Origin of the sequence: Paraburkholderia sp. BL23I1N1, from assembly GCF_003610295.1 — a bacterium.
In the GTDB taxonomy this organism is placed as follows: domain Bacteria; phylum Pseudomonadota; class Gammaproteobacteria; order Burkholderiales; family Burkholderiaceae; genus Paraburkholderia.
Map to the genome: position 1 here is coordinate 114,383 of NZ_RAPV01000003.1, position 57,671 is coordinate 172,053.

A 57,671-nucleotide genomic window follows, 5' to 3' on the forward strand; every position below is an offset into this window, starting at 1 on the left:
ACCGCTGATCCAGATCGCCGCGCATGCCGATCAGCTGGTGCGGCTGGTGCGCTCGACGCCTCAGCCGTCGAACGCCGAGCAGGGCTATCGCGTATTGATCGACGAGTTGCCCGAACCCGATGCCGCGCCCACTAGCGGCGTGACGATCCGCCTGCGCTACTCGGTGCCGGTGTTCGTCGAGCCGCCCGTCGACATCGGCCAGCCGAAACTGTCCTGGCGTCTGTCACGCGGCGCGCAAAGCTGGATGCTGCAAGTCGACAACGCAGGCAAAAAGCGCGCGCAGATCGCCGCCGTGCAATTGATCGACAACGCAGGCAACGTCTACGTGATCAACAAAGGACTGCTTGGCTACGCGCTGGCTGGCCGCGAGCGGCACTGGCCGGTCACGCTGCCGGACAACGCCGCCCGGAACGGTCCGCTCAAGGTGCGCGCCGCGGTCAACTCGCTGCCGGCTGAGGCGACGGTGAATGTCGAGTGAGCACACGCGGGGGTCAGGGCCGACCTGCGTGCTGACGACAGGCACGCAAGGCCGCCCCTGATCGAGCCTGGAACACCGGGAACGGACACGATGCACCGCCAAGCAATCGATGAGAATGACACGACGGCGAAAACGTCATGGATGGAGACTGCATGCCTTCGCGCTCGTGGCAAGTGCGTTCTTGCTGAGCGTGAATCAGTCAGACGCGCAGACAATCGCTCAGGCGGGTGCGCAGGCGCTGCCGATGTCCGGCTCCCAACCCGTTGCGGCGAAGCCCGCACCGGGCGCCGCGGCGGCCCGTGATCTGTATCTGGAAGTCATGCTCAACGGCCAGCGCACCTCGTTGATCGCGCATTTCCGCGACGTCGGCGGCCGGCTCAGCGCCACCGCGAAGGACCTGAGCGACATCGGCATCGCCACCGACAAGCTCGGCGCCGCCGATACCGCCTCGATCGAACTCGACCAGATCCCGGGCCTGCACTACCAATACGACGCCTCGGGCCAGACCATCGACCTTCAGGTACCCGACGCGATCCGCAAGCCGTACACGTTCGATACGCGCGAGTTGACGCAAACGCCGAATGCCACCGCGTCGCGCGGCTTTCTGGTCAACTACGACGCGTTCGCGCAAACGGACACCAATGCGCAGTTCGCACTGTGGAGCGAGGAGCGCTACTTCGACCCGGCCGGCGTGCTGAGCAATACCGGTATCGCGTACCTGTACCGCGATCTGCATCGTTACGTACGCTACGACACCTCGTGGAGTACCTCGAACCCGGCCACGCTCAGCACCACCCAGTTCGGCGACACGATTTCATCGTCACTCGACTGGAGCCGTTCGATCCGCATCGGCGGCTTCCAGTGGCGCAGCAACTTTGCGCTGCGCCCCGACCTCGTGACGTTCCCGGTGCAGGCACTCTCGGGCACGGCCGTCGTGCCGTCGGCGGTGGATCTGTACATCAACAACGTGCGGCAATTCAGCGGCAACGTGCCGAGCGGACCGTTCATCGTCAATAACGTGCCGGGCATCACCGGCGCGGGCGAAGCCACCGTGATCACGCACGACGCGCTCGGCCGCACCATTTCGACTTCGCTGCCGCTGTACGTCGACACCCGGATGCTGGCGGCAGGCCTGTCGAGCTATTCGTTCGAAGCGGGATTGCTGCGCCGTGCATATGGCATCGATTCGTTTTCCTACGATCCACGGCCCGCGGTCAGCGCGACCGCGCGACGCGGCATGAGCGACGCGCTGACACTCGAAGGCCATGCGGAAGCCACCGGCGGCCTCGTCAACGCGGGAGCCGGTGCGCTGGTGCGCATGGGCATGGCCGGCGTGATCAACGGCTCGTTGTCCGCGAGCGCCGGCAAGCTGACCGGCACCCAGGTCGGTCTCGGTTATCAGCTGATCGAACCGCACTTCTCGATCGATGCGCAGACGCTGCGCGCCTACGGCAACTACGGCGACCTCGCCGCGCGCGACGGCACACCGGTGCCCACCGCCACCGACCGCGTAACGCTGGCGCTGCCCTTCTTCAGCCGCCAGACCGTATCGCTTAGTTATATCGGCTACCGTTTTCCGGGCATTCCCGCGTCGCGGATCGGTTCACTGTCGTACACGCTGAACTTCGGCAATCTGGCCTCGCTCACGCTCAGCACGTACAAGGACTTTTTGCAGCACAACACCAACGGGATATTCCTGACCGTGAGCTTAGGCCTCGGCAACAACACCGCGATCAACGCGAGTGTCGGCCGTCAGAACGGCCAGTCCACCTACAACCTCAATGCGCAGCGGCCACCCGACTATGCCGGCGGCTGGGGCTGGGGGGTGCAGGCGGGCGGCTCGGGCGCAGTGCCGTACCGCCAGGCGCAGGCGCAATATCTCGGCAACCACGGCGAGGTGACCGCGCTGGCGCAAGACATCGACCGGCATGCGAACGCCTCGCTCGACGTGACCGGCGCGATCGTGCTGATGGACCACAGCATCCAGCCGGCGCGGCGTATCGACGACGGCTTCGCGCTGGTGTCCACCGACGGCGTCGCGAGCGTGCCGGTGCTGCACGAAAACCGCGTGATCGGCACGACCGACCGCAACGGCCATTTGCTGATACCGGACCTGAACGCGTACCAGCACAACGAGGTCGCCATCGACAGCATGAATCTGCCCGCCGACGCGCGCATCGCCACGACCTCCATGGATCTCGTGCCGGAATCGCGCACGGGTGTGCTGGCGAATTTTCAGGTCACGCGCTACAGCGCTGCTTCGCTGATTCTGCGTGGCGCGGACGGCAAGCTGCTGCCACCGGGCACGCGCGTGCATCACGTCGAAAGCGGCCGCGATACGATTGTCGGCTACGACGGGCTGACCTTCATCGACAATCTTCAGCGCGACAATCATCTCGAGATCGACACCGGCGCCATGCGTTGCAGCGTCGAATTCACCTACGAGCGCCCCGCCGCCGACGGCTCGTTGCCGACGCTTGGACCGCTCACCTGCGGCAGCAGCGCTGCGGCCCCGGCGCCAGGAGCGGCGCGATGAAGCGACCCCTTCTGCTTCTGCTGCTATGCGCGCTGCTCGCTGCGCTGCCGCAACGCGCGAGCGCACAAAGCTGCTCGGCGAGCGCGTCGGCGTTGAGTTTCGGCACGATCAGCCCGATCAGTCTGAGCGCGGTGAACGCGACCGGCACACTCACGATTTCGTGCACGTGGCCAGCCATCACGCTGACCCCTAGCGTGCAGGTATGTCTGAACCTGAACGGCACCACGCCGCGCTATCTCGGCAGCGGCAGCAATCAATTGCAGTACGGCTTGTATCAGGATGCCGCGCATTCGCTCGCGTGGGGCTCCACCGCATTGGGCACGAACCCGATTTCAGTGGTACTCAACAAGCCGGTGACCGGCACCACGGCAACGGCATCGGTCAATTTCTACGGTCAGATCGCCGGCAACCAGCCAACGGTGCCGACCACCGGAAACGCCAGCACAGGCTATTCGCAGACCTTGAGCCAGACGTCGCTGACATACGGATTCTTTCTGCTCATCTCGCCGGGTTGCGCCGCGCTCACGACCAGCGCGGGAAGCTTCGGTTTCAGTGCCACCGCGACGGTAGTGAACAATTGCCAGATCAACGCGACGAACATGGCATTCACCGCGACCGGGCTGCTGGGCTCCGCGTTGAAGGCGACCAGCACGATTACCGCGCGCTGCACCAATGGCGACGCATACCGTATCGCGCTGAACGGCGGCTTGAGCGGCAACGTCGCGGCACGCCAGATGCAGCGCTCGGGTGGCTCGGGTGCGGTGAATTACCAGCTTTACACGGACGCCGCGCGCACGAGCGCATGGGGGGATGGCACTGCGGGCACGACAATGGCAACCGGCACGGGCAGCGGCAACGTCGACTCGTTCACCGTCTACGGCGTGGTGCCAGCACAGAGCACACCCATGCCCGGCAGCTACAGCGACACGATTACCGCGACGATCAGCTTCTGAGTGCTGTTTCCCCCAAGGCCCGCGTGACGACGCGCAATGGCAAGGGTCAGAAGTTGATCATCCAGATGGCTGGCTGGGCGTCGCGCGTTGCGACGAATTGCATCGACGGCGGGTTTTGCGCGGTGTCGGCCGGCATGGCGGGTTCGAATCCGACCTGGACGATCTGGAACGGCGCGCCGTGGAGACAAGACACCGCCGGCTGGTTAGCCGCGGTAATCGCCGCGTCCCCGGCCTGGATGACGCAGGATTCCTGCACGGTCAGGCTGATTGGGATCCAGGCGAGCTCCGTCGGCGCTGCTTCTATCGCTGGCGACGCCAGAAGGATTGTCACGAACGTGGTGGAGATGAGACGGGGCATGATCATGGTCCGGAATCGACTCGCAGCGCGAGCGTGGATGCCATGTTTTTCGGCATTTCGGACCAGGAACTTTAGCTTTTTCAGGAGTAGAAAAACACTGGTTGCCGCGCATGGGGAAGTTATCAACAGAATCTGTTTGCAAATCTGTGCATAACTCACCTGTGAAATCCGCAAGCGCTTGATACTCCAGCTGTTTTTACCGTGACATCGAAGTTGGGCACGCCGGGCGCCACCGGCATCAAGGACATCAACCACGTCAATCACGCACCGCGCCCGCGGCACCCTCTCGCCCGGTTTCCTGCGAGGCCGGCGCGCCACGCTCTTCCTCGCGCCATTGCTGCCGCGAACGCACCATTCTGCGCACGGCGAGGCGCGCCATCTTCACCCAGCCCGACGGGCGCGGGTCGGCGAGCATGCTGAGCGCGCGCGCATAGTCGAGCGTGAGCCCCGGCGTCCACGCCATGGTCGCGGCGCGTTTGCGCAGCTGCGCGGCCACCCACAATTCCGGCGTCGTAATCACCCGCAAAAATGGCCGCCAACCGCCGAGATTCCCCCATACGCGCGCCGACGCGCCTTCGATCGCCGCTTCCAGTGCGCGCGATACGGTGCTCGAACAATTGCGGTGCGTCAGGTTGTAGGTCGTGTCCTGACGATAGGTGTCCCAGAAGCGGCGCAGCCGCGCCGGATCGTAATTGCGTATGCGCACCTGAACCGTCGACGGACACCATGCTGTCGACTCAGTCGGGTAATCGGGTTGGAATACACCGGGCACGTCGTTCTCGCGCGTCGCGCGCAGAAGCCGCGCGAAATCGTCGGGCGAACGATCGATCTCGACGCCCGGATACAGGCTGATATAGACGCCCTCAGGCGATTCGAGCGCGGCATGCCCGGTCGATATCACACCGTTGCGATCCACCGCCGCGATATAGCGATCCACGATCAGTTGCCGCCGCGCCTCACCCTTGGATGAACCGACCGGCGTCCACACATGAACGGTCAACGCGTCTTCGTCGGCGGCGGGCGGGCCGTCCCATTCAACTGCGCCAGGCCGAGCGGAAGCAACCGCACTCGCAGCGGAGTCGGCCGCGTAGGTGCTGGCCGCGTCGACGCTTGCGTCATCTGAAGCAACTGCCGGATTCGACGCGAGACGCCGTACGCGCGTACCCAGCAAAATCATGTTCCAGCCGCCGAACATCAGCCCGAGGCCGAGACAGTACGGCACGGTGCCCACATAGTGCGTCGGATAAGGTTGATAGAAGAAAATCGCCAGCGCGATTTCAACGCCGCCGCCGATCATCGCGAGGCGCCAGGTGCGATAACGGACGACCTTCGCGGAGACGATCTGCAGCAGGCCGTCGGCCAGAAAGAGCGTGCCGAAAATCATCGAGAGAATGATGTTGCCATGATGATGGCCGGCGAGAATCAACGCCGCCGCAACGCAGAACGCGAGGCCCTTCACATAGCGCAGCGTGCGTTGCCCGCCCATGCCGGTCCAGGCGACGGCCAGCGTGGCGAGACCTTCGAGCAGCAGCAATAGTGCAAACGGCGTGATCGGGAAATAGAGCGCGCTATCGAGTGCGTCGATGAACACCACCACGCCGAGCACCAGACTCACCCAGCCGATCGACTGCAACGAACGCCAGCGCCTGCGCAGATAATCGACACCCAGCAGGATCATAACCAGTCGAACCATTGCGAGCCCTCCGTGATCGATGCGCCTTCCTGATCGCAATCTTAACCACATTCGCGGCGCAGGCGTAGCAGGGTCCGATGTAACGGAGGTCCGCGCGTAGCGACGCTTTCACACAGCGCCGCTTCGCGAATGCATGACGCATCGAACACCGAAAGATTGCAGCGAGATGCTCAGACATACTTATGACGCTCATGCCGATGCGCCTTCGACGGACGCGCGCCGCGCTTGTTCACGCTCGCGGCTTCGCGCGGTTCATCGTGCGGTGTAACACGCGGGGTGGCATACGGGCCGTTCTGCAGCACGGCGGGGCTTTGCGGGCTTGCCGCGCTTTGCGGCGCGGCCGATTAAGTTTGTACGGCGGGCAACGGTCCCGTTGCGGCGTCGATGACCTTCTGCAATTCGTCCTGCGCATAATCAGGCAACGGCGCGGGCGGATACTTCGCGTCGGCGGCCATGACCGTGGAAGCGGTGGAGGCGTCGCAAACAAGGCCGAGGGCGATCATCAAGTGGGCGATTTTCATGTCAGGTCCGGGTCAGGATGACGCGGCCGGCATGATTGAAAAACGGGCGCGCGTCGATGGATCGGAAGGTTCCTGACGGCTTGCACCGTCAGCACAAGCAGTGTGACGGCCGGGACATGAAGGGTAAATTTTATCAAGCCGGATTCAGATATACCCAATCCGGCTTAACGAAGACCGGCGACGCGAAGCATTCTCGACGCGCCGGCCTGCGACGAATCAACGCCGCTCTGGCAAACGTAACTCAGCGAAACGTCACTCAGGCCGCCGCGGCTTGCGGCATCGCCTCGCCCTGCTCGCCGCCCAACGCGTCGAGCAGATCGTTCAGCATGCGGTCGAGTTCGGCGGTCATCAGCGTGACGTCGGAGTCGAACCGTTCGTCGTCGTTCTGCGCGGTGGGATCGCTCGCTTCCTTGAGGACGTCGAGCGCTGCGATACGCTTGATGGTCAGCGAGGGCGTCAGCACGAACGACACGCGATCGTTCCACGTCATCGCGAGTCGCATGCATTGTTTGCCCGCTTCGATATGGCGGCGCATATCTTCGGCCTCCAAAGTATGTCCGACGTAGCGCACTGTCGCGTTGCCTTCCGACGGCGAGCGCAACTCGGTGTCCTGGTCGAGCGTGAAACCCGCGGGACCTTCACCGGAAAGCAGCCAATCTGTCATTGCCGCAACCGGCGATTGCGTGACGCGCACGGTGCCGAGCGGCAGTTGATCGATCGACTTCACCAGCAGGCCGAGCACTTCGTCGGCGACCGCTTGCGAGCCTGCGTCGATCACGAGCCAGCCGTTTCGGGTATCGATCCACACGCGCGTGTCGCGGCGAATGCTGAAGGCGCGCGGCAGCAGTTCGTCAGTCACCTGCTCCTTGAGTTCGCGCATCTGTTTGCGGCCGGGTTTGAAGCCCTGCTGCTCTTCGAGTTCGAGCGCGCGTGCCTTGGTCACTTGCGTAACGACCGAAGCAGGCAGCAGTTTCTTTTCGGCGCGAAACACCAGCAGCATCTGGCCATTGAGCGAATACACCAGCGAGTCGTTGTCGCGCGGCGACGCCCAGCCATGACTCTGCATCTCGACGCTGTTGCCGGGCGCGAACGCGTGCGGCGCGAGCCATTTCTCCATTTGTTCAGGGGTGACGGACCACGGAGCGGGAAGACGGTGCAACTGAAGGTTTTTGAACCACATGGGCAGGAGTCTAGTACGGGGCAAAGCGCGTCATTCTATATGACGCGGCCAGGATGGCGAGGCCGGGCGCGCACCCCCGCGCTGCGCGCCGAAGCGGGGCTATCACAAGGCGGCGGCGGTCCGCTACATGCAGCGCAGGGGTTTCGCGCGGCGGTGCCCGTAGTGGTTTGCCACATCAGTCTTAAGGCGCGCTTTACATTTAAATAAACTAGACTTTGTGACAGGCGAGCGACATAGACGGAGGCGGCCATGGCCGATGAAACCGCACCCTGGCAGATAGTGGAATACGAGGGTTTTGAAATTCACGTGGCGCCCTTCCTGAAAAGCCCGCCCGACGACACGAACCCGTCAGCCGTGCCGGATAACCGCTACACGTATGTCGGCTATGTGTGCCATCCTGGCGCCGATCCGGCTATTCCCGGGCACACGGTACCGTTCCATCCGGACGGCGAAGAGAGCTTTACGGGTAAGGATGAAGCGCTCTACGAAGGGGTGCATGTGGGGCGCAGCATTGTCGATGGCACGCACCCGGATTTGACGGTGCTGCCGCTGGTGACGGGCGGCGTGTAACGCCTGCACACGTCGGCGCGCGAGATCACGGCTATATTTGCGCCGCGACCCGGTTGCGAAAAACTTTGCGCGTGCGCCAGAATTGCCCTGGTGGGCGGATCAATGGCCGTCAGCCTCGTCGTCCGCCTGCTTGCCGAACGGCCTCACGAACGTCAGCTTCGCGGGAAGATCCGGCTCCCAGCCTTCCAGGTCCTCGAATGGATAACGGCCGAGCGCATACAGCACGCGCTTCACGCGGCTTTTGAACGGCGCACGCGGAACATTGGGCAGAGAGCCGGGCGCGGCAGAAGCCGTCCGCTGAATATACTCGCGATCGAAATCACGCTGAGAAATACCCCACTTCATCAGGAACTCGCGGCCGCCACGGTTGCGGCGGATTCGGCCGGTCGATTTGCAGCCGAAGTGATAGATGCGGCTCTCGCCGACCGAGCGGAACACACGGCAGCCGACGAGCCACAGCTTCATCAGCAAGTCGTTGTCGCTGCTCATGCCCGGGCCAAACTCAATGCTGTAGCCACCCACCGCATGCCACAACTGGCGGCTGATCAGCATCGGCTGCAAAGCGACGCCGTCGAGATCGGCCGATTTCATGCCGGCGCTGTATGCGAGCAGACCTGCTTCGTCGAAATTCTCAGGGCCAGTGCCGAAGTTGGCAACGATCACGTTCGCACTACCGGTCGGCTCGATCAGTGCCGAAGACAGATACGCGCACGAATGGCCGAGCCCACGCAAGCTCGTGTCGAAAGCGAGGTCCCAGCCCGGCGTGCAGAACATATCGTCGTTCAGGAACAGGATCCAGTCGCGCGTGGCGAGTCGCGCCACATCGTTCAATGCGAGGCAGACGCCGACGTTGCCCGTGCTCCACGTGTGCAGGATGCCTTCCGAGCGGACCCATTCGAGCGTGCCGTCGCTGCCGTCGTTCACGTGCACGATGATTTCGTGATCGAACGCCGAATGCCGGCGGATACTATCGACGCACAGCTTCAGGTACGGCAGGTTGTTCCAGCTTGGGATCAGGATACTGAACATGAGATGGTGACGATTCTCATTGAATGGGAGTGTGCGGCGCGCGGGTGGCGGCACGGTCCGCCAGCCTGCCGGACCGGGCGACGCTCACGCTATTCCTGTCCGCATACGCAGAGGCAGCCGCCAGGATCGAGATGACCATGGCATAGAAAGATACGGTCATTTTCAGGTCGAACGTTTCGACCGTCAGACCGAAAATCCAGAAAGCCACGATAAACGTGAGCCCCATCAGCGCGGCCCGGCTCGCCGGGCCGGCAGGTGAGGCGAGCCGCCGCCAGAAGAGCACGCCCGGCACGACGTAGACGGCCAGTACAGCAAGTCCGCCGATGATGCCGTAATCGGTCATGTAAGCGAGCATCTGGTTATGGGCTTCGCCTCTGCCCAGCTGCGCAGCAAGAGGTGTGAGCAACCCCGAATCGGCAAACGACTGCATGCTGTTGCGGAAGCCGTCGCCGCCGAGGCCGAGCAGCGGATGGCTCGCAACGATGCGCGCTGCCGCCTCGTAGAGCTGCAGACGGATACCGAACGACGTGTCCTTGTTGCCATGTGTGTATTGCACCAGATCCTGCGAAAGATCGCTGACGCGGTCGCGAGCGGTCGGCGAAAACACATACACGCCGACCAGAATCGCGACGATCGCAAGCGGCAACAGCACCTTCCATTTGCGTGACTTGCCACGGCTGCGTAAGTAGAGAATCATCGCGGCGATCACAGGGATCGCTACCCACCCGCCACGCGAGCCGGTGATCAACGACGCGGACAATCCCGCAAAGAGGCCCGCCACCTTGACGATGCGCACAGCCAGCCGGTCCTTGCGCCACCAGTTCATCGACAGGATGGACAGTGCGCCCATCACCAGCGCGATATCGCCGAAGTGAATCGGATTCAGAAACTTGCTGCTAAGCCGACCGAGGCCCCAGTCACGGGGCGCGATCAAGAGAATGCCGAGCGACATCAGACCGGCGAGCGCAAACGACAGATCGGTCCACGCGAGCAAGCGCGGCAAACAGCGACGCAACACGAGGAACAGCGGCGCTGCGGCGAAGAAACGGGAAGGCGAATCGAGTGTGCTGGCCACTACCATGCCGTGCCACGCGCCCCCGAGCAGCACGGCAAAAAACGGACTCGCCGTGGCTACGCACAGCGCAATATCGATACGGTCCCACTGGAGCGGCGGCAGGCCGGTCCAGGATTTAGGCGACGCCAGCAAGGCAAGAGAAATGAGTGCGGCCGCGATCGACAAGGCACTACCCGCACCGTGTATCAGCAAGGTGGCCGACGGATACGTGAGCAGGAATAACGCTGGCAGCAGGTTTCGTGAGTTGACACTCAGGGAAGATTTTTTTGCGGGCGTCGGCATGTCTGATGAATTTAGCCAGCCGTTGCGACAGCTGGCGCGCGCGACCGGAAATATTGGCCTCGCTATTGTACCGGGTTCCCACCCCTATCCGATCAATAAGCGCCCGCGCCCCTGCCGTGGACAATCACACTGGCTTCGGCGTCATGCCGCCCGAACCGGAATCTGCGCGAAAGCATGCCGGCGTGTGCTGGTACCATACGGGCCACACGCTCCGCCGTGGCGAGTAGCCAGCCTTGATGCACCGCGCCGCAACGCCCCGCTGTCAGGGAGACCCAGAATTTTTCCCAGTATTCGAGCAATGAAACGATTAATGCGCGCGCTCTATCGCAGCGCACCTGCCGACGTGAAAAGAATCGTGGACACGGCCGTCAGCCGCTCCGTCCGCATTCCCTATGCCGGCGTGGCGCATGAGCCCGACGTGTTCCTGCGCAAGGCCTCCCGGGCGCAAATCGTGAAGAAGTATCTACACAAGCATCTGCTGCTCAAATGGCATGGGCAGACGCGCCTGCAACTCAACAACGCAGTCGGGGTCAAGCGCTTGCTGTGGATCTACACCGGCAAGCGCAATTTCGGCGACGCGACGATGGACATGTCCGGGCGGGCGCTGCTGAAGGGCACCGGCTTCGAAATCGACCTTTTCACATTGCCAAACCTGCACAAGCTGTTCGAGCAGGACGACGTCTTCCAGAACGTATTTTCCGACTTACAGGATCTTTCCGACCGTCGCTACGATGCGATCCTGATGTCGGAGTACAACCTGCCGTCGATCAAGCTGAAGACGAAATACTTCAACAAGCTCCCGTACGCGTGCCTCTTCCAGTACTTCTATGGTCCGGACCGCAATCAGACCACCTTCAGCCATGCCGCGATCAACCACGTCTTCTCGCTCGGCTACAGCGACGCCGAAATCGTTTCGACAAGCAAGCCGTATCTTGCGGCCAAGGCGCGCACTCACGATTCGGTTGGCCCGTTCCTGCCGGACGACCGGTTCCTGGCGCTTGCGGTCGGCGGGATCGATGCGAACCGCACCTACCGGCAATGGGGAGCGTTGCTCGAACTCATCGATCGCTCCGACGACCGGAACATGCCGAAGCAGATCGTTCTGCTTGGCTCGGACAATGGGGTCGCGATGGCGGATGAATTGTTGAGCCGAACCTTCGGCACCCTGAAGATCACTTCATGCGTCGGCAAGCTGACATTGCTGCAGTCGCGCGAAATGATCGCAAACGCAAGTCTCTTTGTGGGCGCGGACGGCGGACTGATGCACGTCGCGCACTCCACGCCAACGCCGAGCGTCTCATTGTTTTCCGACCGCGAGCCGCCCTATCTGCGTCTGACCGAACAATGCCATTCGATCGGCATTCAGAGCAGCGGCGACGTGGACGAGATCGCACCGGCCAACATCATGAGCGCCATCGAAACGCAGTTGGCCAATGCAGCCAAACGGGTTTTTGCCGTTTAGGCGGTGAGCGGCGTAGCCGACGTATGTCTGCTACGCGCGCTCACGTCACAGATCAGGCTGCGTCCTGCTGAAACTGAATCCGATGCAGATGCGCGTACAGACCGCCTTGCGCCAGCAACTCGCGATGGCTGCCGCGCTCGACGATATGCCCTGCGTCCATCACCAGGATCCGGTTGGCGCGCTCGATGGTCGACAAGCGGTGCGCGATGACGAGGGTCGTGCGGCCCTTCATCAGCGTTTCCAGCGCCGCCTGCACATGGCGTTCGGATTCGGAATCCAGCGCCGAGGTGGCTTCGTCGAGGATCAGGATCGGCGCGTCTTTATAGATCGCGCGCGCGATCGCCAGACGCTGGCGTTGACCGCCTGACAGCATCATGCCGTTGTCGCCGACCAGGGTATCGATGCCATTGGGCATCGCTTCGACGGTATCCCACAGATTCGCCGCGCGCAGCGCCGCCTTGACTTTGTCCGGATCGGCCGTCTCGCCATACGCAACGTTGTTGGCCACCGTGTCGTTGAACAGCACCACGTCCTGGCTCACCATCGCGATCTGGCTGCGCAGCGCGTGCAGGCCGTATTCCGGTAGCGCGACGCCGTCGACCAGAATCGCACCGCCGGTCGGATCGAAAAAGCGCGGCAGCAAATTCACCAGCGTGGTCTTGCCGCTGCCCGACGGGCCCGCCAGCGCGACCATTTCGCCCGGCGCCACCGTGAACGACACATGGTCGAGCGTGTGGCGACTATGAGTGGCATTGCTGCCGTAGCTGAACGAGACATCGCGGAATTCCACTTCACCCCGAGCGCGTTCGAGCGGCTTGCCGCCGCCCTCCGGTTCAGACGGCTCGTCGATCAGGCCGAAAATCAGTTCGCACGCCGTCATGCCGCGTTGCAGTGGCTGGTTCACGTCCATCAAATGCTTGAGCGGCGAGATGATCAGCAGCATCGACGTGACGAACGCCACAAAGCCGCCGACGGTGGTCTGATCCGATGTCGATTGCACAACGGCGATCGTAATCACCACGGCGAGCGCGATCGACGCCAGAAACTGCGTCAACGGTTGCGCGAGGCCGCCGGAGACAGTCATACGCATGGCATAGCCACGCAGACGCTTGCTCATTGCCGCGAAGCGATCCATCTCGTACTGCTCTCCGTTGTGGACCTTGACGACCTTGTAGCCACCCACTGTCTCTTCGACGATATACGACAGCTCGTTGGTCAGCAGTTGATGCTCGCGGTTCAGACGCCGCAAACGACGGTTGATCTTGCCGACCAGCCAGCCAATCCCCGGCAGCAGCACCGCGACGATCAGCGTCAGACGCCAGTTCAGATAGAACAGATAGCCGAGCAGGAAGACAACTGTCAGCGAATCGCGCACTAATGTGACCAGCACGCTCAACAGCACGTTGAGAATCTGGTTCACCTCGAAAACGATAGCGTTGATCACCGTGCTCGCGGTTTCGCGCTGGAAGAACGCCACGCTCGTGTGAATCATCCGGTCGAACATCTTCAGGCGAAGTTCGAGCAGGATCTTGTTCGACACGTAGGCGAGCAAATAGCCGGACGCGTATTGCGACACGCCGCGAATCAGCGCAAGTCCGATCACCGCGACCGGCACGAACCACTTGGCGCTGTCGCTGGCATGCGTGCCGAAGCCCTTGTCCAGCAGCGGCTTGAGCAACGCGGGGATCGCCGCATCAGTGCCGGCGCTCACGGCCATTGCAACGATTGCGCCGACCACCACCCACAGCAGCGGCTTGATATAAGGCCACAAACGCCGAAAGACGACGGCAGGCGACGATGCTTCGCCTGAACCGATGGGTTTGCTTAACGTTGGCTTCGCGCTCAAGGAATCCTCTGAGATTGCGGGACAGCTTCCGCGCAGCCGGCAGGATGCCTGACGCGTGGAATATCAAAAATCAGCATTGTAAACGCTTGGGGACAACGGCCGGAGGTTACGGATCGGGCGCCTCGGACGGTCCTGTGTATACTTGCGCGACCTATTCCGCCACCCCGCACCCTCCACGCACTTCAGGTATGCAAGAAACCACCCTCGGTGTCGCCATCATCGCCAAAAACGCCGCGGCGCGACTGGCCGAATGCCTGCAGGCCGTGGCCTTCGCCGATCAGATCGTCGTGATCGACGGCGGCAGCACCGACGGTACCGCGGACATCGCCCGTGCGCACGGCGCGCGCGTGCTCGAGCAGATCGACTGGCCGGGTTTTGGCCCACAAAAAAACCGCGCCGTGGACGCGCTCACCACCCGTTGGATTCTCTCCATCGACGCCGACGAGATCGTCTCGCCGGAACTGGCAGCGGCAATCCGCGCGGCGCTGAGCGCTCCCACCGCCGACGTCTATGCGGTGGACCGGTTGTCGAGCTTTTGCGGCCACTGGATTCACCACAGCGGCTGGTATCCGGACTGGATTCCGCGCCTGTTCAAACGTGGCGCCGCGCGTTTTTCCGACGACCTCGTGCACGAGCGCCTCGTGTTCGACACGCCATCGCAGCGCCTGACCGGCAAGCTGATGCACTACTCCTACGAGGACTTCGAAGGCGTATTGCGCAAGCTCGACGCGTATTCGACAGCGGGTGCGCAACAACGTCATGCGGCAGGCAAGCGCGGCAGTTTCGGCAAAGCGCTCGGGCGCGGCGCCTGGGCGTTCGTGCGGACCTACGTGCTGCGGCGCGGATTTCTCGACGGCCGCGCAGGTTTCATGATCGCGGTGTTCAACGCCGAAACGGTGTACTACCGGTTCTTGAAGCTGGCGCGGCTCGGAGAAAAGACGCGGCGGTAGGGGCCGGCGCGCGTTGACGGCGTTGGCGGTTTTGCCCACGCCGTGGCGTGGACAATCCAGACATCAATAAACGATTTCGATCGAGCTTCCGGCAAACTCGCCACGCAATGCCGCGAGCAGTTCGTCGGTCGGCTTGACGCGCCACGCGTCGCCCAGACGCATTTCGCCTTGCGCATTCTCGCTGCGATAGACCACCTGCACGGCAAGGCCGTTCGGAATCTGCACCGCCTGGCGCTGACCACCGCCGCCATAGCCACCGCCGTTGCGGCCACCACCGCCTCCATTGCCGCCCCGTGACGACGCCGCCGGCGCCGGTGCGGCTTGTGGCTCGTCCTTACCCGCGCTATGCGCTTCGAGCACGCGCCGCAATGCCGACGCGTCCGCATTGCCGTTCATCTGCACCTTCACGGCTTCCGCATAACGGCAACGGGCGCGGCCGAGATCCATCACTGTATCGACCGTGAAGCGGATGCCGCCCGTGAATGCGTCGTTACGCGCCGAGCCTTGCACGACCAGCAGTTCGTCTTCCTTGAAGAGTTGCTTATGCGCCTCGAAGGTCTCGTTGAAGACGGTCACTTCGCATTGACCGGTACCGTCGTCGAGCAGCGCAATCAGCATCTTGCCGCGCTGTGTCATCTGCGTGCGCAGCGACGCGATCACGCCAGCGACAAGCTTGTCGCGCCCTTCCTTCAGCTCGCCGATCTTCTGGCGCACGAAACGGCGCACTTCGTCCTTATAGGCGTCGAACAGATGGCCCGACAGGTAGAAGCCTAACGCGCCCTTCTCTTCCTGCAGTTTCTTCTTTTCGGGCCACTCCGGCTCGTCGACCAGCTCGTGCCCTTGAGACGGTGCATCGCCCATATCGAACAAGCCGGCCTGCATCGCGTTGGCGCTTGCCTGCTCGGCGGCTTCCATGGCCAGCGAGACGGAGGCGATCAGTTGTGCGCGATTCGCGTGCAACGTGTCGAACGCACCGGCGCGGATCAATGCTTCCACCGTGCGGCGATTGACGATCCGGCGGTCGACCCGGTTGCAGAAGTCGAAGATGTCGACGAACGGGCCTTCTTCGCGCGCACGCAGGATTTCTTCGATCGCGTTCTGGCCGCTGCCCTTGATCGCGCCGAGACCGTAGCGGATTGTTTTCGACCGTTTGCCGTCCGCTTCCGCGACCGGTTCGAAACGGTACGCCGACAGATTGACGTCTGGCGGCAGCACGGCCATCTTGTTCGTGAGGCAATCCTCGAACAGGATCTTGACCTTGTCCGTGTCGTCCATGGCGAGCGACATATTCGCCGCCATGAATTCGGCCGGATGGTGCGCCTTCAGCCAAGCGGTGTAATACGCTAGCAACGCATACGCAGCAGCGTGCGACTTGTTGAAGCCGTAGCCCGCGAACTTCTCCATCAAGTCGAAGATTTCGTCCGCTTTCTCGCCGGTCAGCCCGTTTTTCGAGGCGCCCTGGCGGAACAGCTCGCGATGCTCGGCCATTTCCTCGGCCTTCTTCTTACCCATCGCGCGGCGCAGCAAGTCGGCGCCGCCGAGCGAGTAGCCGCCGATGATCTGCGCCATCTGCATCACCTGCTCCTGATAGACCATGATGCCGTAGGTCTCTTTCAGAACAGGTTCGACGCGCGGATCCGGATACTCCACCACTTCGCGGCCGTGCTTACGCGCGCAGAAGCTTGGGATCAGGTCCATTGGGCCCGGACGGTACAACGCGACCAGCGCGATGATGTCCTCGAAGCGGTCGGGCTGCGCGTCTTTCAGCATGCCTTGCATGCCGCGGCTTTCCAGCTGGAACACGGCGACCGTGTTCGCTTTCTTCAGGATCGAGAACGACGCAGCGTCATCAAGCGGCACCTGCGCGAGCGACCAGTCTTGCTTCGACGGATCGAGACGGCGGATATAGCGCTCGGCCCAGTCGAGAATCGTCAGCGTGGTGAGGCCCAAAAAGTCGAACTTCACGAGGCCGACGGCTTCGACGTCGTCCTTGTCGTACTGGCTCACAACGCCGCTTTCGTCGCCCTGCGTATAGAGCGGGCAGAAATCGGTCAGCTTGCCCGGCGCGATCAGCACGCCGCCGGCATGCATACCGACGTTCCGCGTGAGGCCTTCCACGCGTTGCGCGAGTTCGAGCAATTGATGCACTTCGTCTTCGTTGTCGAAGCGCTCCTGCAGCAGCGGCTCTTCCTTCATCGCGTCGGCGATGGTGACGTGTTTGCCCGGCTTGAACGGAATCAGCTTCGCGATCCCGTCAGTGAACATGTAGCCGAGATCGAGCACGCGGCCGATATCGCGCACCGCTGCCTTCGCCGCCATCGTGCCGAAGGTCGCGATCTGCGACACCGCGCCTGCGCCGTACTTCTCCTTCACGTACTGAATCACACGGTCGCGGCCGTGCTGGCAGAAGTCGATGTCGAAGTCGGGCATCGAGACCCGTTCCGGATTCAGGAACCGTTCGAACAGCAGGTTGTAGCGCAGCGGGTCGAGGTCGGTCACGCCGAGCGCATACGCGACCAGCGAGCCTGCACCCGACCCCCGGCCCGGACCGACCGGCACGCCGTTGTTCTTGGCCCAGTTGATGAAGTCCGCAACGATCAGGAAGTAGCCCGGGAAGCCCATCTTGATGATCGTGCCGCACTCGAATTCGAGGCGCTGGTAATACGTTTCGCGCTGCGCCTCGCGCTCCGCCGTATCCGGATACAACTGTTCGAGACGCTTTTCGAGGCCCTCTTTCGACAATTGCACGAGGTAGTCGTCGAGCGACATGCCGTCGGGTGTCGGAAAGAGCGGCAGCTTCGGCTTGCCGAGTTCGAGCGTCAGATTGCAGCGCCTGGCGATTTCGACACTATTGGCGAGCGCCGACGGAATGTCCGCAAACAGCCCCGCCATTTCCTCTTGCGTACGGAAATACTGCTCGGACGTAAAGCGTTTCGAGCGGCGCGGATTCGCCAGGATGTCGCCTTCGGAAATACACACGCGTGCTTCGTGCGCGGTGAAATCGTCCGGTGTCATGAACTGCATCGGGTGAGTGGCCACCACCGGCAATTTCAGCGACGCCGCGAGCGCAACCGCCTGCTGCACGTACTGCTCGCCGCCCGGCTGACCGCACCGTTGCAGTTCGATATAGAAGCCGCCCGGAAACACCTTCGCCCAATGCAGTGCATTGCGTTTGGCCGCTTCTTCGTTGCCGGCGGCAAGCGCGAGAGCAATGTCACCCTGTTGAGCCCCCGACAACGCAAGCAGGCCCTCACCCAGACCGGATTCGAGCCAGCCGGCTTCGATTTCCGCGCGACCGCGATACTGATTGGTGAGCGACGCCTTGCTGAGCAGCTCGCACAGATTCAGATAGCCGCGCCGATTCTTGACCAGCAGCAGCAAACGCGAAGGCTTGTCGCGGTCGTCGGGATTGGTGATCCAGACGTCGCAGCCGGCAATGGGTTTGACCCCTTTGCCGCGGGCTTCCTTATAGAAACGGACGAGGCCGAACGCGTTGCCGAGGTCGGTAAGGGCGAGCGCACCCTGACCGTCTTTGGCGGCGGCCTTGACGATGTCGTCAAGACGCACGATGCCATCGGCAATCGAGAATTCGGAATGGACGCGGAGATGAACGAAGCGGGGATCTGACATGGGCGACATTGTAACTCCACCCTTCCGGAGTTTTCAGGCCAAAACCGCGCGTTAGCCCCTCGGCTTAGGAGCGAAACGCGGGAGCGCCGCAAGAGCACCACACGCCGAAGTTTTGCGGGCGATTTGCGCTGCCGCAACAGACTGGCCATTCGGCCGAGTCGGACGAAGCGCCAGCTTGAGGGATAATACGAGTTTCGCCCTATTCGACGTGGCCGCGCCGCATGGAACCTGATGCGGGCAGTTCAATGCGCCCCCATTTCCACGCTGCCGGGCACTTCTTACCGCTGGACACACATGAGTATCGTCAATCTCGCCGCGTATCATTTCGCGACTATCGAAGACACCGCCGCATGGCGCCCGCTCGTCACTGAGCGCTGCAATACGCTCGGCTTGCGCGGCACCGTCCTGCTGGCGCCGGAAGGCATCAACCTGTTCGTCGCCGGCACTCGCGAAGCCACGGACGCGTTCATCGACTACATCCGCCACGACGCGCTGTTCGAAGGCAAGTTCGCCAATCTGCAGTTCAAGGAAAGCCTGTCGGACAAGCAGCCGTTCACCCGTATGCTGGTCAAGCTCAAACGCGAGATCATCACGATGAAAAAGCCGGCGATCCGCCCGGAGCTTGGCCGCGCACCGTTTGTGGACGCCCCCACGCTGAAAAGCTGGCTCGACCGCGGCCATGACGACGAAGGGCGCCCCGTCGTGATGCTCGATACGCGCAACGCATTCGAAGTGGACGTCGGCACCTTTGACGACGCGCTGGACTACCGCATTACGAAATTCAGCGAATTTCCGGAAGTCATCGAGCAGAACCGCGCCGACCTCGAAGGCAAGACGGTGGTGTCGTTCTGCACAGGCGGGATTCGCTGCGAGAAGGCGGCGATCCACATGAAGGAAGTCGGCATTGAGAACGTGTACCAACTCGAAGGCGGCATCCTGAAGTATTTCGAGGAAGTCGGCGGCGCGCATTATCACGGCGACTGCTTCGTATTCGACTACCGCACCGCGCTCAATCCGCAGCTGGAGCCCACCGCGACCGTCCAGTGCTTCGGCTGCCGCGCGGTGGTGACGCCGGAAGCGCAACAATCGCCGATGTACGTGGCGGGCAAGACGTGTCCTGAATGTCATCCAGACAGCAAGGCGGCGCACGCCGCGTGATGCCGGCAACCGCTTCCGCTGCGTCGCGGCGAACAGCGCCGCACGCGGGGCAACGCGGCTGAGGGCGTTACGACCCGGTGCGTAGGCTGAAGCGGATGATGCTTCGAACCCGGCTGGCCATGCGACGTTGCGGCTTGGCATGGCGAACGCTCCCGATCCATCACGTTTGTTCCGCAACGATCCTTCCATCGAATCTATGAGCTATCGCGGACGCTTTGCACCGTCACCCACGGGGCCATTGCATTTCGGCTCGCTGGTGAGCGCGCTCGCAAGCTGGCTGGACGCGCGTGCCCATAATGGGGTGTGGCTGGTGCGCATCGAAGACATCGATGGCCCGCGCACGGTCCCGGGCGCCGCCGATGACATTCTCTCGACCCTCGACCGTTTCGGCATGCATGCCGACGAGCCGCCTGTCTGGCAAAGCCAGCGCATGGCGCGCTATGAGGAAGCACTGGAACAATTAAAGGCGGCCGGTCTGGTCTATCCCTGCGGTTGCACGCGCAAGGAGATTGCCGACTCGCTGCTGCACGTGCACGCGCGCAACACGACGCTCGCCTACCCAGGCACCTGCCGCAGCGGCCTGCATGGCAAACCGGCGCGCGCCTGGCGCCTGCGCGTACCCGACGGCGACGCGGCGGTGATCACATTCGAGGATCGCTGGCAACGCATGCAGACACAGAACCTGGCTACCGAGGTTGGCGACTTCGTCCTGAGGCGCGCCGACGACCAGTGGGCGTACCAACTGGCGGTAGTGGTCGACGATGCGGACGCGAGCATAACGCACGTCGTGCGGGGCGAGGACTTGATGGATTCAACGGCCCGCCAGATTTACCTTCAGCGTTGCCTGGGCGTTCCGACGCCGTCGTATTTGCACGTACCGGTGGTCACGAACGACCAGGGCGAAAAGCTCAGCAAGCAAAACGGCGCAACCGCGCTGGACAATGACAAGCCACTTGAGACGCTACGTGCAGCCGCGCGGCACTTGGGACTCGAGATGGACGACGAACATGCGACGCTAGAAGATTTCTACACCGCCGCAACGGCGGCATGGGCAAAGCGCATGGCCGTGCGAGTACAGCGCGAGCGGGGGGGACGGGTTTGAAGAGAAGTACCGCTACGGCGCGCGGAGCGCTGCCGGAAGAATGACGGCCTTGTCACCGTGGCTGAATGTGCGAGAACACGGATTCCAGATGCACCACTACCGTGGCTGCGCGGGGGACCCGCTTAAGAATTAGCGGATTGAGCCGCTTTCTTTGCTTATCTTTCTTTGCGGCGGCAAAGAAAGTAAGTACCTGCCCCGCACAGGGGCGACGCTAATAAACCACTAACAAATCAAGAAAAGGCCAACACCCCAATCACGCAACCCCAGGAAACCCAAAAAACTCAGGAAGACGACGACGAAGACTTCCTTGGCATCCCAAACCCACCAAGCAGTGCAGCCAACGGCTGTTTAGAAGCAGCCTTCTGCGGAGCACCAGACGAAGAAGCAGCAGCAGCCTCTTCAACCTTCCGAACAGAAGCCGCCGAAGGCTCATACGGCTTGAGAAAGAAATCATCCACAGGCTGCGCCCGATGATGATGCGGCCGATCAAACGAACCCGACGACGAAGCCCCCGACCGCCGACGACCACCCCGCTCGTCACGGCCTTCTGCACGGCCGTCACGACCATCCACACGCTCACGCCGCGGCGGACGCTCTTCATGGTGATGCCGCACCGGCGCATCCACGGTCAGGTGCTGCACATCCAAAGGCCGCTTGATCAGCTTCTCAATGTCAGCCAGCTGCTTCCGCTCATTCGGGCTACACAGCGACAAAGCATCACCCGAAGCCCCAGCACGCCCAGTGCGCCCAATCCGGTGCACATAATCTTCCGCGTTAAACGGCAGATCGAAATTAATCACAGCGGGCAACTCGGCAATATCCAAACCACGCGCAGCGACGTCCGTGGCAACCAAAGCTTCGATCTCACCACGTTTGAACGCATCCAGCGCCTGCATCCGTTCATTCTGCGTCCGGTCACCGTGAATCGCGGTGGCGACCACACCGTCGCGCTCCAGACTCCGCGCCAGACGGCTTGCACCGATCTTGCTGTTACAGAACACGATCACCTGCTTTAGGCCGCGGTCGCGAATCAATTTAACGACCGCGCCGGTCTTGTCGCCCTCGGCCACTTCATAAACGATCTGCGTCACATTGGTCGCAGTCGAATTGCTGCGCGCGACTTCGATCGTCTGCGGGTCGCGCAGATACGTGGCGGCCAGTTTCTTGATTTCGCCCGAGAACGTGGCCGAAAACAGCAGCGTCTGACGCTCCTTCGGCAGCAGGTTCAGGATGCGCTGCAAATCCGGCAGGAAGCCCATGTCGAGCATCCGGTCGGCTTCGTCGAGCACAAGAATCTGCACCTGGCCGAGATTGGCGGTCTTCTGCTGCACGTGATCGAGCAGACGGCCCGGCGTGGCGATCAGAATCTCGACGCCGCGGCGCAGTTGCTCGGACTGCGGATTCATGTCGACACCGCCGAACACCACGGCGCTGCGCAGCGCCGTGTGCTTCGCGTACGACTGCACGTTCGCGGCCACCTGGTCGGCCAGTTCGCGGGTCGGCGTGAGGATCAGCGCGCGCACCGGATGGCGGGCGGGCGAGGCGCTCGTGCTGGCCTGCGGCAGCAAGCGCTGGATGATCGGCAGCGAGAAGCTGGCGGTCTTGCCGGTGCCGGTTTGCGCCGCGCCCATCATGTCACGGCCCGCCAGCACGACAGGAATCGCCTGCTCCTGGATCGGCGTAGGGATGGTGTAGCCCGATTCTTTGACGGCTTTCAGGATGTCGGGCGCGAGACCGAATTGATCAAAAGTCGCAGTGCTGGGCGTGACGGCTGTGTCGGACATGGTGGCTTTCGCTAAAAATGCGCTTGGCGCGGTGCGCGCGGCAGCGGTCGGAACCGCAGAGGGCATCAGGATGAAGGCGGAGCCACGGCGTTCCGCACGGGACCCGTCAGTACTACGGGAAAAATGCGGCCGGCTCCGGCCGGCGGAAACACCCGCCGGAAAGGCCGGTATTGTAGCACTTCAGCAAAAACACTCATGGCGCATCTGCCGGCTTTCTGCTTACGTCGGCGAAAGCCAGCCGGCTCGCCCGGTATGCGGGCGTCGGCAAATCGCCGCGAAGCGCCGTGGCGCTCCGCTGGCAGCGTAGTTCTAACACACGACAGTTGCGTGACAACGGGGTCCGATGCCCCCGGCCGTCACCACGTCTTCCGCATCACCATCAACCGCATCTCAGTCATGTCCTCGATCGCGTAGCGCACACCCTCGCGCCCGAGGCCCGAGTCTTTCACACCGCCATACGGCATGTTGTCGACCCGGAACGACGGTACGTCGTTGATCACCACGCCGCCCACCTCGAGCACATCCCACGCGCGGTGCGCATGGGCGAGCGAATCGGTGAACACGCCGGCTTGCAGGCCGAAGTCGCTGTCGTTGACGGTCGCAAGCGCCGCGTCGAAATCGTCGAAACACTCCAGAATCGCCACCGGGCCGAAGGCTTCCTTACGATAAAGATCGGTGTCGCGCTTCACGCCTTCGAGCAGCGTGGCCTCGAACATCGCGCCCTCCACTTTGCCGCCCGCGACGATCTTCGCGCCCGCCTGCACCGCGCTGTCCATCCAGCCGGCGAGACGGTTGGACTCCGATTCCGAGATCATCGGCCCGACAAAGGTCTTTTCGTCCTTCGGATCGCCCATGATCAGCGTCTTCGTCTTCGCGATCAGCTTTTCGCGCAGGGCATCGTAGATATTCGCGTGCACCAGAATCCGCTGCACGCCGATGCAACTCTGCCCCGACTGATAGAACGCGCCGAACGCCAGCCGGTCGACCACGTAGTCCAGTTTCCCACCCTGATCGCCGTCGACGATCGCCGCCGCGTTGCCGCCCAGTTCCAGAATCACCTTTTTCTTACCGGCCTTTTTCTTCAGTTCCCAGCCCACCGCGGGCGAGCCGGTGAAGGACAGCAGCTTGAAACGCTCGTCGGTGGTGAACAGGTCGGCGCCGTCGCGATGCGCCGGAAGAATCGAGAACGCGCCTTTCGGCAAGTCGGTCTCCGCCAGAATCTCGCCCATGATGAGCGCGCCGACCGGCGTGCGGCTCGCCGGTTTCAACACGAACGGCACGCCGGCCGCGATCGCCGGCGCGACCTTGTGCGCAGTCAGATTCAGCGGAAAATTGAACGGCGAGATAAACGAGCACGGGCCGATCGGCACTCGCTTCACATAGCCGTGATAGCCCTTCGCCCGTGGCGAAATCTCCAGATTGATGATCTCGCCGTCGATGCGCACCGACTCTTCAGCCGCCACCTTGAACGTGTCGATCAGACGCGTGACCTCGCCTTTCGAGTCGTTGATCGGCTTGCCAGCCTCGATACACAGCGCAAGCGCCAATTCGTCGTAACGCTCGCGAAACCGCTTCACGCAGTGTTCGAGCACGGCCTGACGCCTGAACGGCGGGAACGCGCGCATTGCGGGCATCGCTTCGACGGCATAGCCGATCGCTTTGTCGATCGCCGCTGCGTCCGCCATCGCCACGCGGGTCGCCACTTCGCCGCTGAATTTATCCGTGACTTCGAGATCGGTGTTGGCGGCCACCGCAACGTTGGCGAGGTAGTACGGGTAAGTCTTGTTCAACATGACGCGTTCTCCTTGATCCAATGCCTGACATCAGCCATGCAGCCGGCAAGGGCTAGCCCCATTGCCACTCATGGCGCTCATGGCGCTCATGGCTGTTCCGCTCATCAACGTTGCGCTCAAAGCTGCGCGGAGAGCCGCTTGATTTCGCGATTCAGCACGCGCTCGTTGTCTGAGTAATCAATCGGCAGATCGATTACGTGCACACCCGGCGTCGCGAAGCATTCGCGCAGCAGCGGCGCAAATTCCGCGGCCGATTCAATGCGATGTCCCTTCGCACCGTAGCTCTCTGCATACGCGACGAAATCCGGGTTGCTCAGCGTCATGCCGTAGTCCGGGAAGTTCATGTTTTCCTGCTTCCAGCGGATCATGCCGAACGCGTCGTCGCGCAAAACCAGGACCACCAGATCGAGCTTCAGACGCACCGCCGTTTCCAGTTCCTGCGAGTTCATCATGAAGCCGCCGTCGCCGCACACGGCCATGACCTTGCGGTCCGGGTGCACGATCTTGGTCGCGATCGCCGACGGCAAGCCGGCGCCCATCGACGCCAACGCGTTATCGAGCAGCAGCGAATTCGGTTCGTGCGCGCGGTAGTAGCGCGCGAACCAGATCTTGTACATGCCGTTGTCCAGACACACGATGCCGTCTACCGGCGTGGTCTCGTAGACGTCGTTCACGATCCGCACCGGGTACATCGGGAAACGGTCGTCGTGCTGGCCCTTGACCAGATGCGCCTCGAAGTGCTGCTTGATCTCCTTGAAGCGCGTGAAGTCCCAGTGTTCCTGACGCTCCTTGAGGCTTTCCTTGAGCTGCCACACCGCGTTCGCGATATCGCCGACCACTTCGATCTGCGGGAAATAGACCGTATCGACTTCCGCGCCGAGAAAGTTGACGTGAATCACCGTCTTCTCGCCGGCATCGCCGCTGCGCATGAAGAACGGCGGCTTCTCGATCACGTCGTGGCCCACATTGATGATGCAATCCGCGTGGTCGATCGCGCGGTGCACGAAGTCGCCGTCGGACAAGGTTGCGTTGCCGAGCCACATGGGGTGCGATTCGTCGATCACGCCCTTGCCCATCTGCGTCGTAAAAAACGGAATGCCGATCTGGTCGACGAATTCGCGCAACATCTTGGTGGTGGTCTTGCGGTTGCCGCCCGCGCCGATCATCAGCAAGGGATGCTTCGCCTTCGTAATCGCTTCGACCGCACGCGCCACGGCTTTTTCTTCGGCGACGGGACGGCGGCTGAAGCTCTTCGGAATCGGGTGGCCGTCGCCCTCCTCGTGCGCCACGTCTTCAGGCAATTCGAGGTGCGTGGCGCCGGGCCGCTCTTCTTCCGCCTGACGGACCGCCTCGCGCACCGCGGCCGGAATATTGCCGATCGACACGATCTGCCGCGTGTACTTGGTGAGCGGCTCCATCATCCGCACCACGTCGACGATCTGAAAATGCCCCTGCTTGCTGGTCTTGATCGGCTTCTGCCCGGTCACCATCAGCATCGGCATGCCGCCTAACTGCGCGTACGCAGCAGCGGTCACAAAGTTGGTCGCGCCCGGACCCAGGGTTGCCAGACACACACCGGTGCGGCCGGTGAGGCGTCCGTACGTGGCGGCCATGAAACCGGCCGCCTGTTCGTGACGCGTAAGAATCAGACGAATTTTGGAGCGGCGCAGCGATTCGAGCAGATCGAGATTTTCTTCACCGGGAATGCCGAACACGTACTCGACACCTTCGGCTTCCAGCGATTTGACGAACAGGTCCGATGCTTTCATGGAGGGTCTCGCTTGATGAAACGGACACGGGCCATGGGCCCGCCCGTTGAGGTCCGGGATCGGACGATCGAAGACGACGGCAAAGACGGCCAACGCGATGCGTGCAGCGTGAGGCATGGCTTGCCGGTACAACGGATGCCACGCCGGACAGCTTACTACTCGAACGGAAAGGATGCGCGCAGGCGGGCAGTGCCGCAAGGCGGGGGCAGACGTAAGGCAAGACAGATGGCGTGTTTGGGGAAAACCGCCGCATCATGCTCAGCGGTTGATCGTGATGCAGTCGGACAGCATGGGCGGGGCATTTTCGCCGTCTGTCGCGTCGTACAGATCGGCGCGCGGGCCTTTGGTCCACCAGGTGTAGCTGCCGGCCTGATACCTTGCGCCGGAGGCCGATATCGTGTTGACGAACAGCAGTTGCCGGCCCTTGACCGGCACGAGCGCGAAGCTTTGCCCGTTCGACGTGTTCCAGTAGGTCACTTGCAGAACCTTGCCGGTCGCGCAGGTGTATTTGTGCGTCTGGCGATTCCTGGCCTGCATCTCGGCCAGGTTCAGTGGCGCAGCCCATGCATTGCCGCACAGCGCCGCGAGACCCGCTGCCGTCGTGACTGCAACACACCATTTCTTCATCGGATGCCTCGATCGTTTTTGCACATCTAGCACGGGCGGCGCGCCCTGGTTTGCGACCGTGGTTGCGGCCCGGTCACACTACCCTGCACCGCCGGATGATCGCTCGTGGAGCTATCGTGAAGCAGATGTGAACCGCTTATGGATCGATCACAGCGGCGCAAGCGTCGGTCGGCGCGGCGGCGACGTGCCCGACGAGCGGCACGATCTTCAAACCGGCCGACGCGACCCGGCACGGCGCAGCGGCGAGGCCGCACCCTGTCAGCACGGCACACAACGCGAGCACGACGCCCAGTGCGCCGAGACGGCCGAACCTTCCAGACCGCATGTTCCTGCGGGACGCCACGGCCATACGCACCTCTACTTCAACGAACTTCAATGAGTCGGGTTTCGCGCGCGGCGAGTGTGGGCGGCGCGCGAGTACTTCACTTCACGTCACTTCGATACGCTGCGGCACCGCAAGGCAGCGCGCGTCGATGCGCGTTACTTCGTGGACACAGGGCGCACCGCCCCCGCGGACTGTTTCGCGCGCGAGCGGGCTTCGTCGATCGTCTCTCCGGTGGCCAGCGCCACGCCCATGCGGCGCTTGACGAAACTCTCCGGCTTGCCGAAGAGACGCAGATCCGCATTCGGCACGGCCAACGCCTCGGCGACGCCCTCGAAAGCGATCGCCGTCTCGTCCAGGCCGCCGTAAATCACCGCCGACGCGCCCGGCGCCCGCAGCGACGTATCCACTGGCAAGCCGAGGATCGCGCGCGCATGCAGTTCGAACTCCGAGAAGCGTTGCGAGCACAGCGTGACCAGACCCGTATCGTGCGGACGCGGGCTGACTTCCGAAAACCATACGTCATCGCCACGCACGAAAAGTTCCACACCGAACAGGCCCCGGCCACCCAGTGCCGCCGTCACCTTGTGCGCCACTTCGCGCGAACGTTCCAGCGCAAGCGGGCTCATCGGCTGCGGCTGCCACGACTCGACGTAGTCGCCCGCCACCTGCACGTGGCCGATCGGGTCGCAGAAATACGTGCTGACTTCGCCGCTCGCCGGATCAATCGCGCGCACCGTCAGCTGGGTGATTTCGTATTCGAAGTCGATAAAGCCTTCGACGATCACGCGGCCGTGATTCACGCGGCCGCCCGCCATTGCATATTGCCAGGCGGTTTCGACGTCCGCGTCGCTCTTCAGCACCGACTGCCCCTTGCCCGACGACGACATCACCGGCTTCACCACGCACGGATAACCGACCTTGGCGATGCCCGCGCGCAGTTCTTCAAGCGAATCGGCGAACGCGTACGGCGAGGTCGGCAGGCCGAGTTCTTCGGCGGCCAGCCGGCGAATGCCTTCGCGGTTCATGGTGAGCTGCGTGGCGCGCGCGGTCGGAATCACTTCGGCGAGGCCGTCGGTTTCGATGGCGGCTAGCGCGTCGGTCGCGATCGCTTCGATCTCGGGGACGATCAGGTGCGGGCGTTCCTGTTCGACCAGCGCGCGCAACGCGGCGCGGTCGGTCATGTCGATGACGTGCGAACGGTGTGCGACCTGATGGCCCGGCGCATTCGGATAACGGTCGACGGCGATCACTTCGACGCCCAGCCGTTGCAGCGCGATGATCACCTCCTTGCCGAGTTCGCCGGCGCCGAGCAGCATGACACGCGTGGCGGATTCAGAAAGGGGCGTGCCGATCCGTTGGCCGATCTGCATGGGGTCTCCAGAAAAAAGTCGGATGAGGGTGGGCTTGGGTAGGACACGATGTTAACATGCGCACCCCGATGCGCACCCCGACGCACACTTCAATGTGCACCCCGACCCGCACCCGCTCTCACGCCGTTGCGCTCGCGTGCGGCGAGCCTAGTGCGTTACCCTTACGCCTTCGCCAGTTTGAAGAGGAACGACGTCATGCTCCAAAGCTCCTCCGCGCGACGTGTTGCGCGCTTCATGCCTTATGCACGCACCGCCATCGCCGCGTTGAGCGTCGCCGCGCTATGCAGCGCGTGCGCCATCCCGAAGCATCCCGACTCGGAAGCCCCGCCGCCCGATCCGTTCAATCCGGCCGCCACCCAGTTGCTCGACGACACCAGTTGGGTGCTTAGCGGCTGGAAACAGGCCGACGGTACGGCACGCGCGATTCCGTCCGCCGATCAGGGCGCGCCGATCACGCTCGTGCTTTCCACCGACAAAGGTCAGCGTCACGCCAGCGGCTTTTCCGGCTGCAATCGCTATATGGGTTCGTACGCGCTGAAAGACGGCAAGCTGAGCTTCGGCACGCTGGGCGGCACACGCATGGCGTGCGCGACGCCGGGCGGACAGATCGAAGGTCCGTATCTCAACGCGCTGACGCACATCGATCGCACCGGGGTGCAGATGCGCGCGCCGCAGCAGATGCAACTCGTGCTCGATAACGGCGACACGCTCACGTTCGACCGCAGCGCCAAATGAGCGGTACGCGCGCCAATAACCGGATGCGCCGCCGCAACCGGTCCTGTCCGCATGGCGCGCGGGCCTCGGTAGCGGCCGTTGTTTTTCACTGACGGCAGGTCGCGGGCAGGCCTGCTTTCCCATTTGACGCAAGCATATTTGCGTTTGTCTTCGAAGCATCGTGCTTCGCCGGTTAAACTCGACGGGTTGCGTTTTTGCGCGTCCGTCATTCGTTGATGTCTAGCATGCACACGGTAGTTTTCGGCTGGTTCGGCGGGTCAGCCGTCTGGTTCATTCCTCTTTTGTGGCGTCTCGTGAAGTCGGCGCTGCCAGGCGGCGCAGGTTTGCGCGGCCCCGGCACGATCCGCCTTTGGCTCGGCTTCGTCTGCGTGATGGTGGCAAGCTGCACGCTGGAGGCGTCGCTGATCGGCGCGACCGGCGTGAATGGCTTCGGCCATGCGCTCGCGGCGGGCTTCGGTCATCTGCTCGGGCATATCGGCACGCCGCTCGCGGCGCTCGCCGTGCTCGTGATCAGCCTGCCCTGGCTGATCGACTTCCGCTGGCGCGACGTCGCCGCATGGGCCGACGCCGCCTTCGGCCTCGGCCTGTCACGCGGCCTCGCCAAACGCGACGAGGAAGCGCGCCGCCATCGCAGTGTCGATGACGGTTTGCCGTCGCACGGATCGCCGTCCACCAATACGATGGCGCCTAAAAGCAATGGACGTTATGCGCGCCCGGCCGTCTGGCAGTCGCCTGCGCGTGGCCGCGGCGCGGCTGCGGCTGGCGGCGCGGCGGGTGCGGCGGCGGCGAGGGATGCAGCGGCGCGCGGCGCCGGGGCGAACTGGCGTGCCGGCGCGGTGAAGACGCGCAGTCAGGCCGCGCAGGCAGAGCCGGTGCTGCGTACGGCCGCCGGGACGCCGCCGCGGCAAGTGCCGATGCCGGCGCAGACGCCGGCACAGACACAGACACGCTTGCTGAACGCGGATAGGGCGGCTGCATGGATGCCGGCCGAGCCGGTTGCGCCGGCCGGGTGGCTGCGTGAACCGGCAACGGCGCCACGCGCCACGGCCTCGCCGATATCGTCCACATCGCCCGCTGGTTCGGCTGCAGCATCGGGAACGACTGCAACGCCGGCTCGCGGTGGTGCATCGCAAGTTGGCCGGCGCCCGGCTGGCGAGCAACGTCCGGCGGGGTCATCGGCAGCCGGCTCGGGCATGACGGGTGGAGCCGGTCTCGCGGGCGCAGCGGGTGCAGTCGCCGCGACGGCGGCTGCGGCACAAGCGACGCACGCCATGGCGGCAACGCGAATGGCGTCAGGTTCAACAGCCGGTTCGGCAACTAGCCCATCGGCTGGCGCAGGCCGTCCGTCGACGATCCAGGGTTCAGCCACTGGCGCATCTCAAGGAAGTCCCTCCACGGCGGCCCAGCAGCCGTTCCCGTCCGCTTCTCGCGCGAACACCAGCGCCACGCCGACGCAGTCAACGCGGCGTCCGGCGCCCAGCTATACCCGGCCGATGGCCTCAGCTGAGAAAGTCACGCCGCCGGCCAGCGTCCAGGAGACGCTTCGCAGCATCGCGGAAAACGCCGCGCGCTGGACCGACATCGCCGGCGTCAGCCTCGCGCGCAGCAGCGGTGCGGAAAACACCATAGTCGCGACGCCTCCGTTGGATACCGAGCCATCAGTCGAGGCTGGGCAATCGGGCGTGGCTTCGTTGCATGAAAGCGAAGTTGAAAAGGTCACGGCGCCGGAAGTCGGCGCGTTTTTGCAGGACGTAGTTGAAGCCGCACCGGACACTGCGTCGGTGCAGCCTCAAGTTGAAACGCCGCGGATCGAAGCCGTATCCGAGGCGCCGATCGAGGAAGACACCGCGCCCGTCGTGCAATGGCCGATTGAGCCGCCGGTTATCCAGACAGCGGTGGCCGCGGCGACCGCGTCGGAGGCGGCATTGGCCCCGGCATTGGCGTCGGTATCGGGTCCAACGTTGGCTCCTGAAGTGCGTCCGGAGCTGGCGTCGGTATCGGCTCCGGTTCTGGCATCAACTCCGGCTCCATCATCGTCTTCGTCACCGGCCGACGCCGATGAATCGGTTGAGGCGGAGGCACACGCAGAAGCATCCGCACTGGCGGAGGCATCGACGCACACACAAACAGACGCACCCGCACCCGCCACGCAGCATGCTGCGCCGGTGCCCACCCCCACGCCGTTTCAAATCTTCGCGGCCCGGTTGCAGACGAGCGAAGCGCAATCAGACGTGCCGCCTTTTGTCGAAGACGAAGCCGCACAAGCGCACACCGCGGCGCCCGAGCCGATTGCCGAAATCGCCAGCGATAAAACGCCGATGCATTGGGAAACCGGAATCCATGCTATCGCGCCGCTGCAAGCCCCGGCGCCGGCAGATGTGCCGCATGCAGTCAGCACCGGCGCTCCGGGCATCGCCACTGCACCGACGCATCACGCCGTGCCGCCATGGCACGTGCCGAGCGCGAGCGAAGCGCCCGCGCCAGTCGAAGAAGAAACAGCGGACACCCCTGCCCTATCGGATGGTTCGCCCCTATCCGACGGTTTGAACTCGTCATCCGCCTTTGCCGCTTCGACCGTCGCCGCCGAAGTACAGCCGCAAAGCGCCGCATCGCCCGCGTCGAATGTGGTTCGCTTCCCTGGCTTCGCGGTTCAGCCCACACCAGCGGCCTCTGCCACCATCGCCGACGAAACCGTCGACGGGCCGGGTTACGCGCCGAACGCCCCGGCAGCATCGGGCTTCGCCACCACCCAAACTGCGGCTTCTACCACCCACTTCGTAACCGAATCCGCTGAGCCTACCGAACCCACCGAACCCGCGGTCCAGCGCACGCCGCCGCGCGGCCACAGCCCGGCCAACGGCTTCGAATTCCACGCGCCCGCGGCATCGATGGTCGAGTTACCAACCCTCGACCTGCTAGCAGCGGCCGATACCGACGTCGAGCCCGTCTCCGAAGAAAAGCTCATCGAAACCGGCCTGCTGATCGAGCAGCGTCTGCAGGAATTCAAGGTACCGGTGACGGTGGTCGGCCATTCGGCTGGGCCCGTCATCACGCGCTTCGAAGTCGAGCCGGCGCTCGGCGTGCGCGGCAGTCAGATCGTCGGTCTGATGAAGGACCTGTCGCGCGGCCTCGGTCTGACGTCGATTCGCGTGGTCGAGACGATTCCCGGCAAGACCTGCATGGGTCTCGAGTTACCGAATGCCAAGCGGCAGACGATCCGCCTGTCCGAAATCATCGAAGCCAGCGTCTACCAGAACTCGCATTCGCAATTGACGCTGGCGATGGGCAAGGACATCACCGGACATCCGGTGGTCGCCGATCTGGCAAAGGCGCCGCACATGCTGGTTGCGGGCACCACCGGGTCGGGCAAGTCCGTGGCGATCAACGCCATGATCTGCTCGCTGCTCTTCAAGGCGACGCCTGAAGAAGTGCGGCTCATCATGATCGACCCGAAGATGCTGGAACTGTCGGTGTACGAAGGCATTCCGCATCTGCTCGCACCGGTCGTCACCGATATGAAGCTGGCGGCCAACGCGCTGAACTGGTGTGTCGGCGAAATGGAAAAGCGCTATCGGCTCATGTCCGCGGTCGGCGTGCGCAACCTGGCCGGCTTCAACCAGAAGATCCGCGATACGGAAGTCAAGGGCAAAAAGCTCGGCAACCCGTTCTCGCTGACGCCGGAAGCTCCCGAGCCGCTCGCGCCGCTGCCGCTGATCGTCGTCGTGATCGACGAGCTGGCCGACCTGATGATGGTCGCGGGCAAAAAGATTGAAGAGCTGATCGCGCGTCTCGCGCAGAAGGCGCGCGCCGCCGGTATTCACCTGATTCTGGCGACACAGCGTCCGTCGGTGGACGTGATCACCGGCCTCATCAAGGCGAACATTCCGACGCGCGTGGCGTTCCAGGTGTCGTCGAAAATCGACTCGCGCACGATTCTCGATCAGATGGGCGCCGAATCGCTGCTCGGCCAGGGCGACATGCTGTTCCTGCCGCCGGGCACGGGTTACCCGCAGCGCGTGCACGGCGCATTCGTCGCCGACGAGGAAGTGCATCGGATCGTCGAGTATCTGAAGCAGTTCGGCGAACCGCAATACGAAGAAGGCATTCTCGATGGCCCGGCTACTGAAGGCGCGTCGCAGGATCTGTTCGGCGACACGCCGGATGCCGAAGCCGATCCGCTTTACGACGAAGCCGTCGCCTTCGTGGTGCGCACGCGGCGCGCGTCGATCTCGTCGGTGCAGCGGCAATTGCGCATCGGGTATAACCGCGCCGCGCGCCTCGTCGAGCAGATGGAAACGGCGGGCCTGGTGTCTGCCATGGGTATCAACGGCAGCCGTGAAGTGCTTGCACCGGGACCGGCGGAATAAACAGGGCGGGCCGGTAACTGCCCCAAAAACCCGCATAAAAGTACGGGCCGCTTCGAGCGGCCCGTACTTTTATACAACGCGCGTATTCAGATCACTATTCAGATCACGCCAGGTCAACAAACGCTTACGCGCATCCGCATTACACGCCGAACGGATGCTTGCTCGTATTCATGTCGAGCACTGAACGCGGCCCCACCCATGGGCATACAGCGCGAACCCCCGCCTCACGACGGCGACACCAGCTTGAAATCAACCGGTGAACCCAACTCGAACTGCTTCGGATTCGCTTCAAGCAAACCGCTCTGCGGGTCACGCTTGAACACCACCACCGTATCGCTGTTCTGATTGCCGACGATCAGCCAATTCCCAGTCGGGTCGATCGCAAATTCGCGCGGCGACTTGCCGAGGCTCGACTGATGCCCGATCTTCTTCAGATGTCCGTTGGCCGGATCGACCGAGAAAATCACGATCTCGTTCGCGTCGCCGCGATTGGTGGCATACAGGAAACGCCCGTCCGGCGACAGGTGAATCGCCGCGGCGCCCATCGCGCCCTTGAAGCCCGGCTCGATCAGCGAAATCGTCTGCACCTGCGTGAGCTTGCCGTCGGCGTAGTTGAAGGTGCTGACCGTAGCAGCCAGTTCGCTCGTCAAATATGCATGCTTGCCGTCCGCGCCGAACACCAGGTGACGCGGGCCCGTGCCCGCTTTCTCCTGGATGTAGCGCCAGTCGGTCGGGCCGAACAGGCCGCGGCTACCGTCCGGCGTGTAGCGGTACGAGTACAGCTTGTCGGCGCCCAGGTCCTGCGCGAACAGGTAGTGGCCGTCCGGCGAGAACACGGTGGAGTGGACGTGCGAGTTGTCCTGACGTCCTTTCACCGGACCGCCGCCTTCATGGTGCACCGTGAGCACCGACGCGCCCACCTGGCCGTCCGCCTGCAACGGGAACACCGCGAAGCTGCCACCCGGATCGGCCGCCACCGAGTAGTTCGCGGTCAGCAGATATTTGCCGTCCGGCGAGAGGCTCAGATAACACGGGTCATTGCCGTCCGATGAGACCTTGTTGAGGAAGCTCAGCTGGCCGCTCGCGGCGTCGAAGCGAAACGCGCTGATGCCGCCGCGTTGCGTGGCCGGGCCGTTGTCGCCGGGCATTTCGTTCACCGCATAGACGAAGCGCCGGTCACGGCTCACCACCAGGTACGACGGGTTGACGGTCTGCGCGACCGATACACGGGTCGGTTCACCCGTCCTGGTGTCGAAGCGATAGACGTACAGGCCCTCGCTCTTGCCGCCGGTGTATGTGCCGACCAGCATGTCATAGACACCGTCGGCGGGAGCCGGGCCAGAATCTTGCGCAAACGCATGCGAAGCAACAATCGAGACCATGAGCACGAAACCTTTTATTATCGAGCGGGCGGAGCAGAGAGGAGCCGGCCGGCCGCCGCGCCATGAGGTGGATTGAGCAGAAGGAAACGGAAATGAAACGGTACGCCCGGCGGCCCGGTGACGACGAAGCATATGACCTCCTCTACATCGGTTATCTGGTTGATTCGGTTTTAACGGTGTCTCTGGTCCGCCGCGCAATCTGTCGAATTATTTTATCGAGGCAAGTATAAAAGCGGATCGCCGGATCGCCGGACCGCTGGATCATGCGGCGAGTCCAGCCGGGCTGCGACAAGCCGGCCGGCAAACTGATGCATGCGCAGCACTTGTCCCGCCTGGCGGGCGTGTTCTTTCAATCGTGTCCTACCCATCTCACACTACGGAGTCTTCATGAACGTCACACTCAGCCTGGGCCCGCTGGTTTCGTTGATCGCCGGCATTCTGATTCTCGTCATGCCGCGCCTGTTGAACTACATCGTCGCGCTCTATCTGATCATCATCGGCATCATTGGGATCTTCGGCGTGGGCGCGTCGCATTTCTAAGCGACAGCGGTCGGCAAGACGAGCAGGAAGGGACACGACCGGGCGCATTGCCGGCCCGGCAACGTTTCGCACGAATGGAGCGCCGGGACGAGCCATGGCGTGCGTCATGATGTCGGCTGCAGCAGCGCAACACCGGCACGGCGAAGCGGTATGCGCGCGACAGACTCGCACCGGACGCCGCGCGCCCGATGCAGGAGAACAAGACAGCCGCGTGGTGCGAACCCCACGCAGCGAACAGTCAGCCGTTCGAAAGCTGGTCGAGCCGCAAACGCCCCTGCAACGACAATCCGCCGACGGCATAATGACCGTCACCTTCCTGATGACGCCGGAAGCAGGCCCGTTCGACCAGAAACGCAGCCGCGGCCAGCATTCCGTTGCGGCTCAGGCCCAAGCGGGCATGTTCGAGCGGCAACATCGAATCGTCGGCCAATTCGCTGGCGGCTGAGAGAATCGTGATGCAATCGGATTTCGACGGGTTCAGCATTGCTTGGGTCCTCGAAAACGGCGTCTGCATACGCCATGGGCAAGGCCGGTGCATGATCCGGAGAGCTCCGCGCATCGGCATGAAAAATGATTGTAGGCAGTGATTTGACAATTACCAACCCACGTTTCGCCGCATTGCGCGCTGAACCAAAACGCATCGTGCGAGTCCGGTAAAACAACGCCCCTAAACTGATCCTAAGCGCGGCGGCCCCCGCCCCGTGTAAAACCGACACGCTCCTCCATGCCCGCACTCATCGAAGACTACACGCTCATCGGCGACGGCCACACAGCCGCGCTCGTTTCCAGGGAAGGGTCCGTGGACTGGCTGTGCTGGCCGCGTTTCGACTCGGCCGCCTGCTTCGCCGCCCTGCTCGGTACGCCCGAGAACGGCCGCTGGCTGATTTCGCCGGTCTCGGATACGCCGCCCACGATCACCCGCCGTTATCGCGGCGAAACACTCGTCCTCGAAACCGATTTCGAAACGCCCGAAGGCGCGGTCACGCTGATCGATTTCATGCCGCCGGGCAACGGCTGGTCGGAGATGGTGCGGATCGTGGTCGGCAAACGCGGCACGGTGCGCATGCGGATGGAACTGGTGTTGCGCTTCGACTACGGCTTTTCGATTCCGTGGGTCGACCGACTGAAGCACGATAGCGGCATCAAGGCGATCGTCGGCCCCGATACCGCGATTCTGCGCACGCCGGTCGACTTGCGCGGCGAGAACATGAAGACCGTCGCGGAATTCAGCGTGACCGAAGGCGAGCGCGTGCCGTTTTCGCTGGCTTATGCAGCCTCGCATCTGCGCATTCCGCCGGCCCGCGATCCGCACACGTCGCTCGCCCGCACCGAGAACCATTGGCTCGAATGGTCGGCGCGCAGCACCGTCGAAGGTAAATGGGCCGAGCAGATCCGCCGTTCGCTGATTACGCTGAAGGCGCTCGCGTACGAGCCGACTGGCGGCATCGTCGCCGCGCCCACCACGTCACTGCCGGAACAGTTGGGCGGCACGCGCAACTGGGACTACCGCTACTGCTGGCTGCGCGACGCCACCATCACGCTGCTCGCGATGATGCGCGGCGGCTACTACGACGAAGCCCGCGCGTGGCGCAGCTGGCTCGGCCGCGTGATGGCCGGCGCGCCCGATCAGTTGCAGATCATGTACGGGATCGCCGGCGAGCGGCGCCTGCCTGAATTCGAAATCGACTGGCTGCCGGGCTACCAGGACGCCAAACCCGTGCGGATCGGCAACAACGCGGTCGGACAACGCCAGCTCGACGTCTACGGCGAAGTGATGAATGCGCTGCATCTCGCACGCGTTGGCGGTCTGCAGGCGGACGACACCGCGTGGAACGTGCAGCGCGCGTTGCTTCGCCACCTCGACACGATCTGGCAGGAGCCGGACGAAGGCATCTGGGAAACGCGCGGCGGCCGCCAGCACTTCACCTTCTCGAAGGTGATGGCGTGGGTCGCCTACGACCGCGCTATCCGGTCCGCCGAAATGTTCAAGCTGGAAGGCCCCCTCGATGAATGGCGAGCAACCCGCGCGACAATCCACGCCGAAGTCTGCGCAAAGGCATGGAATCCGGTGCTCAACGCGTTCTCCCAATCCTACGGCAGCGCCCAGCTCGATGCGAGCGTGCTGCTGATGCCGCTAGTCGGCTTCCTCCCGCCGGCGGATCCGCGCGTGAAAGGCACGGTGGAAGCGATTGAAAAGGACCTGATGCACGACGGCTTCGTGATGCGCTACCGCACCACCGAATACGACGACGGCCTGCCGCCCGGCGAAGGCACCTTCCTTGCGTGCTCGTTCTGGATGGTGGACAACCTGGCACTGCAGGACCGCATCGATGAAGCCGTCGCCATGTACGAACGGCTGCTCAGCCTCTGCAACGACGTCGGCCTGCTCGCGGAAGAGTACGATCCGGGCGCGAAGCGCCTGGTCGGCAACTTCCCGCAGGCGTTTTCGCACGTGGCGCTGGTGCACACCGGTCTGAACCTGATGAAGCACGAACAGGCAATGGCTCAGGCAACCGGGCAGCCGCCGCATAACGGCACCCCGGCAGAAGAACTTGATGCTGCGGCAACCCCCGATAGCGGCGCGGCAACATCGCCGGTACCATGAATCAATGACAGTTTGCGGGCTATTCGCGCGCAAATTGCTGCATTGCACAAGTACGCTTTGTTCAGTATCATCGAGCAGACTGTTGGCCGAAAATCAATGTGCCCACAACCACCAATACGGCCTGCCGCAACGCCACACGCGTGTTTGCCAAGCCCCATGCGAACCGCTTAAACGGAGCACCCATGCTCTACCAACTGCACGAATTCCAGCGGGCGATGTTGAGCCCCCTTACCGCCTGGGCCCAGGCCGCATCGAAATCGTTTGCGAATCCTGCCAGCCCATTGGCCTACGTGCCCGGTGCCACACGCCTCTCAGCCGGTTACGAACTGCTTTACCGGCTTGGCAAAGATTACGAAAAGCCCGAGTTCAACCTTCATCAGATTGTCAAAGACGGTCACAACATTCCGATCATCGAACAAACGATCATCGAGAAGCCGTTTTGCCGCCTGATGCGCTTCAAGCGTTTCGCCGACGACAGCGACGCTGTCACCCAATTGAAAGATGAGCCGATCGTGCTGGTGTGCGCGCCGTTGTCAGGCCACCACGCCACACTGCTGCGCGATACGGTGCGCACGTTGCTGCAAGACCACAAGGTCTACCTGACCGACTGGATCGACGCACGCATGGTGCCGCTCGAAGAAGGCGAATTCCATCTCGACGATTACGTCGCCTACATCCAGGAATTCATCCGCCACATTGGCGCGAAGAATCTGCACGTGATTTCGGTGTGTCAGCCCACCGTCCCGGTGCTCGCCGCCATTTCGCTGATGGCGAGCCGCGGCGAAGACACGCCGCGCACCATGACCATGATGGGCGGTCCGATCGACGCGCGTAAGAGCCCGACCTCGGTCAACTCGCTCGCCACGCAGCACTCATATGGATGGTTCGAAAACAACGTGATCTTCACGGTGCCGCCGAACTATCCGGGCGTGGGCCGCAAGGTTTACCCGGGCTTCCTGCAACACACCGGTTTCGTCGCGATGAACCCGGAACGGCACGCGGCCTCGCACTGGGACTTCTACCAGAGCCTGTTGCGCGGCGACGAAGACGACGCGGAAGCGCATCGCCGCTTCTACGACGAGTACAACGCCGTGCTCGACATGGACGCGGACTATTACCTCGACACGATCCGCGTGGTGTTCCAGGAGTTCAGTCTGGCCGAAGGCACGTGGGACGTCGCGGGCGAACGGGTGCGTCCGCAGGACATCAAGAAGACCGCGCTCTTCACGATCGAAGGCGAGTTGGACGATATCTCCGGCGACGGTCAGACCTTCGCCGCGCAAGAGTTGTGCAGCGGCATTCCGGAGAAGAACAAGCGTCACTTCACCGCGGAAAAATGCGGCCACTACGGCATTTTCTCGGGCCGCCGCTGGCGCACCATCATCTATCCGCAGTTGCGCGACTTCATCCTCGAGCACAACACGGCGCCGAAGGTAGCGAAGGAAAAAGTCGAAGCCTGAGCATCGCACGCACGAACGTCAACAACGGCCTCTTCTCCAGAGGCCGTTGTTGTTTCTGGCGACGCTTCTTTTAAAGCGTCTTGCGCCGTTTATGCGCTGCCGCGCCGCCGCTTACTTGCGCAACAGATACGCAAGCAGCAACTCCGTGTTCATCTGAATGAGTTCGCTGCGTTCGCTCGCGCTGCTGAAATCGCGGCCGAGTGTCGCTTCGAGCGTGAAACGGTTCGACACGATGTAATAGCCCATGCCGGACAGCGTCACGTAAAAGCGCAGTGGATCGACGTTGGTGCGAAACAACCCCGCGCGTTGACCCCGCTCAAGAATGCCGCCGAGCGTGGCAACGATCGGTGAAATCATTTCGCGGATGCGCGTCGACTTCTGCATGTAGCGTGCCTCATGCAGATTCTCGTTATTGACGAGACGCAGCAACTCGGGATGATCGCGGTAGTAATCCCAAACAAAATGCGCGAGACGTGTCACCGCCTCGACTGGCGCGACGCCATTCAGTTCGAGCGTTCGCTCCGCTTCATTGAGCGCGCTGAATGCGTGCTCCAAAACCGCAGTGAAAAGCTGCTCCTTGCTACCGAAGTAGTAATAGAGCATGCGTTCATTCGTCTCCGCGCGGCGGGCGATCTGATCGACGCGCGCGCCGAACAACCCTCCATTTGCAAACTCTTCGGCCGCCGCAAGCAGAATGCGGCGTCGCGTGCCTTCAGGATCTCTTTTGATTTTCGGCTGATTCATGGTGGCATCGTCTTCGTGAGCCGCGTTATCCGGATCGCGCCGCCGGCCTCTCCTCGGGCCTTGTACCGACAGCACTGAACGGGCTGGTTGGGGGAACACCCTTATGCGGTCTTTCGAAAAAGCGCTTCGATTATGGCACATGGATTGCGGATGGCAATTGGGGAAATCGGCGATAATGTGCTATTTAGTTCAAGCCACGCGGCCGCATGGCAAGCACCAACGTTGTGACCGTGATCGACACCAAAACACTCGCAGACCGCATTGAGGATCTGCTACCCCAAACGCAATGCACCAAGTGCGGCTATCCGGCCTGCCGTCCGTACGCCGAAGCCATCGCCAAAGGCGAAGCCAACTACAACCAGTGCCCGCCGGGTGGCGCTGAGGGCATCGTTCGCCTTGCCGCAGTGCTCGGTAAACCGGTGATTCCGCTCAATTCCGCCAACGGCGCCGAACGGCCGCGTTCTCTGGCGGTTATCGACGAACAGGTTTGCATCGGCTGCACGCTGTGCATGCAGGCCTGTCCGGTCGATGCAATAGTTGGCGCACCGAAACAGATGCATACGGTAATCGCCGAACTCTGTACCGGTTGCGACCTGTGCGTGCCGCCCTGCCCGGTCGATTGCATCGCGATGCCGTCGGTCACCGGTGAGGCAACCGGCTGGAATGCGTGGAGCCAGGACCAGGCCGACGCCGCGCGCGAGCGCCACAACCGGCGTGAAGCCCGTCTCGCACGCGAACGCCAGGCGGCCGAAGCGCGTGCTGCAGCGCGGCGAGCGGTCAGCAGCACGCCCGCCGCTCAAGCAATGGAAACCGGTGCCACGGCAACGCCCACTGCGCCCGCAGCGAATGACGCCGAAGCGAAAAAACGCGCGATCATCCAGGCCGCGCTCGAGCGTGCGCGCCAGAAGAAAGAAGAGTTGGCGGCCAAGGGCCAGGGCCCGCAGAATACAGAACGCGTCAGCGCCGACGTGCAGGCGCAGATCGACGCCGCCGAAGCACGCCGCCGCCGTCTCGGACTCGCCGCGGACACGCCCGCGGGTAACGCCGATACACCGCCAACGAAGCGCTAACCTTTAACTTTACGCTGCGCATGAACGCGAACAAACGCCGCGCCATCTACGAGACGCTTCAGAGTCTCAATCCGCATCCCACCACCGAGCTCGAGTACACCACACCGTTCGAACTGCTGATTGCCGTGCTGCTGTCGGCACAGGCTACCGACGTTTCGGTGAACAAGGCGATGCGCAAGATGTTCCCGGTCGCGAACACGCCACAGAAGGTATTCGATCTCGGCGAAGAAGGGGTGGCCGGCTATATCAAGACCATCGGCCTGTATCGGACCAAGGCAAAGAATGTGATCGCAACCTGCCGCATTCTGCTCGACCAGTACGGCGGCAAAGTGCCGGAGGATCGTGAGGCGCTCGAAAGCTTGCCGGGGGTCGGCCGCAAAACGGCGAACGTGATCCTGAATACGGCGTTCGGCCACCCGACCATCGCCGTCGATACGCACATCTTTCGGGTTGCGAATCGAACCGGGCTCGCGCCCGGCAAAGACGTGCGCGCGGTTGAGGTCGCGCTGGAGAAATTCACGCCTGCCGAATTCAAACAGGATGCCCACCACTGGCTGATTCTGCACGGCCGCTACGTATGCAAAGCACGCCGGCCGGAATGCTGGCATTGCGTGATCGAGCCATTGTGCGAATTCAAGCCCAAAACGCCGCCGCCGGATCTTTGAGGGCGGCGCGCCGCCAGCAAGCCGCGGCGCCCCGGCGTAAAATGACGCCCTGCGCGCAAGTCCCAAGCGCCCCACACTAACCGCCCCGCTCCCACGATGTTCAATCCCAGCCGCGACGAAGTCCGCCAATTTTTCACCGACACCTGGCGCAAACAGCGTCAAGGCGAGATTCTGACGCCGCTCGAAGCGATCGCTGCCGACTGGATCGTCGAGCATCCGGAATATCACGCCGATCTAACCAACACGGAAGCTGCCCAGGCTCAGGACTATTCGCCCGAGCGCGGTCAGACCAACCCGTTCCTGCATCTGTCGATGCATCTGGCAATCACCGAACAGTTGTCGATCGACCAGCCGCCGGGCATCCGCGCGGCGCATGAACGGCTCGCCGCCCGTCTCGGCTCGACCCACGAGGCGCAGCACGCGATCATGGACTGCCTCGGCGAAACCATCTGGGAAGCACAGCGCACTGGCACCCCGCCGGACACCGACGCCTACTTGCAGCGCATCGAGCAACGCGCCACGCGGGATTGACGCGGCTGGGCGGTCTCAGCGGTCTCAGCGGTCTCAGCGGTCTCAGCGGTCTCAGCGGTCTCAGCGGTCTCAGCGGTCAGCATACCGCCCGCATCCGCTCCCACACCCAAGCCGAGCCCAAAAGCACAACACCCCGCCAAGGCGGGGTGTTGTTCAATCTGCAAGCAATGCAAAAACCGCGCGGCGCGGTTATTTCTTCTGCACGAGATCGCCGTTCAGCGATTCGACGTAAGCCGCGATGTCCTTCATGTCGCCTTGCGACAGGCTTTGCACCTGCGCCTGCATGATCGCATTGTTGCGACCGAGGTGCGGGTTGCCATTGCCCATCTGATACTGCCGCAGCGCCCAGTAAACATAATCGGCGTGCTGACCGGCGAGCTTCGGATATTCCGGGCTCACCGGCTTGTTCAGGTTGACGCCGTGGCAAGCCGCGCAGTTGTGGTTGTCCGCCAGCACCTTGCCGTTACCGGCGTCAGCGGCGTGCGCGACGTTCGCTGCAAACAGACCGATGACTGCCGCCGACGCGCATGCAGCCTTGAACACCGTACGGAGTGCCTGTTGGGGCTTATTCATGAATTCTCCTATCCCGCGAATATAAATAGCCGAGTGACCAGATGGATGACCGCAGCCGATCACTTGTCGGGATTGCTCTTCGAAGAGGAATTTTGCGCTGCGTAGTAGGCAGCGATGTCGGCGATGTCCTGATCCGATAGCGACGTGGTGATCGCGCGCATCGTTTCGAAATGGCGGTCGCCCTTCTTGTAGGCGTGCATGGCGTTCTCGATGTACGCCTGATTCTGGCCGCCGAGCATGGGCACGCGGTAGACCTCAGGGTAAGCCGTGCGGTATTCAGGGATGCCGTGGCAGCCAATACACATCGCGACCTTGCCTTGGCCCGCCTTCGCGTTGCCGACGACATCCGCTGCCTGCGCACTGGCCGCATAGCCCGCGAGCACCGACAGCGCTGCGATCACGACGTGTTTGCCGACGAATTTATTCATAGCATGTAACCTGGCTTGAGGGGAAACGGGCGCCCGAAAAGGCAACGGCCCGCGCCGTTATTCTTATAGGGTAGCCACGCAGGCCAAAAAAATCGGGCTAATTGTACCGCGACGCCGCGCCGAACGTCCACCGCGCGGGGCCAGCGGCGCATCCGGCCGCCGCAAAGCCACGGCGAGCGCCATTATTGCTCCACCGCGCCTGTTCCGCATGGCTTTGTGCCGACCGCCGCGATCCTGCCGGTACTTGCCCAGCTCGCCCAGCTTGCCCGACATGCCCGGCGCGCCCGCCCACCGGGCACGCCAGGCATGTACGGGCCGCTCGCGAGCCCCGGGAGCGGCACTCGCTTCGGCGTCCGACACCGCGGGTGAAACCATACGCGAGCCTGTTTCAGCGCAACAGGCCTTCTGACTTATACTGGGTTTTTTCCCAAAAAAGAGCATCTCGCCATGCGTTTTGAAGGCTCATCGCAGTACGTCGCCACCGACGACCTCAAGCTCGCGGTCAACGCCGCGATGACGCTGAAGCGCCCGTTGCTGATCAAGGGTGAACCCGGCACCGGCAAAACGATGCTCGCCGAAGAAGTCGCCGCCGCGCTCGGCATGCCGCTGCTGCAATGGCATATCAAGTCCACCACCAAGGCCCAGCAAGGCCTGTACGAGTACGACGCGGTGTCGCGCCTGCGCGATTCGCAGCTCGGCGACGAGCGCGTCAAGGACATCCGCAACTACATCGTCAAGGGCGTGTTGTGGCAGGCGTTCGAGTCGGACGAGCAAACGGTGCTTCTGATCGACGAGATCGACAAGGCCGACATCGAATTTCCGAACGATCTGCTGCGCGAACTCGACCGCATGGAGTTCTACGTGTACGAAACTCACGAGCTGATCCGCGCAAAACAGCGCCCGCTCGTGATCATCACGTCGAACAACGAGAAAGAGCTGCCCGACGCGTTCCTGCGCCGCTGCTTTTTCCACTACATCAAATTCCCCGACCCGGTGACGATGCAGCAGATCGTCGAAGTGCACTATCCCGGCATCAAGAAGGAACTGCTCGCCGCGGCCATGCAGAGCTTCTTCGAATTGCGCAACGTCGCGGGCCTGAAGAAGAAACCGTCCACGTCGGAATTGCTCGACTGGCTGAAGCTGCTGCTCGCCGAAGACATTCCGCCTGAAGCGCTGCGCTCGTCCGACCAGAAGCAGATCATCCCGCCGCTGCACGGCGCGCTCCTGAAGAACGAACAGGACGTCAGCCTGTTCGAACGGCTGATCTTCATGAACCGCAATAACCGTTAAGACCCCGGCAGACGGCCCGCATGAATCACAGCCGCAAGCCGGACCAGCCGGATTGAAAACAGCCTGGCCGGAAACCGGACCGACCCGCCGTTGGCGAGCGTGCAACGCCTGAAAGCGGCCGCCGCAGAGGAAACAGCATGCTGATCAATTTTTTTTATTCGCTGCGCGCCGCCAAACTGCCGGTGTCGGTGAAGGAATACCTGACGCTGCTCGAGGCGCTGAAGGCCAATGTGATCGCGCCGTCGCTCGACGATTTCTACTATCTCGCGCGCATCACGCTGGTCAAGGACGAGCAGTATTTCGACAAGTTCGACCAGGCGTTCGGCGCTTATTTCAAAGGCGTCGCGAAGGCCTCGGAGCTCGCCTTCGACGTCCCGCTCGACTGGCTCAAGAAGAAGCTGCAACGCGATCTGTCGCCCGAAGAGAAAGCGCAGATCGAGGCGATGGGCGGCCTCGACAAGCTGATGGAGCGCCTGAAGGAGCTGTTCGACGAACAGAAAGAGCGCCACGAAGGCGGCAGCAAGTGGATCGGCACGGGCGGCACCTCGCCGTTCGGCAACGGCGGCTATAACCCCGAGGGCGTGCGCATCGGCGGCGACGCGGCGGGCAATCGCACGGCGGTGAAGGTGTGGGAAGCGCGCGCCTATCGCGACTACGACGACCAGGTCGAAATCGGCACGCGCAACATCAAGATCGCGCTGCGCCGCCTGCGCCGTTTCGCCCGCGAAGGCGCGGCCGAAGAGCTCGACCTGCCCGACACGATTCGCAGCACCGCCGCGAACGCCGGCTGGCTCGATCTGAAGATGGTGCCGGAGCGGCACAACAAGGTCAAAGTGCTGATGCTGCTCGACGTGGGCGGCTCGATGGACGATCACATCAAACGCACCGAAGAACTCTTTTCCGCCGCCAAGGCCGAATTCAAGCATCTCGAGTTCTATTACTTCCACAACTGCGTGTACGACTTTCTGTGGAAGAACAATCGCCGCCGTCACGCCGAGCGCATGCCGACGTGGGACCTGCTGCACAAGTTCACGCCCGACTACAAGCTGATCTTCGTCGGCGACGCGACCATGAGCCCCTATGAAGTGCTGCAACCGAGCGGCTCGGTCGAATACAACAACGCCGAAGCCGGCGCCGTCTGGCTGCGCCGCCTCGCCGATCATTTCCCGCACTACGCGTGGCTCAACCCGGAGCCGGAAGGTTTGTGGGCGTACCGGCAGTCGGTCAGCGCGATCCGGGAAGTGCTCGGCCACCGCATGTATCCGCTCACCCTCGCCGGACTCGAAACGGCGATGCGTATGCTGAGCAAATAATCAGATCGCGTTTTCACTCCCGTTTTCACACCAACTATAAGAAAGCTGCTGCATGAATCCGTCTTCCTCGCCCGATTTGTCCCCTGCCGACGCACACACCGGGCGGCTCAGACCGTTTGCCGACACGTCGCTGTCGGCCCTCGTCGCCGGCTTCGTCGCGATGATGACGGGCTACACCAGCTCGCTCGTGCTGATGTTCCAGGCCGGCCAGGCCGCCCATCTCACCGATGCGCAGATTTCGTCCTGGATCTGGGCGTTGTCGATCGGCATGGCTGTTTGCACGATCGGCCTCTCGCTGCGCTTTCGCGCGCCGATCGTGATTGCATGGTCGACGCCCGGTGCGGCGCTGCTGGTGTCGTCGCTGCCAAATGTGGCCTACCCTGAGGCGATCGGCGCGTTCATCGTCTGCGCGGTGTTGCTGACGGTGGTCGGTCTGACCGGCTGGTTCGATACGCTGATGAGGAAAATCCCGGCCGGCATCGCCTCGGCGTTGCTGGCGGGCATTCTGTTCGAGATCGGCATCGAGATTTTCCGCGCGGCGCAGTTCCAGACCGCGCTCGTGCTGACGATGTTCTTCGCCTATCTGATCGTCAAACGCCTCGCGCCGCGCTATGCGATCGTGACGACGCTGATCGTCGGCACGGCTGCCGCCGGTGGGCTCGGGCTGCTCGACTTCAGCCGCTTTCACGTCGCGCTCGCGCATCCGGTGTTTACGATGCCGGCGTTTTCGGTCGCGGCGAGCATCAGCATCGGCATTCCGCTATTTGTCGTCGCGATGGCCTCGCAGAACGTGCCGGGCATCGCCGTGTTGCGCGCCGACGGCTACACCACGCCTTCCGCGCCGCTGATTTCGACAACGGGCATCGCCTCGCTGCTGCTCGCGCCGTTCGGCTCGCACGGCATCAATCTTGCGGCGATTACGGCGGCGATCTGTACCGGCCCCGAAGCGCACGAAAACCGCGACAAGCGTTACACCGCAGCGGTCTGGTGCGGCATTTTCTATCTGATCGCCGGGATTTTCGGCGCGACCATCGCCGCGCTGTTCGCTGCGTTGCCGAAGGCGCTGGTAGTCTCCGTCGCGGCGCTGGCGCTGTTCGGCTCGATCATGAGCGGCCTCGCCAACGCGATGCAGGATACGCGGCAGCGCGAGGCGGCGCTGGTCACGTTCATGGTGACGGCCTCGGGGCTCACGCTGCTGTCGATCGGCTCGGCGTTCTGGGGACTGGTGGCGGGCGTGCTGACACAACTGGTGCTGAACGCCTGGCGCGCCTGAATCCGCCATAGAATAGAAGCATCCGGCAGCGCTTTCCGTCAGAATTCCACAGCAACATGACGGGCAAACGCTGCAGCGTGACCCGCGGCCACCGGCACTGTTTTGTCGTTTCCGTCCGGTGGCGACCTCATTTCTCCTGAACCACGGCGCACGCGCGCCATGAAGGCTCGAACATGACAACCGCACTCGATCAACTCAAGCAATACACCACCGTCGTGGCCGATACCGGCGACTTCCAGCAGCTTGCCCAGTACAAGCCGCAGGACGCGACCACCAATCCGTCGCTGATTCTGAAGGCCGTCCAGAAAGACGACTACAAGCCGCTGCTCGAAAAGACCGTGAAAGCTCACGCGTCGAAGCCGGTTGGCGCGATCATCGACCAGTTGCTGATTGCCTTCGGCACCGAAATTCTCAAGATCATCCCGGGTCGCGTGTCGACCGAAGTGGACGCGCGCCTGTCGTTCGATACCGAAGCGTCGATCGCCAAAGGCCGCGAGCTGATCGCCCTGTACAAAGACCACGGCATCGGCCGCGAACGCGTGCTGATCAAGCTGGCCTCCACGTGGGAAGGCGTCCGCGCCGCCGAAGTGCTGCAAAAGGAAGGCATCCACTGCAATATGACGCTGCTGTTCTCGCTCGCGCAGGCCGCCGCCTGTGCCGAAGCGGGCGCGCAACTGATCTCGCCCTTCGTCGGCCGCATCTACGACTGGTACAAGAAGAACGCCGGCAGCGCGTGGGACGAAGCGAAAGACGGCGGCGCCAACGATCCCGGCGTCAAATCGGTGCGCCGCATTTACGCGTACTACAAGAAGTTCGGCTACAAGACCGAGGTGATGGGCGCGAGCTTCCGCACCCCGGGTCAGATTCTGGAACTGGCCGGCTGCGATCTGCTGACCATCAGCCCGGATCTGCTGCAAAAACTGCAGGAGAGCACCGAAACGGTCGAGCGCAAGCTGTCGCCTGAAATGGGCAAGAGTGCGGACATCGAACGCGTGCCGGTCGACGAATCGTCGTTCCGTTTCCTCGTCAATGACGAAGCCATGGCGACCGAAAAGCTCGCCGAAGGCATCCGCGCATTCGCGGCAGACGCCGTCAAGCTGGAAAAGCTGATTGAAGCGCTGCGTTAAGTTTCGTCTTCGCCGCTGAAATACGCGGTCGTACGTGGGCTCACGTCTGTGCCTGGATACGTGGCCCTGAGCCTTCCGGTTCAGGGCCACGCGCCGTTTACAGCCGCATATCCGATGCGACCCCGCGACGCGGTCCCTTGCAAAATAAAGTCACAATTGCTGCCCCAACCGACGACTACAATCGTCTGCACGCCCATTCCCTCGCTGCCATGCGCCGAAGGAACGCGGCGCCACAGGCCCTATTCCGGGAGACGATCATGTACGTTCAGCCTTACGTATTTTTCAACGGCCGCTGTGAAGAAGCGCTCAAGTATTACGGCGAGAAACTCGGCGCCGAAGTGTTGCTCATGATGCGCTACAAGGACGCGCCGCCGGACCCGCAGAATTCGCCGCGCCCTGGTCTGGAAGAAAAGATCATGCACGCCACGGTCAAGCTCGGCTCGACCAACTGGATGGCTTCCGACGGTCACTGCGATCCCCAAGCCACCTTCAGCGGCTTCAGCCTGTCGCTCACGGCCGACGACGCCGCATCGGCCGAAAAATACTTCAATGCGCTCGCCGATGGCGGACAGGTCATGATGCCGTTTCAGGCCACCTTCTGGAGCAAAGGCTTCGGCATGGTGACGGACCGCTTCGGTCTCGCCTGGATGGTGACGGTGCCGGAAGAGTAAGCCCGGCATGCGAGGCCAGTCCGGTTGCCGCAGTTGCAGTCGCAGCGGCCGGCGGCCGGCCGGGAACGAGCGCGCCGCCCTGAGCGTTCCGCCCTAAGCCTTCAGCAAGGTGCGCGAATGCCGCTCGATGTTCCAGTTCGGCTCGGTCTCCAGCAGCAAAGCGCGTAACCGGTCCACCTGTTCGGCAAGCCGCTGCCCAAGCCAATACGGCCCTTGCAAATCGGGCGGCAATTCAAGCGCCGCGTCGCGATGCGCCTCGGCGAGCGGCGACGCGGCCGGAATGCGGACGTTCGTCGCGCGGCCAAAGCGCAGGCCGCGCGCCATCGCCAGCAGAATGGCGCGCACGGCGCGCACCTCGGCGCCGCATTCCCGTGCATACGCCGCGCGCGCCGCGGCGTCGGCGCGCATCAGCGGGCCGGTCGCCAGCAATTCCAGCGAACTGAGCACCGAGCGATGCAGCCGCTGGATCTCCTCGAGCCTGGCTTGCGGCACATCGATCTCCTTCGCCACCGAAGGCATCAGCGAGCGCAACTGAACCAGCCGCTTGTTGATCGCGAGAAAGCGTTTGACCTGTTCTTCCTCGCTGATCGTCTCCCCTTGCAGCAAACGGGTGTAGATCTGCGCGCAGGCGCGCAGATTGGCGGCGAGCCCATAGCGCCACGAATAGGTCGCGTGCAGCGGCAACGCGAACGAAAACGCCAGCGCGATCACGATGCCGATCAGCACATTCAGCGTGCGCCATAGGCCGACGTCGATCAGATTGTCGCCATGGCCCGCCACGATGCACATTGTGATCGCCGTCAGCAGACCGATATACCCCGACGAACCGATCGCGAACCATGCGCAGACCCCCGCGACGATCGCCATCAGCACATAAGTGAGCGGCAGCGAGCCCAGCAAATTCTGCTGCAGGATCAGCAGGAGCCCGATCGTCGCGCCGAGCAGCGTCCCCGCCGCCCGGTCGGCGGCTTTCTTGCGGATATTGCCGTGATGCTGCAAGCCACCGATCACCACCAGCAGGGTCACCGACGACCAGATGCCGTGAGGAATGTTGATACCGGTGGTCGCGAGAATCGACACCAGCATCGCAACGCCCACGCGCAGGCTATGCAGCATCTTCGCGTGGCGATAGCGGTAGTACGGCGACGTGATCGTGCGCACCATGCGGCTAATGGCCGAGCGGCGGGCGATCACGTGAGGGGAATCGGCAGAAGCCATGGCTCGCGCGACGGGCGCTTTTTAGGACAGTTCCGCTATCGTGCCCTGGGGTGCCCCGGAAAGACAAACGCCCGCAGACTTTTGTCTGCGGGCGTTGCTTTTCCAGGCGGAACAGAAAAGCTGATTTAGCGGCTAATTCAGCGGCTGACTTCGCCTTCGACCACATCCAGATAGTCTTCCGGACGGGTGCGGTCCTCGGCGCGCTGCATGCCGAACAACCGCACGAGCAGGCTCACCACCACCGCAACCACCAGGTTGACGATCAGCGACCACACCGCCGCGTAGCCGGGGATCGCCATACCGAACAGGTGGATCGTGAAGATCGAGCTCGCCAGCTTCAGCGATATCGCCATCCACGTGCCGGTTGCGATACCAACCGCCCAGCCGATCAGGAGGCCGCGGTAGTCGAGCATGCGCGTGTAGAGACCCAGCACGATGGCCGGCAGCGTCTGGATGATCCAGATACCGCCCAGCAATTGCAGCTGAATCGCGTACGTAAGCGGCAAACCGAGAATGAACGCGACCGCGCCGACCTTGACGATCAGCGACACCAGTTTGGCGACGTTGGTCTCCTGCTCATGCGACATGTTGCGGTTCACGAACTCCTTGTGGATATTGCGCGTGTACAGGTTCGCGGCCGCAATCGACATGATCGCCGCCGGCACCAGCGCGCCGATACCGATCGCCGCGAACGCCACGCCGACGAACCACGACGGGAAGAAGTGCAGGAACAGCGCCGGCACCGCGAAGTTCGGGCCGAACGCCTTGAAGTACGGCGCGAATTCCGGCATGTCCTTCACGCCCGACGCCAGAGCCATGAAGCCCAGCAGTGCGAGCAGGCCGAGCACCAGCGAGTAAGCCGGCAGCATCGCCATGTTGCGGCGGATCGTGTTACCCGACTTCGACGACAGCACCGCGGTGATCGAGTGCGGGTACAGGAACAGCGCGAGCGCCGAGCCGACCGCAAGCGTTGCGTACGCGCTGTAGCCGTTCAGGCTCGACACGTCCGGCGCTTTCAGCAGCAGCTTGGCCGGCGGCACCACGCTGAAGATGTGGCCAAAGCCGCCCAGTTGCGGCGGAATCACAATGATCGCGGCAAAGATCACGACATAGATCAGTACATCCTTGACGACCGCGATCATGGCCGGTGCGCGCAGGCCCGACGTGTACGTGTACGCCGCCAGAATCGCGAACGCGATGATCAGCGGCAGATCGCCGACGAAGCCCTTGGTGTCGAAACCCAACGCGCCGATCACTACTTCGATACCGACCAGTTGCAGCGCGATGTACGGCATCGTCGCGACAATGCCGGTCACGGCGATCGCCAGCGCCAGCATGCGGCTGCCATAGCGAGCCGAGACGAAGTCGGCCGATGTCACGTAGCCTTGACGTTTGGCGATGCTCCACAGTTTCGGGAACACCACGAACGCGAACGGATAGATCAGGATCGTATACGGCAGCGCGAAGAAGCCTGTTGCGCCCGCACCGAACACCAGCGCCGGCACGGCGATGAAGGTGTAGGCGGTGTACAGGTCGCCGCCCAGCAGGAACCACGTGACGATCGTGCCGAAGCGCCGGCCGCCGAGGCCCCACTCTTCCAGATGGGCCAGGTCGCCTTTGCGCCAATGGGCCGCGACAAAGCCAAGAATGGTGACGCCGATGAAAAACAGGACGAAGACGAAAGTTGCGGTGGCGTTCATTATTGTGCGCCCCCTTGCGAGCTGCCCGGGTTGCCCGATGAGCGGGTCCTGGTCTTGAAGTACACGAGCGCCGTGATGATCGCGCTGATCAGCACCCAGAGGAGCTGATACCAGTAGAAGAACGGAAAATCGAACAGCTGCGGTTCGACCTTGTTATATGACGGCACCCAGATCATTGCGATCCAGGGCAACAGCAGCAACCAGAGCCAGTGCTTGCTGGCTTTGTTCGCGTCGGCGTCGTGAGCCATGACGTCTCCTCTTCCCTATTATTGAAATGTTGGCCCGTGTTTTGACGGGTGGTGGATCCCTCGTCGCAGGTAGGCCACGGGGTCCCCGAAAGCTTCGAAAGAGTATAAGAGCGTTTAACGTCCGGTCAAGCAGGGCCGACCCGAGGCGGGACGATGGCCTGGAGGCTCGTGGGACGGGGCTTCGACGCGGGTGGGATACTGCTTCGACGCATCGCGGGACGCTCGGTGCGGCAGCGGGCTGAGGCCGGATGACCGATGCTGGGCTCGCCCGTGGAGCCCCTGGGCGAATCGCGAACCAGCTGTGCGATGCGCGATGGGTCGTGGCGTTGATGCGTTGGCGACCGTCGCGTGGGCGCAACGGCGGCGGCCTTTTCAATCCTGCCGCAGTCGAGCCGGCTTGCCCGGCCCGACTGCTTCACTCATCAGATCGAGAACGAACCGCCGTTCTGACCGGTCGATTCCTGCAGACCCTTGATCCACTTGCGCGCCGGCAAGCCGAGTTCCGCTTCGATCAGCTTTGCGCGCGCCTGCAGCGCTGGGAACGGCACGTCGAGCGCCGGACCCGAGAATGCGATTGCGATGCGGTTGCCGTCATGCACTTCCGGCAGCGCGACCACGCGGCCGTCGAACGCTTCATTCAGACGCTTCATGTTGCGCACGAAACTTGGATGGTCACCGAACAGGTTGATCGTCACCACGCCGGCGTCGGTCAGACACGCGCGCACCGCACGGTAAAAGCCGACGCTATCGAGCACCGGGCCGCGCGCGGTCGCATCGTACACGTCGATCTGCAGCGCGCCGATCGTGCCGTGGTTGGCGCGGTCGTTGACGAAGTCCCAGGCGTCCATTTCGTGCACGGTCAGACGCGCGTCGTCGTGCGGCAGTTCGAACATCGTGCGCGCGGCCACGACCACGGCCGGGTTCACTTCGACCGCGTCCACTTTCGCGCGCTTCAGGAAGCGGTGTGCAAACTTGGTCAGCGCGGCTGCGCCGAGACCGAGCTGGACGATGCGCTTAGGGGTTTCGATGAACAGCAGCCAGGCCATCATCTGCTCTGCGTATTCGAGTTCGATGTGATCCGGCTTGCGCAGGCGCATCGCGCCTTGCACCCATTCCGTGCCGAAGTGCAGGAAGCGCACGCCGCCCTCTTCCGAGAATGTGACCGGTGCGAATCGCGGCTTGCGCGGCGTTTCGATTTGCGGCGCGTTGTGCAGGTCGTCGTCGTCGTGCGGCGCGCGCTTTTTGTTGCGCACTACTTTCTGTTTGTTCAGCGTGTGGTCGCCGCCGTCAGCGTTCTTGTTGCGGAAAGCACGTGCTTCAGCCGAGGCGCGCTTGATCAATTTCGTCATGTAAGGATGTCGCGCCAGAGACGCAATTTTTGGTCGAACGAGAGCATAGCATTCGCCGGACTCGACGAAGGCAATACGAGGGTGGCGTAGCCGGCTTCACCGATCACCGGCGCAAAGCGGCCCGCCGACTTGCCGTTGAAGCAGACTTTGGCAAGCTTCGGCGCGTGGGCACGCAACGAAGCGAAATCGTTGGGACTGGCGTTGCGGATCGCGGCGTCGAGACTGCCTTCGCGCTCGCAGGCGGCGAGCACGTCCCACACGCCGATACCGTGCGATAACAAACGCCTGAGCCGCTCTTCATAGGGGAGTTCGGGAAGCGGTTCGTCGAGCACCGTGCCGAGCAAACGCCAGAATTGATTGCGCGGATGCGCGTAATACTGCGTCGCCACAAGCGACGCCTCGCCGGGAAAGCTGCCGAGAACCAGCGTGTGCGTATCCGCCGCGACAACGGGAGGAAAGCCGCGCAGCATCAGCGCTTCACCTTGATGTCGGATGCCGGCGTGTGCGCGGATTCACGCGCCGCCCGCTCAGAAAGGTGTTCCTGCTCGGCACGCGACACACCATGAGCACGCGACGCCGTATGCTCGAGCGGCCGGCCATGCTCCCGCATATGCGGACGCTGCGGCGCGTGCGCGGACGCCGGGTGCGCCGACCGTGTACTCGCCGCAGACGCCAGATGCGTCCACAGCGCGGGCAGCATGCATTCCGTCACCATCAGCGGCGCGCCGTGACGCTCGAACACCGAGCGGCGCGCAACCAGCGCGTGTGGCGGCATGCCATCGATTTCAAGCACCGCCAGCCCGTACAGCGGATGACGAGCCGTCAGTCTGCGACTTACCAGCGACGAACGCGCGACGCTGCTATCGCTGTAGAGCAACTCGGCGAGCGGCCGGGTGCGCAGCCGGCGCGTGGCCTGCCACACGCCGACGCTCGCCGCCAGCGGCGCCACACTGTGCGCGGCGACAAACGGCACGCCGTCCACCGAGAGCACCACTTCCCGCACCCACACCGGTGCGCGCGGCACGAGCCCGAGCGCGGCGTACTCGTCCGCCCATGGCAACGCGACGGCTTCACGCGTCACGCGCACGGCGACTTCGCCGAGCGTGCGCAGATGCGCGGTCAGCGATCCACCGCGGGTCAACCAGTCTTTCTGGGCGGCGCTAAAGCCGGGCAAGGGCGCGACGCGCCAGTGGGCGTCAGCGGCATCGAAACGGATAGGCATGGTGTCGGATTATAACGGCGACGCCGTCGGAGGATTGCCAAGCCCTTACCCTCCTTCCGTCAGGAAATTCGATTGACAGCGATTCGGATGCTGACCTGTTTCAATCAGACGCCGATTTCAGAGTGTTCCGATTCTCCCTGGCCCGCGACGCGCGATACAACCTCCGTGCATTACAAAAGTCGACGGTTCGCCTGCGATCGAAAGGCGTGCCATGTGATCGAGTTCCGAAGGAGAAAGAGAAAATATGAGAACAGTCCTGAGCGTAACGGTGTGCGCCATGTCCGTCCTGCTGGTGGCAGGTTGCGCGGCGCCGCTGAATCGCGATAAAGAAACATCGTTGAACAAGGCCGTTGGCATCGAAGTGACGTCAGTCGCTAACGGTGTCTCAGTCAAGCTGCCCGAAACCGCGCTGTTCGAGTTCGGTAAATCAGAAGTGCGCGGCGATGCAGCGGCTGTGGTCAATCGCTCCGCCGTTCTGCTCAAGCGCAGCAAGAAGCCGATGCTGGTCGAGGGCTATACCGACAACGTCGGCACGCTCGACTATAACAAGCAGCTTTCCGAAGAGCGCGCCACTGCGGTAGGTTATGCGCTCGTGGCACGCGGCGTGGCGATGGACCGGATCCGGACAAAGGGCAACGCGTACAACAACCCCGTCGCCAGCAACGATACGGCCGAAGGGCGCGCGCTGAACCGGCGCACGGAAATTGTCGTGCGCGGCGAAACGATGGATACGCTGATGGGAAAGCAATAAATAGCAGGCGTTAACTACCCGGTCGCCAGCAATCTCGGGTGACCAATCGGGCGCTCCCAGCGCCCGATTTCAAACTTCCACGTAGTCGCGCAGCGCGGTCTGCACATCATCAAGCACCGTATCCCATCGGCCCAGCTCCCGCTGCCTGAACAGGCGCGCTGACGGCGTTGTCACATTAAAGTGTTCGCGTCGCAGTAGTGCGATGAACGGAGCTTTTCTCAAAAACCGGACGGATTTTGGCTAAGCTCGGTGAAACGATGCCATGCGGCAAAGCGATCGCCGAGTTGTTTGCGGTGGAGCGAGGCACGTAGTAGATGTCGCTTCAGTGCGAAGTGCTGCCGGATCGGTCCGAAATTCGACAGGAACGCTTGCGTGCGTTCAGGATCGCGGAAACCACGCATGCGGCGCTCGCGTTCTCGCGTGGGTTGATGACTATTTTCGGCCCGGTTGTTCACTCGGGCGCTGGCTTTGACGAAAACGTGCTTCACGTTTGCCAGTTCAGGGATCTCGGCCTTCGCCGCCGGATAGCTGCGCAACCGGTCAGTGACAATCTTGCGCGGCACCTCAGGACAAGCCACCAGGACACGTTTGAAGAATCGTTTCGCCGCAGCCTTGTCGCGCCGCTTCTGCAGCAGGATATCAAGTCCGGCGCCATGCTGATCGACTGCCCGCCAAAGTAGATAAGGCTCACCGCGTAGCGTCACAAACACCTCATCCAGATGCCACGTGGTGCCCGGCTTGCGACGAGCAGCCTTGACGCGATGCGAGAAGCCAGCGCCGAATTTGTCGCACCAGCGCCGCACTGTTTCATAGCTGACGATTACACCGCGCTCGAACAGCAACTCTTCAATGTCGCGCAGGCTCAATTGAAACCGGAAATACCAGCGAACGGCGCAACTGATAACGGCACCCGGGAATCGATGGCGATGGTACAGCGACATGGTTGTCTTCATCGCATTACTCTACCAGCCCGACCCGTTACCGTGACAACGCCCGTTCGCGTTCTTCGGCCGGATGGGGGCTGCGAACAGGTCGAGGCGGCCAACAACTCGGCGAGCGTGCAGTGTGGCCGTGGCTTGGGATTGCATCACCAGGCGACCGGCTCGACGTCAAGGCCGACTATTGCACCGGCCCGCAGGCGCAGTTGATCGAGAAAGGCCAGCGCGACGTGCGGATAGCTGGGTGCTGCGAGAAGGGCCTCGTGGCGAGGCGGTCCTCAACCACGAACGATGAAAGTGCGGTGCCGTGCTGCGCGCGGTCGCTGACCAGACAAGCAGTTACCGCAGCCTGATTCTGCCGGCCAGGAACGACACTCATCGAGAATGCGGCCACGACTACACAGTCGAGACGGCACCGCGCCATAACCGATTGGCAGACTCATTTCCCGAATGGATTGAACACCGGTACGTCAAAGCGTTCAAAATCACGAACGTTTCTCGTCGCGACGGTGAGGTTGTGTGTCAGCGCGCTGGCCGCGATCATCGCGTCTTCATAGACCGTGTTCGACTGACGATGCATCAGCTTTGCCCAGAGCCGGAAGGTCGCAGCATCCATGGGCAAGACATTGTAGGTTGTGCTGACCAGATCGGCCCACGCTTCTATTGCCGATGCCTTGTCGGCATCCTGCTCTCGCGTGATTTCGATGTCCGCCTGAATTTCGCCGAGCGTCACGGCAGAAAGATACATGTCGGCGTCCGCAATGCTTTCGAGCCATGACACGACGGCTCCATGCGGGCGTATCTTGCGAAGCTCCGAAACAACATTAGTATCAAGAAGAAACACGGCGGCCTTACAGAGCAATAGTTGAGCGACGCTTCGCCCGTCCGCGCCGTGGAAGGTCAAAGTCACCACGGCCGACATCGGACAACAGCAAGGCCTTCAGCGAGGGACGTGCAGCGTCATTGAGCCGTTTCCATTC

50 protein-coding genes (2 of these 50 running past the window's edge) are annotated in these 57,671 nt (G+C 62.9%); 22 read left to right on the forward strand and 28 right to left on the reverse strand.

All coding sequences use genetic code 11. From position 1 onward, the window contains the following. The 3 genes from B0G76_RS39730 to B0G76_RS39740 form a co-directional block, all read left to right on the forward strand. A protein-coding gene (locus tag B0G76_RS39730; protein ID WP_409076786.1) for a molecular chaperone crosses the window boundary here: on the forward strand, positions 1-478 show its 3' portion. The gene continues 227 nt to the left of window position 1, outside the view; the window shows 478 of its 705 coding nt (coding positions 228-705); its start codon lies off the left edge, out of view; it ends in the stop codon at positions 476-478. Between the two features lie 244 nt (positions 479-722). Further along, positions 723-3,014, forward strand: a complete 2,292-nt coding sequence (locus B0G76_RS39735) for a fimbria/pilus outer membrane usher protein (protein WP_120298427.1) — start codon at positions 723-725, stop codon at positions 3,012-3,014. Further along, positions 3,011-3,967 (forward strand): spore coat U domain-containing protein, encoded by a 957-nt coding sequence (locus B0G76_RS39740; protein ID WP_120298200.1) that lies wholly within the window; start codon positions 3,011-3,013, stop codon positions 3,965-3,967. Before B0G76_RS39735 ends, B0G76_RS39740 begins: the two co-directional genes overlap by 4 nt. A 46-nt stretch (positions 3,968-4,013) precedes the next feature. On the opposite strand, the gene B0G76_RS42660 is transcribed toward B0G76_RS39740, so the two are convergent. From B0G76_RS42660 to B0G76_RS39755, 4 genes are all read right to left on the reverse strand, one after another. Beyond that, positions 4,014-4,325, reverse strand: coding sequence for a hypothetical protein (locus B0G76_RS42660; protein WP_147394151.1), 312 nt, complete (start codon positions 4,323-4,325; stop codon positions 4,014-4,016). Between the two features lie 256 nt (positions 4,326-4,581). Further along, positions 4,582-6,018 (reverse strand): HdeD family acid-resistance protein, encoded by a 1,437-nt coding sequence (locus B0G76_RS39750; protein WP_120298202.1) that lies wholly within the window; start codon positions 6,016-6,018, stop codon positions 4,582-4,584. Between the two features lie 344 nt (positions 6,019-6,362). Beyond that, positions 6,363-6,539 carry a hypothetical protein gene (locus B0G76_RS43210; RefSeq protein WP_183082316.1) on the reverse strand — a complete coding sequence of 59 codons (177 nt, stop codon included), beginning with the start codon at positions 6,537-6,539 and terminating at the stop codon, positions 6,363-6,365. Positions 6,540-6,795: 256 nt separating this feature from the next. After that, complete coding sequence (locus B0G76_RS39755; protein ID WP_120298203.1) at positions 6,796-7,719, reverse strand: recombination-associated protein RdgC; 924 nt, start codon at positions 7,717-7,719, stop codon at positions 6,796-6,798. Positions 7,720-7,968: 249 nt separating this feature from the next. Between B0G76_RS39755 and B0G76_RS39760 the strand changes: the two genes are divergently transcribed. Further along, positions 7,969-8,289: a hypothetical protein gene (locus B0G76_RS39760; protein ID WP_120298204.1), complete on the forward strand. Its 321-nt coding sequence runs from the start codon at positions 7,969-7,971 to the stop codon at positions 8,287-8,289. 99 nt (positions 8,290-8,388) lie between these two features. Here B0G76_RS39760 and B0G76_RS39765 read toward each other — a convergent pair whose 3' ends face one another. Both B0G76_RS39765 and B0G76_RS39770 read right to left on the reverse strand, forming a co-directional pair. Beyond that, positions 8,389-9,318, reverse strand: coding sequence for a glycosyltransferase family 2 protein (locus tag B0G76_RS39765; RefSeq protein ID WP_120298205.1), 930 nt, complete (start codon positions 9,316-9,318; stop codon positions 8,389-8,391). A gap of 16 nt (positions 9,319-9,334) precedes the next feature. Continuing rightward, on the reverse strand, positions 9,335-10,558 hold the full coding sequence (locus B0G76_RS39770; RefSeq protein WP_259460975.1) for an O-antigen ligase: 1,224 nt from the start codon (positions 10,556-10,558) through the stop codon (positions 9,335-9,337). On the opposite strand from B0G76_RS39770, the gene B0G76_RS39775 reads away from it, so the two are divergent. Next, the gene (locus tag B0G76_RS39775) at positions 10,536-12,137 is read left to right on the forward strand and encodes a glycosyltransferase family 9 protein (protein ID WP_259460976.1); all 1,602 of its coding nucleotides are present in this window, start codon (positions 10,536-10,538) and stop codon (positions 12,135-12,137) included. The two genes, B0G76_RS39770 and B0G76_RS39775, sit on opposite strands and share 23 nt — an antisense overlap. 52 nt (positions 12,138-12,189) lie before the next feature. Here the strand turns inward: B0G76_RS39775 and msbA are convergent, their stop codons facing one another. Next, on the reverse strand, positions 12,190-13,983 hold the full coding sequence (gene msbA, locus B0G76_RS39780) for a lipid A export permease/ATP-binding protein MsbA (RefSeq protein ID WP_120298208.1): 1,794 nt from the start codon (positions 13,981-13,983) through the stop codon (positions 12,190-12,192). A 188-nt stretch (positions 13,984-14,171) separates the two neighbouring features. Here msbA and B0G76_RS39785 point away from each other — a divergent pair, with 188 nt between their 5' ends. Beyond that, the gene (locus B0G76_RS39785) at positions 14,172-14,933 is read left to right on the forward strand and encodes a glycosyltransferase family 2 protein (protein WP_120298209.1); all 762 of its coding nucleotides are present in this window, start codon (positions 14,172-14,174) and stop codon (positions 14,931-14,933) included. A 63-nt stretch (positions 14,934-14,996) separates the two neighbouring features. On the opposite strand, the gene dnaE is transcribed toward B0G76_RS39785, so the two are convergent. Continuing rightward, a complete protein-coding gene (dnaE, locus tag B0G76_RS39790; RefSeq protein ID WP_120298210.1) occupies positions 14,997-18,572 on the reverse strand; it encodes a DNA polymerase III subunit alpha in 3,576 nt (1,191 codons plus the stop codon). 285 nt (positions 18,573-18,857) lie between these two features. Here dnaE and B0G76_RS39795 point away from each other — a divergent pair, with 285 nt between their 5' ends. Together B0G76_RS39795 and gluQRS are read left to right on the forward strand one after the other, a co-directional pair. Further along, positions 18,858-19,721 (forward strand): sulfurtransferase, encoded by an 864-nt coding sequence (locus B0G76_RS39795; RefSeq protein ID WP_120298211.1) that lies wholly within the window; start codon positions 18,858-18,860, stop codon positions 19,719-19,721. 196 nt (positions 19,722-19,917) lie between these two features. Further along, positions 19,918-20,823 carry a tRNA glutamyl-Q(34) synthetase GluQRS gene (gluQRS, locus tag B0G76_RS39800; RefSeq protein ID WP_120298428.1) on the forward strand — a complete coding sequence of 302 codons (906 nt, stop codon included), beginning with the start codon at positions 19,918-19,920 and terminating at the stop codon, positions 20,821-20,823. 281 nt (positions 20,824-21,104) lie between these two features. Here the strand turns inward: gluQRS and B0G76_RS39805 are convergent, their stop codons facing one another. The 6 genes from B0G76_RS39805 to purT all read right to left on the reverse strand — a co-directional run bounded on the left by B0G76_RS39805 (position 21,105) and on the right by purT (position 28,491). Then, positions 21,105-22,607, reverse strand: coding sequence for a DEAD/DEAH box helicase (locus B0G76_RS39805; protein WP_120298429.1), 1,503 nt, complete (start codon positions 22,605-22,607; stop codon positions 21,105-21,107). 356 nt (positions 22,608-22,963) lie between these two features. Next, the gene (locus B0G76_RS39815) at positions 22,964-24,400 is read right to left on the reverse strand and encodes an aldehyde dehydrogenase family protein (RefSeq protein WP_120298212.1); all 1,437 of its coding nucleotides are present in this window, start codon (positions 24,398-24,400) and stop codon (positions 22,964-22,966) included. 116 nt (positions 24,401-24,516) lie between these two features. After that, entirely contained in the window at positions 24,517-26,169 is a 1,653-nt protein-coding gene (locus B0G76_RS39820) for an acetolactate synthase large subunit (RefSeq protein ID WP_120298213.1), read from the reverse strand. Between the two features lie 258 nt (positions 26,170-26,427). After that, positions 26,428-26,796 carry an MliC family protein gene (locus B0G76_RS39825; protein ID WP_120298214.1) on the reverse strand — a complete coding sequence of 123 codons (369 nt, stop codon included), beginning with the start codon at positions 26,794-26,796 and terminating at the stop codon, positions 26,428-26,430. 136 nt (positions 26,797-26,932) lie between these two features. Beyond that, entirely contained in the window at positions 26,933-27,145 is a 213-nt protein-coding gene (locus B0G76_RS39830) for a DUF6726 family protein (protein ID WP_120298215.1), read from the reverse strand. A gap of 131 nt (positions 27,146-27,276) precedes the next feature. Then, complete coding sequence (gene purT, locus B0G76_RS39835; protein ID WP_120298216.1) at positions 27,277-28,491, reverse strand: formate-dependent phosphoribosylglycinamide formyltransferase; 1,215 nt, start codon at positions 28,489-28,491, stop codon at positions 27,277-27,279. Positions 28,492-28,686: 195 nt separating this feature from the next. Here purT and B0G76_RS39840 point away from each other — a divergent pair, with 195 nt between their 5' ends. Next, positions 28,687-29,226: an META domain-containing protein gene (locus tag B0G76_RS39840; protein ID WP_120298217.1), complete on the forward strand. Its 540-nt coding sequence runs from the start codon at positions 28,687-28,689 to the stop codon at positions 29,224-29,226. Positions 29,227-29,450: 224 nt separating this feature from the next. After that, on the forward strand, positions 29,451-33,593 hold the full coding sequence (locus B0G76_RS39845) for a DNA translocase FtsK (RefSeq protein WP_120298218.1): 4,143 nt from the start codon (positions 29,451-29,453) through the stop codon (positions 33,591-33,593). 224 nt (positions 33,594-33,817) lie between these two features. On the opposite strand, the gene B0G76_RS39850 is transcribed toward B0G76_RS39845, so the two are convergent. Next, the gene (locus B0G76_RS39850; protein WP_183082318.1) at positions 33,818-35,107 is read right to left on the reverse strand and encodes a lactonase family protein; all 1,290 of its coding nucleotides are present in this window, start codon (positions 35,105-35,107) and stop codon (positions 33,818-33,820) included. A 255-nt stretch (positions 35,108-35,362) separates the two neighbouring features. Here B0G76_RS39850 and B0G76_RS39855 point away from each other — a divergent pair, with 255 nt between their 5' ends. Then, a complete protein-coding gene (locus B0G76_RS39855) occupies positions 35,363-35,515 on the forward strand; it encodes a DUF3096 domain-containing protein (protein WP_073429502.1) in 153 nt (50 codons plus the stop codon). A 238-nt stretch (positions 35,516-35,753) separates the two neighbouring features. On the opposite strand, the gene B0G76_RS39860 is transcribed toward B0G76_RS39855, so the two are convergent. Beyond that, positions 35,754-35,999, reverse strand: coding sequence for a hypothetical protein (locus B0G76_RS39860; RefSeq protein WP_120298220.1), 246 nt, complete (start codon positions 35,997-35,999; stop codon positions 35,754-35,756). A gap of 240 nt (positions 36,000-36,239) precedes the next feature. On the opposite strand from B0G76_RS39860, the gene B0G76_RS39865 reads away from it, so the two are divergent. Then, entirely contained in the window at positions 36,240-38,120 is a 1,881-nt protein-coding gene (locus tag B0G76_RS39865) for a glycoside hydrolase family 15 protein (RefSeq protein ID WP_120298221.1), read from the forward strand. 182 nt (positions 38,121-38,302) lie between these two features. Continuing rightward, positions 38,303-39,580: a polyhydroxyalkanoate depolymerase gene (locus tag B0G76_RS39870; RefSeq protein ID WP_120298222.1), complete on the forward strand. Its 1,278-nt coding sequence runs from the start codon at positions 38,303-38,305 to the stop codon at positions 39,578-39,580. Positions 39,581-39,691: 111 nt separating this feature from the next. Here B0G76_RS39870 and B0G76_RS39875 read toward each other — a convergent pair whose 3' ends face one another. Then, on the reverse strand, positions 39,692-40,324 hold the full coding sequence (locus B0G76_RS39875; RefSeq protein WP_054035145.1) for a TetR/AcrR family transcriptional regulator: 633 nt from the start codon (positions 40,322-40,324) through the stop codon (positions 39,692-39,694). 224 nt (positions 40,325-40,548) lie between these two features. Between B0G76_RS39875 and rsxB the strand changes: the two genes are divergently transcribed. From rsxB to B0G76_RS39890, 3 genes are all read left to right on the forward strand, one after another. Beyond that, positions 40,549-41,394, forward strand: a complete 846-nt coding sequence (rsxB, locus tag B0G76_RS39880) for an electron transport complex subunit RsxB (RefSeq protein ID WP_183082330.1) — start codon at positions 40,549-40,551, stop codon at positions 41,392-41,394. A gap of 20 nt (positions 41,395-41,414) precedes the next feature. Beyond that, positions 41,415-42,059 carry an endonuclease III gene (gene nth, locus B0G76_RS39885; protein ID WP_120298224.1) on the forward strand — a complete coding sequence of 215 codons (645 nt, stop codon included), beginning with the start codon at positions 41,415-41,417 and terminating at the stop codon, positions 42,057-42,059. A 96-nt stretch (positions 42,060-42,155) separates the two neighbouring features. Further along, positions 42,156-42,590 (forward strand): DUF1841 family protein, encoded by a 435-nt coding sequence (locus B0G76_RS39890; RefSeq protein WP_120298225.1) that lies wholly within the window; start codon positions 42,156-42,158, stop codon positions 42,588-42,590. Positions 42,591-42,779: 189 nt separating this feature from the next. Here the strand turns inward: B0G76_RS39890 and B0G76_RS39900 are convergent, their stop codons facing one another. Together B0G76_RS39900 and B0G76_RS39905 are read right to left on the reverse strand one after the other, a co-directional pair. Beyond that, positions 42,780-43,163 carry a c-type cytochrome gene (locus tag B0G76_RS39900; RefSeq protein WP_120298227.1) on the reverse strand — a complete coding sequence of 128 codons (384 nt, stop codon included), beginning with the start codon at positions 43,161-43,163 and terminating at the stop codon, positions 42,780-42,782. 59 nt (positions 43,164-43,222) lie between these two features. Beyond that, positions 43,223-43,591 (reverse strand): c-type cytochrome, encoded by a 369-nt coding sequence (locus B0G76_RS39905; protein ID WP_120298228.1) that lies wholly within the window; start codon positions 43,589-43,591, stop codon positions 43,223-43,225. A gap of 447 nt (positions 43,592-44,038) precedes the next feature. Here B0G76_RS39905 and B0G76_RS39910 point away from each other — a divergent pair, with 447 nt between their 5' ends. The 5 genes from B0G76_RS39910 (at position 44,039) to B0G76_RS39930 (ending at position 49,265) form a co-directional block, all read left to right on the forward strand. Beyond that, positions 44,039-44,881, forward strand: coding sequence for a MoxR family ATPase (locus B0G76_RS39910; protein ID WP_012432267.1), 843 nt, complete (start codon positions 44,039-44,041; stop codon positions 44,879-44,881). Between the two features lie 137 nt (positions 44,882-45,018). Continuing rightward, the gene (locus tag B0G76_RS39915; RefSeq protein WP_120298229.1) at positions 45,019-46,194 is read left to right on the forward strand and encodes a VWA domain-containing protein; all 1,176 of its coding nucleotides are present in this window, start codon (positions 45,019-45,021) and stop codon (positions 46,192-46,194) included. A gap of 52 nt (positions 46,195-46,246) precedes the next feature. Then, the gene (locus B0G76_RS39920; protein ID WP_120298230.1) at positions 46,247-47,467 is read left to right on the forward strand and encodes a benzoate/H(+) symporter BenE family transporter; all 1,221 of its coding nucleotides are present in this window, start codon (positions 46,247-46,249) and stop codon (positions 47,465-47,467) included. Between the two features lie 173 nt (positions 47,468-47,640). Next, the gene (tal, locus tag B0G76_RS39925; RefSeq protein WP_120298231.1) at positions 47,641-48,594 is read left to right on the forward strand and encodes a transaldolase; all 954 of its coding nucleotides are present in this window, start codon (positions 47,641-47,643) and stop codon (positions 48,592-48,594) included. 257 nt (positions 48,595-48,851) lie between these two features. Then, the gene (locus B0G76_RS39930; protein ID WP_120298232.1) at positions 48,852-49,265 is read left to right on the forward strand and encodes a VOC family protein; all 414 of its coding nucleotides are present in this window, start codon (positions 48,852-48,854) and stop codon (positions 49,263-49,265) included. Positions 49,266-49,358: 93 nt separating this feature from the next. On the opposite strand, the gene B0G76_RS39935 is transcribed toward B0G76_RS39930, so the two are convergent. The 6 genes from B0G76_RS39935 to B0G76_RS39960 all read right to left on the reverse strand — a co-directional run bounded on the left by B0G76_RS39935 (position 49,359) and on the right by B0G76_RS39960 (position 55,002). After that, the gene (locus B0G76_RS39935; protein WP_183082319.1) at positions 49,359-50,483 is read right to left on the reverse strand and encodes an FUSC family protein; all 1,125 of its coding nucleotides are present in this window, start codon (positions 50,481-50,483) and stop codon (positions 49,359-49,361) included. Between the two features lie 137 nt (positions 50,484-50,620). Then, positions 50,621-52,183: a monocarboxylate uptake permease MctP gene (gene mctP / locus B0G76_RS39940; protein ID WP_120298234.1), complete on the reverse strand. Its 1,563-nt coding sequence runs from the start codon at positions 52,181-52,183 to the stop codon at positions 50,621-50,623. Further along, a complete protein-coding gene (locus B0G76_RS39945; RefSeq protein ID WP_120298235.1) occupies positions 52,183-52,431 on the reverse strand; it encodes a DUF3311 domain-containing protein in 249 nt (82 codons plus the stop codon). Before B0G76_RS39945 ends, mctP begins: the two co-directional genes overlap by 1 nt. A gap of 422 nt (positions 52,432-52,853) precedes the next feature. Further along, on the reverse strand, positions 52,854-53,780 hold the full coding sequence (locus tag B0G76_RS39950; RefSeq protein WP_120298236.1) for a spermidine synthase: 927 nt from the start codon (positions 53,778-53,780) through the stop codon (positions 52,854-52,856). Continuing rightward, complete coding sequence (locus B0G76_RS39955; protein ID WP_120298237.1) at positions 53,777-54,250, reverse strand: DNA-deoxyinosine glycosylase; 474 nt, start codon at positions 54,248-54,250, stop codon at positions 53,777-53,779. The genes B0G76_RS39950 and B0G76_RS39955 overlap by 4 nt, the downstream gene beginning before the upstream one ends. Then, positions 54,250-55,002 (reverse strand): chorismate lyase, encoded by a 753-nt coding sequence (locus tag B0G76_RS39960; RefSeq protein WP_120298238.1) that lies wholly within the window; start codon positions 55,000-55,002, stop codon positions 54,250-54,252. The genes B0G76_RS39955 and B0G76_RS39960 overlap by 1 nt, the downstream gene beginning before the upstream one ends. Positions 55,003-55,246: 244 nt before the next feature. On the opposite strand from B0G76_RS39960, the gene B0G76_RS39965 reads away from it, so the two are divergent. Continuing rightward, a complete protein-coding gene (locus tag B0G76_RS39965; RefSeq protein WP_120298239.1) occupies positions 55,247-55,753 on the forward strand; it encodes an OmpA family protein in 507 nt (168 codons plus the stop codon). A gap of 218 nt (positions 55,754-55,971) precedes the next feature. Here B0G76_RS39965 and B0G76_RS39970 read toward each other — a convergent pair whose 3' ends face one another. The 3 genes from B0G76_RS39970 to B0G76_RS39985 form a co-directional block, all read right to left on the reverse strand. Next, positions 55,972-56,706, reverse strand: a complete 735-nt coding sequence (locus B0G76_RS39970) for an IS6 family transposase (protein WP_120298240.1) — start codon at positions 56,704-56,706, stop codon at positions 55,972-55,974. A gap of 424 nt (positions 56,707-57,130) precedes the next feature. Beyond that, positions 57,131-57,535 carry a type II toxin-antitoxin system VapC family toxin gene (locus B0G76_RS39980; protein WP_120298241.1) on the reverse strand — a complete coding sequence of 135 codons (405 nt, stop codon included), beginning with the start codon at positions 57,533-57,535 and terminating at the stop codon, positions 57,131-57,133. Positions 57,536-57,542: 7 nt separating this feature from the next. Further along, a protein-coding gene (locus tag B0G76_RS39985; RefSeq protein ID WP_120298430.1) for a type II toxin-antitoxin system Phd/YefM family antitoxin crosses the window boundary here: on the reverse strand, positions 57,543-57,671 show its 3' portion. It continues 126 nt past the right edge of the window; the window shows 129 of its 255 coding nt (coding positions 127-255); its start codon lies beyond the right edge, outside the window — the gene reads right to left on this strand; its stop codon occupies positions 57,543-57,545.

Bases quoted from the DNA above. Each gene is read 5' to 3' on its own strand.
- B0G76_RS39760 (WP_120298204.1), top strand. From the start codon at position 7,969: ATGGCCGATGAAACCGCACCCTGGCAGATAGTGGAATACGAGGGTTTT.
- B0G76_RS39750 (WP_120298202.1), bottom strand. From the start codon at position 6,018: ATGGTTCGACTGGTTATGATCCTGCTGGGTGTCGATTATCTGCGCAGG.
- B0G76_RS39870 (WP_120298222.1), top strand. From the start codon at position 38,303: ATGCTCTACCAACTGCACGAATTCCAGCGGGCGATGTTGAGCCCCCTT.
- B0G76_RS39795 (WP_120298211.1), top strand. From the start codon at position 18,858: ATGAGTATCGTCAATCTCGCCGCGTATCATTTCGCGACTATCGAAGAC.
- B0G76_RS39855 (WP_073429502.1), top strand. From the start codon at position 35,363: ATGAACGTCACACTCAGCCTGGGCCCGCTGGTTTCGTTGATCGCCGGC.
- B0G76_RS39840 (WP_120298217.1), top strand. From the start codon at position 28,687: ATGCTCCAAAGCTCCTCCGCGCGACGTGTTGCGCGCTTCATGCCTTAT.
- B0G76_RS39765 (WP_120298205.1), bottom strand. From the start codon at position 9,318: ATGTTCAGTATCCTGATCCCAAGCTGGAACAACCTGCCGTACCTGAAG.
- B0G76_RS39965 (WP_120298239.1), top strand. From the start codon at position 55,247: ATGAGAACAGTCCTGAGCGTAACGGTGTGCGCCATGTCCGTCCTGCTG.
- B0G76_RS39920 (WP_120298230.1), top strand. From the start codon at position 46,247: ATGAATCCGTCTTCCTCGCCCGATTTGTCCCCTGCCGACGCACACACC.
- B0G76_RS39820 (WP_120298213.1), bottom strand. From the start codon at position 26,169: ATGAAAGCATCGGACCTGTTCGTCAAATCGCTGGAAGCCGAAGGTGTC.
- B0G76_RS39935 (WP_183082319.1), bottom strand. From the start codon at position 50,483: ATGGCTTCTGCCGATTCCCCTCACGTGATCGCCCGCCGCTCGGCCATT.
- B0G76_RS39775 (WP_259460976.1), top strand. From the start codon at position 10,536: ATGAGTGCGGCCGCGATCGACAAGGCACTACCCGCACCGTGTATCAGC.
- B0G76_RS39740 (WP_120298200.1), top strand. From the start codon at position 3,011: ATGAAGCGACCCCTTCTGCTTCTGCTGCTATGCGCGCTGCTCGCTGCG.
- B0G76_RS39830 (WP_120298215.1), bottom strand. From the start codon at position 27,145: ATGGCCGTGGCGTCCCGCAGGAACATGCGGTCTGGAAGGTTCGGCCGT.
- B0G76_RS39915 (WP_120298229.1), top strand. From the start codon at position 45,019: ATGCTGATCAATTTTTTTTATTCGCTGCGCGCCGCCAAACTGCCGGTG.
- B0G76_RS39850 (WP_183082318.1), bottom strand. From the start codon at position 35,107: ATGCTTCGTCGTCACCGGGCCGCCGGGCGTACCGTTTCATTTCCGTTT.
- B0G76_RS39735 (WP_120298427.1), top strand. From the start codon at position 723: ATGTCCGGCTCCCAACCCGTTGCGGCGAAGCCCGCACCGGGCGCCGCG.
- B0G76_RS39865 (WP_120298221.1), top strand. From the start codon at position 36,240: ATGCCCGCACTCATCGAAGACTACACGCTCATCGGCGACGGCCACACA.
- B0G76_RS39755 (WP_120298203.1), bottom strand. From the start codon at position 7,719: ATGTGGTTCAAAAACCTTCAGTTGCACCGTCTTCCCGCTCCGTGGTCC.
- B0G76_RS39970 (WP_120298240.1), bottom strand. From the start codon at position 56,706: ATGAAGACAACCATGTCGCTGTACCATCGCCATCGATTCCCGGGTGCC.
- B0G76_RS39845 (WP_120298218.1), top strand. From the start codon at position 29,451: ATGCACACGGTAGTTTTCGGCTGGTTCGGCGGGTCAGCCGTCTGGTTC.
- B0G76_RS39785 (WP_120298209.1), top strand. From the start codon at position 14,172: ATGCAAGAAACCACCCTCGGTGTCGCCATCATCGCCAAAAACGCCGCG.
- mctP (WP_120298234.1), bottom strand. From the start codon at position 52,183: ATGAACGCCACCGCAACTTTCGTCTTCGTCCTGTTTTTCATCGGCGTC.
- B0G76_RS39930 (WP_120298232.1), top strand. From the start codon at position 48,852: ATGTACGTTCAGCCTTACGTATTTTTCAACGGCCGCTGTGAAGAAGCG.
- B0G76_RS39900 (WP_120298227.1), bottom strand. From the start codon at position 43,163: ATGAATAAGCCCCAACAGGCACTCCGTACGGTGTTCAAGGCTGCATGC.
- B0G76_RS39950 (WP_120298236.1), bottom strand. From the start codon at position 53,780: ATGACGAAATTGATCAAGCGCGCCTCGGCTGAAGCACGTGCTTTCCGC.
- B0G76_RS39815 (WP_120298212.1), bottom strand. From the start codon at position 24,400: ATGTTGAACAAGACTTACCCGTACTACCTCGCCAACGTTGCGGTGGCC.
- purT (WP_120298216.1), bottom strand. From the start codon at position 28,491: ATGCAGATCGGCCAACGGATCGGCACGCCCCTTTCTGAATCCGCCACG.
- gluQRS (WP_120298428.1), top strand. From the start codon at position 19,918: ATGAGCTATCGCGGACGCTTTGCACCGTCACCCACGGGGCCATTGCAT.
- B0G76_RS39825 (WP_120298214.1), bottom strand. From the start codon at position 26,796: ATGAAGAAATGGTGTGTTGCAGTCACGACGGCAGCGGGTCTCGCGGCG.
- B0G76_RS42660 (WP_147394151.1), bottom strand. From the start codon at position 4,325: ATGCCCCGTCTCATCTCCACCACGTTCGTGACAATCCTTCTGGCGTCG.
- nth (WP_120298224.1), top strand. From the start codon at position 41,415: ATGAACGCGAACAAACGCCGCGCCATCTACGAGACGCTTCAGAGTCTC.
- B0G76_RS43210 (WP_183082316.1), bottom strand. From the start codon at position 6,539: ATGAAAATCGCCCACTTGATGATCGCCCTCGGCCTTGTTTGCGACGCC.
- B0G76_RS39860 (WP_120298220.1), bottom strand. From the start codon at position 35,999: ATGCTGAACCCGTCGAAATCCGATTGCATCACGATTCTCTCAGCCGCC.
- B0G76_RS39890 (WP_120298225.1), top strand. From the start codon at position 42,156: ATGTTCAATCCCAGCCGCGACGAAGTCCGCCAATTTTTCACCGACACC.
- B0G76_RS39955 (WP_120298237.1), bottom strand. From the start codon at position 54,250: ATGCTGCGCGGCTTTCCTCCCGTTGTCGCGGCGGATACGCACACGCTG.
- B0G76_RS39960 (WP_120298238.1), bottom strand. From the start codon at position 55,002: ATGCCTATCCGTTTCGATGCCGCTGACGCCCACTGGCGCGTCGCGCCC.
- dnaE (WP_120298210.1), bottom strand. From the start codon at position 18,572: ATGTCGCCCATGTCAGATCCCCGCTTCGTTCATCTCCGCGTCCATTCC.
- tal (WP_120298231.1), top strand. From the start codon at position 47,641: ATGACAACCGCACTCGATCAACTCAAGCAATACACCACCGTCGTGGCC.
- B0G76_RS39905 (WP_120298228.1), bottom strand. From the start codon at position 43,591: ATGAATAAATTCGTCGGCAAACACGTCGTGATCGCAGCGCTGTCGGTG.
- B0G76_RS39805 (WP_120298429.1), bottom strand. From the start codon at position 22,607: ATGTCCGACACAGCCGTCACGCCCAGCACTGCGACTTTTGATCAATTC.
- B0G76_RS39910 (WP_012432267.1), top strand. From the start codon at position 44,039: ATGCGTTTTGAAGGCTCATCGCAGTACGTCGCCACCGACGACCTCAAG.
- B0G76_RS39945 (WP_120298235.1), bottom strand. From the start codon at position 52,431: ATGGCTCACGACGCCGACGCGAACAAAGCCAGCAAGCACTGGCTCTGG.
- B0G76_RS39875 (WP_054035145.1), bottom strand. From the start codon at position 40,324: ATGAATCAGCCGAAAATCAAAAGAGATCCTGAAGGCACGCGACGCCGC.